The organism is Kitasatospora cinereorecta (genome assembly GCF_024172095.1).
GTDB lineage: Bacteria > Actinomycetota > Actinomycetes > Streptomycetales > Streptomycetaceae > Kitasatospora > Kitasatospora cinereorecta.
In genome coordinates, this window is sequence record NZ_JAMZDX010000004.1 from 676137 (window position 1) to 730041 (window position 53905).

Sequence of the window (53905 nt, forward strand, 5' to 3'; positions counted from 1 at the left end):
AGCGCGACCGGCGCGAGGACCGCGACGGCGCCGCCGACCACGACGGTCTCGTCCGCGTACGGCAGCAGCCGCTCGTACCGGTCCGCCAGGACCTCCGGGACGGCGGCGGCGACGGCGAGTTCCACATCGAAGGCCACGCCCGGCAGGGCCTGCCACCGGTAGCCCGACAGGGCGTCGGCCGGGGGCAGGGCGCGCAGGACGGCGGCCGCGGCGGCCGGCTCGCCCGCCGCGAGGTGGGCGAAGCAGCGCGCGTGCGGCAGCAGTTCGGGCGGCAGGGCGGCGTCCCCGGACTCCTCCACCGCCCGCGCCACGCCCACGGGACCGTCCCGGGTCATCGCGGCGGCGATCCGTTGCGTCCCCGCCACGCCGGCACCGTCCGGCTCGCCGATCGCCGCGGCCAGCGCGGCGGCCTCCTGCGTGAGCCGTTCACCCTCCTCGAAGCGGCCCTGCAGCAGGGCCAGCGCCGCCTCCCGGGAGCGCACCAGATACCCGGCCCTGGGCAGCCTGGACCGCTCGGCCGCCTGCCCGGCCTCGTGCAGGGCGGTGACCGCCCGCGGATCGGCCAGCTCCACCAGGGCCACGAACCGGCACATCAGCGCCTCGAACTCCAGCTCCGCGTCACCGGCCGCGGCGGCCGCCCCGGCCATCGCGTCCGCGATCTCCAGGCGCCGCGCGGCCGTACCGGGCGCCCACTCGACGTCGTGGCGTGCGAACAGGGCGGTGGCGAGCGCCCGTTGGTCGCCCGCCTGCCGCGCGACCCGGGCCGCCTCGCACGCCCGGTCGCGGGCGGACGCCACGTCCTGGTCGGGACCGTCCGCCGACTCCCGGGCCCAGGCGGCGAGCACCCGGGCCCGCAACGCCTCGGCGCCCGGCTCCCCGCGCAGGGCGGACTCGGCGTGTTGCAGCAGGGTGATCAGCTCCCGCCGGGAGTCCCCGCTGCGGACCCCCGCGCGGTGCAGACCGAGCGCGGCGGCCGCAGCCGCAGCCGGGCCCGGGGAGGCCCGCGTCACGGCCCGGAAGCCGTCCACCGCCTCCTCCCGCATCCCGGCGCTCAGCTGTGCCTCGGCCAGGTCCAGCCGCAGCCCGACCGCCCGCGGATCGCCGTCCGGGCACAGCCGGACCGCCCGGCGCAGGTGCCCGACGGCGTCCTCGTACCCCAGCTCGGCCATCGCCGCCCGCCCCGCCCGCGCGGCGAAGTCCACCGCCGGCTCCACCGGGCCGACCGGGAGGGCCGCCGCGTAGTGGCGGGCCAGTTCGGCGACGTACCCGCTGCCCTCCAGCGCCCGGGCCACCGCCAGATGGGTCCGCGCGCGGGACCCGGCGGGGAGCTGTGCGAGCAGGTGCTCGCGGAACAGGTCATGGACGAACCGGTGCTCGCCGTCCTCCTCGGGCGTCACCACCCGGGCCGCGACGGCGGGCTCCAGCAGCTCGGACAGCCGCTCCTGCGGCCGGTGGTCCACCGCCGCCAGCCGACGCAGCGAGAACCGCCGGCCGAGCACCGCCGCGGTGGCGAGCAGCCGGGCGGTCGGGTCCGGCAGGCGGGCCAGGCGCCGCGCCACCAGCTGGCCGACCGCGACCGGCACGGCCCCGCGATCCCCGCCCGCCGCCCGGAGGCGGGCGACCTGCTGGACGAAGAACGGGTTCCCCCCGGTCCGCCGCCACACCGCGTCCGCCGGCTCCTCGCCGACCGGCCCGCCCAGCCGGTCGAGCAGCGCCCCCACACCGTCCGGCGTCAGGCCACCGAGCTGCACCACGTCGAGGCCGGACAGCGCGTGCAGCGGATGGTCCGCGGCGAGCTCGACATCCCGGTACGTCCCGACCAGCAGCAGCCGCTCCCGCCGCGCCCGGACGGCCAGGTGTCCCAGCAGCAGGACCGACGCCGGGTCGGCCCACTGCAGATCGTCCAGCACGACCAGGAGCGGGCCCAGGGCCAGCAGCGTCTCGGCGATCCGGTCGAACAGCGCGAGCCGGGCGCCCCGGGCGTCGTCCCCGACCGGCCCGTCCGGGCCCAGCACCGTCCCCGCCCGCTCCCCCAGCACCTGGCGCCACGGCCACAGACTCGGCGCGCCGCCGCCGTCCTCGCACGCGCCCCACATCGTCGCCGTCCCCCGGCCCGCCGCGTACCGCACGAGCTCGGCGGCCACCGCGGTCTTCCCGATCCCCGGCTCCCCCGCCAGCAGCACCGCCCCGCCCCACCCGTCCGCGGCGAGGTCCACGGCCCGGTCCAGCGAGTCCATCAGCGCCGAACGGCCCACCAGCGGCGCTTCCATCCGCACGGCCACAGCAGCATTCTCCGCCCGGCGCCACCCACCGACCACCGGCCCGCGCCCCTCACGCACTTCGCCACAGCGGCGGGTGAGGTAGGGCCGTCTCCGCCGCGTCGCCCGCCGCCAGCCGCCAGCCGATGGGGACGCTCGTACGCCGCCCACAACTCCGCGGCAGCCGCCCGCGCCCTCACCCGACATCGGCAAGCGACCCACCCCGAACGGTCGGTCCGCGCGGGTCGTCACGGCGGCGAGTGAGGTGCGCCATCTCCTCCGTATTCCCCGCCGCCAGGCGACGGTCCGCCCGTACGCGACCCACGACTCCGTGGCAGCCGTCCGCGCCCACACACAGCAGGCGAGCGACCCACCCCCAACGGTCGGACCGCGCGGCTCACGGAGCGGCGGGCAGCTCGTCACGGCGGCGGGTCAGGTACGCCATCTCCGCCATGGTGCCCACCGCCAGGCGAAGGTCCGCTCGTACACGGCCCAAGACTCCGTGGCAGCTGCCCGCGCCCACACACAGGCGACCCACCCCGAACGGTCGGTCCGCGCGGCTCACGGACCGGCAGGCAGGTCGTCGCGGCGGCGGGTCAGGTACGCCGTCTCCGCCGCGTTGCCGGCCAGGGCGATGGCGCGGTCGTACGCGGCCCGTGCCTCCCCGCTCCGGCCGAGGCGGCGCAGCAGGTCGGCGCGGGTGGCGTGGAAGGCGTGGTAGCCGTCCAGCGGCAGGCCGTCCACCTGGGCCAGGGCGACCTGCGGGCCGTCGAGTTCGGCGACCGCGATCGCCCGGTTGAGGCGCACGATCGGTGAGGGGTCGAGGCGGACCAGCTGGTCGTAGAGTTCGACGATCTGCGACCAGTCGGTGTGCCGGGCGTCGCGGGCGTCGGTGTGGACGGCGTTGACGGCGGCGAGGAGCTGGTAGCGCCCCGGCGGCAGGCCACTGGCCAGGCGGGCGCGGACCAGGGCGTGACCCTCGGCGATCAGGTCGCGGTCCCAGGCGCGGCGGTCCTGCCGGTCGAGGGGGACGAGTTCGCCGTCGGCCGAGACCCGGGCGGGGCGCCGGGCCTCCGTCAGCAGCATCAGCGCGAGGAGCCCGGCGACCTCGCCGTCCTCCGGGAGCAGGGCCCGGACCAGCCGGGTCAGCCGGATCGCCTCGGCGGTCAGGTCGCCGCGCACCGCCTCCTGACCGGGCTCCGAGGACAGGTACCCCTCGTTGAAGACCAGGTAGAGGACGGCGAGCACGCCGGAGAGCCGGGCCGGCAGGTCCTCCCGCGACGGCACGCGGTACGGGATACCGGCGACCTTGATCTTCTCCTTGGCGCGGGTGATCCGCCGGCTCATCGCCGTCTCCTGGACCAGGAACGCGCGGGCGATCTCCGCCACCGTGAGCCCGCCGACCATCCGCAGCGTCAGCGCGATCCGCGCCGCTACGGCGAGCGCGGGGTGGCAGCAGGTGAACAGCAGGCGCAGCCGGTCGTCGTCGAGGGCGCCGGTCGGCCGCGCGGTGCCGGTCGGCTCGGGGGTGTCAGACAGCATCAGCGCCTCCCGGTGCTTCTCCGCGCGCCGGGCCTCCCGCCGGATCCGGTCGATGGCCTTGCGCTGGGCGGTGGTGGTGAGCCAGGCGCCGGGACGCGGCGGGACGCCGTCGACGGGCCACCGCTCGACCGCGGTCGCGAACGCCTCGGCGGCCGCCTCCTCGGCCGTGTCGAGGTCGCCGAAGCGCCCGGTCAGCGTCGCGACCACCCGGGCCCACTCCTCGCGGTGGGCCCGGGTGATCGCCGCTGCGACCTCGCCTCCGGTCACAGGAACGGCCGGACCTCGACCTTGCGGTTGCAGGCCTTGGACCCGTCCGCCGCCAGCGCGAGCGCCACGTCGAGGTCGGGAGCCTCGATGATCCAGAAGCCGGCGAGGAACTCCTTCGACTCCACGAACGGCCCGTCGGTCACGATCGCCGCCCCACCGCGGTTGTCGATCACCGTCGCCGTCTCGGGCGTCCCGAGGCCGCCGGCGAACACCCACCGGCCCTCGGCCCGCAGCCGGTCGTTGAACACGTCGATCGCCACGTCCTCGTCCGGGGTGGCGAGGCCGGGCGCGTCGAAGATCACGGAAAGCAGGTACTGCATGGTGGATCGTCTCCTGTTGTCCTGTGGCCGCCCCCTCGGGCCGCCTCTCACCCCTTCTACGATCGCCGCCGCCCCGATCCGACACTCCGCGCCGGGATTTCTTCGAGGAATTCCGTACGCCGCTCCGCTCCCCCGCCCCCGTCGGCGCGCCTCCGGTAGCGTTCGCGAGATCACCACGACACCGCACCATCCGGACCGGGGGACCCAGTGACGGCAGCCGACAACCTCCACCACCAGCTGGCCGACGCCGAGTTGGCCGCCTTCGTCGAGGCGGTCCGCCGCGACCCCGGGCCTTCGGCCCGTGAGCTCGGCGCGGCCGGGCTGCGCCGGGCGCAGCGTTCGCGGGTCGCGGGGCAGGTCCGCGGGCCCGAGGTCGACACGGTGTCCGACCTGACCGTCGGCCCCGGCGACGTACCGGTCCGGCTGTACCGCCACCCGGGCGCGGACCGCGGGACCGTGGTGTTCCTGCACGGCGGCATGTGGGCGATCGGCGACCTGGACTCGCACGACCGCCTCTGCCGGCGGTTGGTCCACGGCGCCGGCGTGGCCGTGGTGGCCGTCGACTACCGGCGGGCGCCGGAACACGTGTGGCCCGCCGCGGTCGACGACGCCGTGGCGGTCCTGCGCTGGGCGCACACGGACGCCGGTGCGACCACCGGGACCGCCGGGCCGGTCGTGGCGATGGGCGACAGCGCGGGCGGCCACCTCGCCACCCTCGCCTGCCTGCGGCTGCGCGACGAGGACGGACCGCTGCCCGCCCTCCAGGTCCTGGCCTACCCCAACACCGACCTCACCCTGTCCCGGCCGAGCGTCCGGACCAAGGGCACCGGCTGGGCACTGGACGCGGACGCCGTCGCCTGGGGAGCCGAACTGTGGGTCCCCGACGCCTCGCGCCGCGCCGACCCGGCCGTCAGCCCGCTCTACGCCGAACTCGGCGGCCTGCCGCCCGCGGTCGTCGTCACCGCGGAGCACGACCCGCTGCGCGACGAGGGCGACGCCTACGCGACGCGTCTGGCAGCCGCGGGCGTACCGGTGCGGCACCGCTGCGAGAGCCGGCAGATCCACGGCTTCCTGACCCTCGACGCCCTCTCCCCTGCCGCCGCGGCAGCCGGCGGGCGGATCTTCGCGGACCTCGCCGACCTGCTGTGACCCGGGCCCGGCCCTGGTGCCGGCTCTCGTGTGCGGGCCCGTTCAGCCGTCGGACGGGAAGGCCGGGTCCACGGTGATCACGACGTTCGGCGCGTGGCGGCCGATGGTCTCCAGCAGCAGCTGAGTGTCGAGCTGCCAGAGGTGGACCGGTCGGCTGGCCGTGATCAGCTCCCACGGCCGGCCGGCGGCGCGCTCCGCCGCACGGATCGCGGCCGGGTTCTCCGTCCCGCTCGGCAGGGCGGGCGCGCCGGTGAGCCGGTGCACGCCGACGTACGGCATGCCGCCCGTCGCCTGGACCCACAGCTCCACGGCGGTGATCTCGTTCCACGGCACCCGGGCGCAGCCCTGCTCGTACCGCAACGGGTACCCGCCGAGCAGCACGCCCTCGGCATCGACCCGCAACGCCACCCGGCCGCCGCGCACCGACGCCGACGTCATCCCGACCGAGAGCCCGGCGGTCACCACGGCGAGCACCCCCAGCGCGACCACCACCCAGCCGAGCACGCCCCCGCTCACCGCGCCGACCACCAGCGCCGACACCCCGACCCCGACCCCCACGACGGCGGACCGCCGCTTGCGGATCGCTTTCGGGGTCCACCCGTAGCGACACTCGTACACGTCTTCGTGTGTGGTCACGGGAGGGAGTGTGTCAGCCGGACGGCCATGGCGGAAGATCTTCGGCCGGCGGCGTACCGGCCTGGTGTACGGGCCTGACGCCGGGACAGAATGAACTCATGCCCGAGGCACCCGAGTTCCTCTCCCGCGGACCGCAAGGATGGCCCGCATCCGAATCCCGGCGCTCCGCACTGGCCGCCGACCGGGTCAGGCTGTTCGCCGACTCCGTCTTCGGCATCGGCCTGGCAGTCGCCCTGGGCGTGGTGTACCTGGTCGGCGTCCTCTTCATCGACCTCGCCGCACGGCCGTTCACGGCGAACCCGAAGGACCCGGCCGCCGTCGCACAGCGCGCCGCCGGGGAACGGGCCGCCGACTCTCACTTCGTCGTCTGGACCGCGGCCTTCCTGCTCCTCACCCTGACCGTCGCCGTCCTGGCAGCCCGCCGGAAGTCCCCTTGGACGGCCGGCCCCCAGTTCGTCGTCGCCGCCCTCCTCACCCTCGCCCTCGTCGCCGTCCTGCGGGGCCCCACCGCCGACACCCCGGCCCGCCCCGACCCCGCCGCCCCGATCTGCCGATCCGGCTCCACCTGCCCTTAGCCGGGGTGTTCGGATCAGTCGCCGACGGTGAGCGTCGCATGTTTCTCGACGCCGAGACCGGCCAGTACGGCGCGGAGCCGGTCGAGCGCCGCGTCCGGGTCCATGCCCGGCGCGATCTCCAGGTCGAGATGGCACTGTCCCATCCCGCTCCCGGCACCCGTGATCTCGCCCTCGGACCCGAACGCGGCCTCCAACGCCTCCTCGACCTCATCCCGGTCGATCGGCAGGCCCACGAAGACGATCTCGACGAACACCGCACTCCTCAACTCAACGCTCAAAGGCCCAGGGCGTACGGAAGACCAAGGATCCAGGCGGCCCGGCCCGGGTCGCCCTCGGCGACGCGCTCCAACGTCTCGACGAACCACCGACGCTCGTCGGACTCCATCTCACCGAGCTCGTGGGCGACGCCCTCCAGTGTGCTCAGCGCGACCTGCGCGTCGTGTCCCACCGCGACGAGATCCTCCAGGGTCGCGACGGCGGTCAGCAGGGCCCTGACCACAGCGTCGCCCTGCACCACGGCGCTGCTCCCCTCGGGCTGACTGATCACGCGACGATGCTGCCACGCGCACCGCATCCGGGGGACATCGCCCCGCACCCGGAACCTTCGCGGTCAGCGGTACGGCTGGTGGTCCTCGCGGTGGGTGGTGGTGCCGCCGGCCAGGCGCCAGGAGCGGCTGCGGCGGGAGAGGATCCACGCTTCGGGGGCTCGGCGGGCTGCGGCGATCCAGGCGGCGAGCTCGGGGAGGGCGTGCGAGCGCAGGACGCTTCGCGCGTGGGCCCGTTCGGTGCCCGGAAGCGGCGAGATGCGGATCCGTGCGGTGGACCAGACGCTCGGGTGGAGGCCGACGCCGTAGTTGGAGCGGATCGGCGGGATCCACTCGGCGTGCAGCAGCGTCCCGTCGTCGCTCGGCCGGTCGACGAACCGCAGGTCCACCTCCTCAGCGCCGGGCACGGCACGCAGGTCGGTCGGGGTGAGCGGCCACGACAGGTCGCGGGGCAGGCGGCGGTTACGTGCGGACACCGCGCGAGGATGGCATACGGCCAGGTCAGGGCACAGGTGGGTTTCCGCTGATGCCCGGACACCCGCTCGCGGGCCGGGCGGACTCCACCCACAGCCGCTCCTCATCCGCGAGGGCGCACGGCCTCACCGCGACCACACCCGGCGGCGTACAGGGCGTGACGCGGGCACGGCGGAGCACGACCGCGGCGGACCTGCGCGGCGGCGGCCCTCCGTCGCGACAGAACGAGGTGTGGGCGACGAAGCGGCACGCAGGCCCTCGTCGAGGGTGCTGTGGGGCGCCGCCCACGAGGGGGATCAGAGCTTGTGCATGGGCCCGTACGGCGGGGTGACGCGCACCTGTCGCGATCCGAAGTCGACGAGGACAGCGGTGTCGCCGTCGCCTTCGACACCGATGACGCGGCCGAGGCCGTACGCGTCGTGGGTGACCCGGTCCCCGACTGCGAACCGCTTGGGCGGCGCCTCAGTCCGGGCCTTGAAGGGGCTGGTGGGCAGGGGGCGGCGAGCTGCATATTCGGTCATTCCTTCGAGTATGCACGCACGAGCGCGAGACGGCGACCTCTTCGGGAGAATTTCACGCTCGCGCGCCGGAATTTTGCGGCCGACCGGCGGCCTCGACGCGCCCTCGGGCGGGGCGTCGAGGCGAAACCAGAAGCGCCGCCCCCCTCGAAGGGCACCTCCGGCAAAAAAATCATCAGCGCGGGCGAGGCAGCCGTCGCGTCACCAACCGGCCTGCTCTCAGGGCGCGTTGGAGCCTCCAGTGGCCCGGGACCGGACGGTGCTGGGGAGGTCGCCACGAAACCGGGGGCGAAATATTCACCCGCTGCGGGCCTCGGCCTGCTAGAGTCGTTTTCAGTTGCAGTAGTGGTTCCCATGAACTTTGTGTGCGCCTGCTGATGTATCGCAGGCGCATTTTTGTTTCCCGGCTCGTCCCGGGTGGGTGCTCCGCGGCGACTCGAGGCCCGCGTTGTGCGGATCTCGAACAGCCCTTTTTAGGAGATTTTTTATGGCTAATGGCACTGTGAAGTGGTTCAACGCGGAGAAGGGCTTCGGCTTCATCGAGCAGGAGGGTGGCGGCCCGGACGTCTTCGCCCACTACTCGAACATCAACGCCAACGGCTTCCGCGAGCTGCTCGAGGGCCAGAAGGTCGAGTTCGACGTCACCCAGGGCCAGAAGGGCCCGCAGGCCGAGAACATTCGTCCGCTGTAGTTCTTCTGCACGGCACCTGCCCAGCAGCGAGGGGCCCGCACCGCGTTCACGCGCGGTGCGGGCCCCTCGGCATTGCGTGGCCAGGACGCATTCCTCACGAAGCCACGTGGCGCTCCAGTGCGGTAAGGAATGCGTCCTGGTTCTCGAGGTGGCAGGCGTGGTCGCCGGGAAGTTCGAGAACTCGGGTGTCGGGCAGCCGTTCGTCGAGGACGGCGACGACCCGCTTGAGCCAGTCGGCGGTCACGGTGCCGTGGACCAGGAGGACAGGGCACCGGATGCCGGCGAGTTCGGCGACCTCGCGGTCGGGCCGGTCGGCCTGCTCCGAGCTCCACGACAGGGCCGTCCGGTGCGGGACCCAGCTCTGCCAGGCGGGGTGGTTGCGCGCCTGGTCCTTCGACGGCACGAGTCCGGCGAGTTCGAGGAACTCGGCCAGGTCGTCCTCGCTCACGTCCTGTCCGGCCAGCGCATGCAGGAACCGGTTCAGTCGGACGACCTCGGGGGTGGACTCGCCGAGGCCGTCGAGAATCCAGTACGCCGCCGGCTCCACGAGGGTCAGCGTCCTCACCCGTCCCGGATGGGCCAGGGCGAACTCGAGGAGCGCTCGCCCGCCGGCGGACCACCCCGCGAAGTCGGCGGTCTCGACCCCGAGTGCGTCCAGGGTCATGAGCAGCGATTCACGTTCGACCGCCGCGGTGTACCCGGCGTCCCCGCGCTCGCCGGCCGAGCCGAGTTCGTTGTGGATCGGCTGCACCCTGACGGTCGTCCGGCTCGCCGACAGGGTCTCGGCGAGGGGCGTCCACGACACCCAGCCGGTGAGCCCGCCGGGCACCAGGACGATCGGCGGTCCGTCGCCCTTGACCTCGTTGACCAGGACCCTCGGTTTCATCGTCCACCTCTGACGGTCAACAGCAGATCTCCTCAACGTAGCCGCGACCCCGATGTCGCGCGATCACGTCCGCGTCGGCCGGGGGACGTGGCTCGCGTCGCCGCCGAGCGCGGCGTACAACTCGGTCCACCGTCGGTCGGTGTCGGTCGGCGGTTTGCCGTCGCAGAAGGCCTTCGTCCCGTTGGCGGTGTAGAAGCGCATCATCTCCAGCACGGCGCGCGGATCGGATTTCTCCCCGCCGGTGTACTTGATGCCCGGCGCCTGGCGCTGGTGCTGGAGGCAGGACGGGGACGGTGTGCCGGGCTGCGCGTCGAAGCTCCCCGACCCCGCGCCTCCGCACGCTGCCAGCAGCGGGGCGGCCACCAGGGCAAGGACGTACCGGACAGCGGATCGGCCTACGGGGCGTGCGGTCATGATGGACGGCCTCCGGTGGGAACGGTGGTTTTCACAGGGTCGCGGGCAGGCTGCGGAGGGCCAGGCCCGCTCCCACGGTCAGGATGAGCAGCGCGGTCAGCAGTGCGCTGTACGGGGCGATCCGGTGGAGTCGGCGGGCGATCGGTCCGTCCGTGGCATCGGCGAGCCGGTCCCCGAGACGGACCAGGAGCAGGCCGACCGCGGTCAGCGTGGCGGCCATGCCCAGGCCGTAGGCGACCACCAGGGCCGCACCGAAGAGGGTGCGGCCGAGGGCGACGGCTCCCAGCAGGACCACCAGTGCGGACGGGCTGGGGACCAGGCCTCCGGCGATACCGAGGCCGATCAGTCCGCGTCGGCCGGGTGCGTCCCGGTCGTGGTGGTGATGGTGGCCGCCTCCGAGCAGCCCGTGCCGGTGGCCGTGGCCGTGGGAGTGGCCGTGGGAGTGCCCGTGGTCCTGCTCGTGGTGGGCGGCCGGATGCGGATGCGGATGCAGGTGCGCGTGGGCATGTGCGTGGCCGGACGGTGCGGCCGAGGCGTGGGCGAGTTCTCTGGCCGGCTCGCTGTGCGGTTCGGCGTGGGAGATCGGACGACGGTCGGGGCGCCGGGTCTGAACAGCGCGCCGGATCGCGTCCCGGAGCAGTCCGGCGCCGACGAGCGCGACCAGGGTGCCGCTGAGCACGCCGAGCCAGCCGAGCAATACGTCGCCGGCCAGTGAGGAGAATGCCGTGAGGCACAGGCCGATGACGAGGACGCCGGCGGTGTGGGTGACGGTGACGGTGGCCCCGACGGTGACCGCGTCGCGGGTACGGCCGCGGCGGCCCGCGAGGTAGGCGGCCATCACCGTCTTGCCGTGACCGGGCAGTAGCGCGTGCCCGGCGCCCAGCACGATCGACAGCAGGACGGCGAGCAGGCCGAGCGGCACGGTCAGGCGCCGGGCGGCACCAAGTTCGGTCAGCCGGGTGTCGAGAGCGGCGAGCCAGGCCGTGGGCCCGGACCCGCCTGCCGTCACGGCCGCTCCCTGAACGGAGGCCGCACCGGCTCCGGGCCGTACGCGGAACTCGGCGTGGGTGACACCGCTGGGGCTGTCGAGCAGGTCGCGCGGGTAGGTCCGCAGCTCGTCGGAGACCGAGGTGGCCGGGACGTCGGACCGTTCGAGCGTGGCGCCGTCGCCGCGGGCGGTGATCTCGTTCCATCCGACCCGGCTCGGGTCGCTCCCGGTGGCGACGCGAATCGTGGTGCCGCCGGTCGGGAGGCGGAGCTCGGCGCGCAGTCGGCACTCCAGGCGGCTGGTGCGCAGTCCCGCCGCGCCGTCCGCGTAGGCGAACTGCGCCGCGTCGGTGCTCCAGGCCAGCGGTGCCGCGCTCTGGTCGGTGGTCGCGCGGAGTCGCTGCGCGACCTGCCCGCACTGCTCGGATGCCCAGGCGGCGCGCTCGGCGTCGTCGACCGTGCCGTCACCGTTGCGGTCGACCTCGGGCTGGTCCTGGAGCGTGGGGATCTCGGCGGCGTCGGTGACGGCGAGGACCGCGACATGGTCCGGGTGCACGGTGAAGCCGAGGTAGTGGTTGAGGGAGAAGTTCCCCAGGGGATGGGCCCCGGCGGCGGGTGCGGCGGCGCCGAGCAGGAGCAGGGCGCCTGCCACCGCTGTGCCCGTCCGGACGAGGAATCGCGGGACCGCCATGCTGGGCCTCCGAGAACGAGCCGGGTGCCGCGGCGGCGAAGCCCGGCCCGGCGGGAAGGGGAGCGCGGGCCGAACGGCCCGACGCACACCATCCGGGGCGGACCGTGCGGTGGGATCGGTACCACTCCGGACCGAGCGGCGGGATCACTCCTTAGGGCCATGCGGTTCGGAGGTGAGTTCGAGTAGATCGAAGATCCGATCGACAGCCGCCCGCGGGCCCTTCATCGGCACAACACCGGCTTTGACCAGGAGAACTGACGGAGCGGCGACTGCCTCGGCCGATCGGGCGGCCGAGTGCGGCCGGGCGAGTGAGATCGCTGGTCCACGAGGGTGAGTCGACCAGGCCGGGACCGCCCCGCTCCCGAAGCCCGGACGGGATCCGGTCCACAGTGCCGAGTGCGGCCACCGAGCCGGATCCTCGCTCCGCGGCTGCCTGCCCGGAGCGGACACCGCCCGTCAGGGAAGCGAGAACGCCACCCGCATGAACGTCACCCGCCCATCCGCCCGCAGAAGCGCCACCGCCCGCACCGCGGCGATCCTCACCACCATGAGCCTGGCCCTGGCCGGCACCGCGGTCCTCGGCGCAGGTGCCGGGGTCTCCACAGCCTCCAGCCACCGCGAGGCGCCGCTGGTCGCCGCCGACCCGCAGGTCGACAACACCGACGTGTACGCCTTCACCAGCCCGGACAACCCGGACACGGTCACCCTGGTCGCCAACTGGCTGCCGTTCCAGGAGCCCAACGGCGGACCGAACTTCTACCCGTGGGCCGACGGCGCCCACTACGACATCAACATCGACTCCCAGGGCACCGGCCGGCCCGACATCACCTACCGGTGGACCTTCCACACCGACGACCAGCGCGGCACCAACACCTTCCTGTACAACAACGGGCCGGTGAACAACCTCACCGACCCGACCCTGCTGTTCCACCAGTACTACACGCTGCAGGAACTGCGCGAGGGCTGCGACCCGGTCACCCTGGTCGAGCACGGCACCGCCGCGCCGTCCGACACCGGCCGGGCGTCGATGCCGAACTACGCACAGCTGCGCCAGCAGGCGACCGTGCAACTGCCCGGCGGCGGCCAGACGGTCGCGACCCAGGCCGCCGACCCGTTCTTCCTCGACCTGCGGGTCTTCGACCTGCTGTACGGCGCCAACCTGTCCGAGGTCGGGCAGAACACCCTCGCCGGCTACAACGTGAACAGCCTGTCCATCCAGGTGCCCAAGAGCAGCCTCGCGTTCAAGGGCGACCCGACCCGCAACCCGGTCATCGGCGTGTGGTCGAGCACCGAGAAGCAGACGCTGAAGCTGAGCCCCGGCAAGGCGGACCCGGTCGGCAAGTACGTGCAGGTGTCCCGCCTCGGCAACCCCCTCGTCAACGAGGTCGTCCTGCCCGCCGGTCTCAAGGACGCGTTCAACTCCCTGCCGCCGTCGGAGGACCACAACCAGCCCGCCGTCGTCGCCAAGGTCCTCGACCCCGAGGTGCCCAAGCTCGTCCAGGCGATCTACGGCCTGCCCGCCCCGGCCACCCCGCGCACCGACCTCCAGGAGATCTTCCTCACCGGCATCGCCAAGGCCGCAAACGGGCCCTTCGCCGTCGACCTCAACTCCCAGCTCATGAACCAGGACATCGACCCCAAGCGGTTCGTGCCCGCCGAGGAGCTGCGCCTGAACATGTCCACCCCGGTCACCGCCAAGCCCGACCGGCTCGGCATCCTCGCCGGCGACTTCCAGGGCTTCCCCAACGGCCGGCGCCTGACGGACGACGTCCTCGACATCGCCCTGCAGGTCATGGAGGGCGCCACCCCCGGCCACCTGATCCCGGCGCTCGCGGCCGGCGACAAGGTCGACACCGCCGACAAGCCGTTCGGCGCCGTCTTCCCCTACCTCGCGCTGCCGTACGACAAGGCCGTCAACCAGCCCGGCTGACGCACCCGTGCGGGTGGCCGCCGGCGGCGGCCGCCCGCACAGCTCCGGTCCGTCCCCACCGCCCGACCCGAGAGGCCCCCATGCGCCGCCTGGCACTCCTGATCACCACGGCCGCGCTGTGCGGCGGCCTGGCCGCGCTCGGCACCGTCGGCAGGGACGGGAGCGGCCACGGTTCCCCGACGGCCGATGCCGCACACCCGGCGTCCACCGCACCGGTCGGCGACAGTTCGCTGACCCGCGCGATCGCCGCCGACCAGCAGCGGCTGCGGCAGGTTCCCGGCGACGCGACCGGGTGGGCGCGGCTGGGCGCCGAGTACGTCGAGCAGGCCAGGCTCACCGCGGATCCCTCGTACTACCCGAAGGCCGACGAGGCGCTGCACCGCTCCCTCGCCCTGGCCCCCGAGGCGAACACGGACGCGCTGACGGGCCTCGGCGCCCTCGCCAACGCCCGCCACCTCTTCGACCAGGCCCGCGACTTCGCCGAACAGGCCGTCGCGGTGTCCCCCGCGCACTGGCCGGCCTACGCCGTGCTCGCCGACGCCCTGACCCAGCTCGGCGACGACAGCGGCGCGACCGAGGCCGTGCAACAGCTCCTCGACCGCCGGCCGGGCACGGCGTCCTTCACCCGCGCCGCCTACGACCTCGAACAGCACGGCCGCATCGACGACGCCCGCACCGCCCTCCAGCAGGCCCGCGACGGCGCCTACGACCCCGCCGACCGGGCCTTCTGCCAGTACCAACTGGCCGAGCTCGACCGCAACTACAACCGCACCCAGGAGGCTCTCAGCGGCTACGAGCAGGCCCTGCACACCGACCCCGACTACACCCCGGCACTCGCCGGCCGGGCCCGCGCCGAGGCCGCGCTGGGCCACAGCGAGGACGCCGTCCGCGACTACACCGCCGCCATCGCCAAAGTCCCGCTCCCCCAGTACCTGCTCGAACTCGGCGAACTCCACGACTCCCTCGGCCACGCCGAACAGGCCCGCGAGCAGTACCGGCTCCTCACCGCGGAGCAACAACTCGCCGCAGCCAACGGTGTCGTCGACGACCTCACCCTCGGCCAGTACCAGGCCGACCACGGCGACCCCGCCCAGGCCGAACAGCTGCTCCGCGCCGAGTGGAACCGCCGGCACAACCCCCTGGTCGCCGACGCCCTCGCCTGGGCCCTCCACCGCAACGGGCACGACACTGAAGCACTCGACTACGCCAACGAGGCCCTCGCACACGGCTGGAACAACGCCCTCTTCCGCTACCACCGCGGCGAGATCGAGCGCGCGCTCGGCCGGACCGACGAAGCGAGGAGGGACCTGAGCGCCGCCCTCGCCACCGATCCCGGATTCTCGCCCCTCCAGGCGCCACGCGCCCGCGAGGACCTCCGCGACCTGAGCTGACCTGACCTGACCTGAGCTGAGCGCTGCCGTCGTTGTTCAGCGGGGCCAGTCGGGGGCCGGGTCCTCGTCGAGGAGGGGTCTGATGGCGCCGAGCACCGCACCGATGCAGATGTCGCGCAGTTCGGTGCGGGTGCAGGTCTGCTCGGTCAACCAGTCGACACACAGCACCTGAACGAACACCAGCCAGCTCCTCAGCACGCCCGACACGGCCTGCCGGGCGCTGTCGTCGGCGTGCGGGAGCGCGCCGAGCAGCCGCTCGCGCAGGGCGTCGAGTTCGTCGGCGATGATCGTCTGGACCACGCGGTCCCCGGCCAGGACCCGGTTCGCCGCCAGCACGGTGTTGCGGTTCTCCGCGAAGTACTCGATGTGGGCGTCCAGGCCCTCGACGAGCTGTTCGACCAGCGTGTCGGCGGGGTCGAACCGGGTCTTGGCGAGCAGCTGCTCGGCGGCCTGCCGGTAGAGGGCGGCGAAGAGGTCGCGCTTGCTCGGGAAGTGCCGGTACAGCAGTGCCCGGGAGACCCCGGCCTGCTCGGCCACGTCCTCCATCAGGACGTCGTCGTACGGCTGCGCGGCGAACAGCTGCGCGGCGACGGCGAGGAGCTGGGCGCGGCGTTCGTCGGGGCTGAGCCGCTGTCGGGGGGACACGGCGACCATGCTACTTGACACACGTCTACTATCCGGCCGTAACCTGGTGGCGCACCTAGTTGACACACGTCTACTAAGAGGGGTGGCGGTCGCCATGACCAGGGCCAAGGCACTGCGGGGACTGGTCCTCGCCATGGGGTACACCAACGTGGCGATCGGACTCTTCCACGTCCTGCTCGGCAACGCCGCGACCCCGGGCGCCGGCTCGGCCGGCCCGACCGTCGACAGCCTCGGGCGGTTCCTCGGCGCGATCTTCGCCGGGTACGGCCTCGCCTGGATCTGGGCCGCCCGGCAGTCGCCGATCCCCGCCACAGCCGTGCGCTGGCTGGCCGGCGTGTTCCTGCTCGGCGCCCTGGGACGCCTGCTGTCACTCGCCGTCCACGGCTGGCCGCACTGGTTCCAGGTGGTCCTGACCGCCATCGAGCTGGCCCTGCCGCCCCTGTTCCTCTGGCTGGCCGACGCCGAGGAGCAGGCCCTCCGGCCGGTCGGCGCCCACGCCGGACCGTAGGCGGCCGGGACACCGATCCGCCCAGCTTCACAACGGACGGCACCTCGCGAGCGCCCGACCTGCCCGGCTCGCCGGGCTTCGAATTCATGTCTGACAAAACCGGCATTTTGGTTCATACTTGTCCTGTGGCGAACGAGCACGAGGCCCGCACGAGCTGGACGTTCCTCACCCAGCACGCCCGGGTGCTGCTGATGATCTCGCGCGACCCGCAGGTGCGCGTACGGGATCTCGCCGCCGCGTGCGAAATGACGGAGCGGGCCGTACAGGCGATCATTACCGACCTGGAGACCGCCGGTTACCTCACCCGCACCCGGCACGGTCGCCGCAACCACTACCGCATCACCCGCCACACGCACTTCCGCCATCCCGCCGAGGCCGATCACGAGATCGCCGGCTTCCTCGATCTGTTCGCCGACCTCTCACCGCCCGCCGGCGCCGAATCCGGCCGCGACACCCGTCCGGGCAACCGGCACGGGAACGACCACGGCGCCAGTTCCTGACCGGCCACTCGCCCGGATCCCCACACTCAACGGGGAGGGAAGCGATGACCGACATCGACACCATCACCAGCGACAGCGCATTGCCCGCGGAGGCGGCCGCCAAGCTCGCCGAGCTGAAGCGCCGGGCCTGCGCCGCGATGGACCACTGGAACAACGGCAACCGGAGGGGCGCGCTCGACGCCCTCACCGCCGCCATTCCGGCGGCCGCCGCAGCCGCAACCGCCGTGAACATCATGCTCGAGCTCGAACGCGCCGCAGCCCACGCCCGGGCCCAGGGGCACCGTCCCTACGACGACGTCACCGACCGGTCGGGATGAGAACCGCGGGGCAGCCCAGGCCATGGCCCGGGCAGGCCCGCACGTCATGCCAACTGCTCCATTCGGAAGGGAGCGCGACCCATGAGCACTCGGCACCTCCCGCCGCCCTCCCCCACCCACTACGACGCCCCACCCCCGCTGCTGATCACCGTCACGGATCTTCCCGGTACGGCACTGGTCCTCCACCTCGACGGGGAGATCGACCAGGACCAACGCGCCGCATTGGAGAACGCGCTCGAGGAAGCCGTCGAAGCCTGCCCCCCACGGTTGGTCGTCGACCTGTCCGGCCTCACCTTCTGCGACTCGACCGGCCTCAACGCCCTCCTCAGGACCCGGCTGGCCGCCCACGCCGCCGACATCGACCTCGTGATCGCCGCTCCGCCCGCACAGGTCCGACGGCTCCTGGACATCACCGGCGCCGGCCACGTCCTGACCACCTGTGCCAGCGTCCGAGCCGCCCTGCACGACCACGGGACGAACCGGCCGCTCCCCCGGGAAGGCATGCCGCCATGCCGAGCGGGCTGACGAGGAGCAGAAGGCGCATCGGCCGGCCGACGGTGTACGCGTTCACCGGAGACCTCCACCAGGGCGCCGCCGGCGAAGCGCAGCAGGTCCTCGTCGGTCTCCTCGTGCACCATCGGCTCCTGCTGGAACGCTGGGCGGTCGCCCACTGGGCAGGGGCGGTGCCCGTGGTTCAGCGTCCGGGCCGCTCTGCCGCTCGCGCCGAAAGGCGGTCCAGCTCCGCCGCATCGAGGCGCTCCGTGTCAGCGATCGCGCGCAGCGCCCGCCACAGTGCGGCCTTGCCTTCGACGGCCCGCAGACCGCAGAGGTGACACCGCGTCACCACTGCGGCAAGCGCTTGTGGGGAATGTCGTCCGCGGTCAATTCGCCGTTCCGTCTTTGCAGGTCGAGGCGCGGCTTCCGTCACCGTGGTCGCGGTGCACTCCCTGGCGCCGTACCGCTGATCCGCTGGGAATCGAATTGGCCTCGACTTGTTCGTACGCAGGGTGTGCGGCCTTCCCATCCGGGTAGGCGCGGCCACCGGACCAGGGAACCCGGGCTGTCGGAGGGCCGCCCGGCCGGCGGAACGGACACGGAGGACGCGATGCTTCTGACCACGTGCCGGAGGCGTACGGCGGTGCGGCGCTGGCGCGCAGGATCGCCCGCAAGCACCCGCCGGTGGGTCCCGACGCCCCCGATCCCGACCGGCCGGCGCAGCGAGGCCGCCCTCGTGTTCCGCAGCACCGCACGCCAGGACGAGCCCCTTTCGGCCCGCATGTCACGGCATCACTTAGGCACCGCCCCCCGTGCTGCCGGAGGGGCGGCTGACCGGCGCCGGTCCCCTTATCGCATCCTGCGGACGCGCTGACCGCCCGAACTCGAATGCCGCCGGTGGTGCGGCCGACGTCTGGAGGGTCCGCTCGCCGACGGGTGCGGAGCCCGACAGCGTGTCACGGTGTTCCGCATGGCTGAGGCAGCCCGGTTGGAACTCCGCAGCTGCGGCGCCGGGGAGACCGCCTCGCATCGCGCCCGCCCCTTGCGCGGTGCCCGTTCATCGAGAAGGGGCGCTTGTTGAAGGGATCACCTGATGAAGGACACCACCAAGGTCGCGCTGGCCGCCGCGGTGGCCGGCGGATACGTTCTCGGTCGCGCGAAGAAGGGGCGGCTGGCTTTCGCCGCCGCCACGTACATCGCCGGACGGCGGTTCGGCCTCGATCCGCGGCAGTTGGCCACCGAAGGGCTCCGCAAGCTGAGTGAGGTTCCGCAGGTCGCGGAGCTCAACGAGCAGGTCAAGGGTGAGCTCCTGGAGACGGGCAAGCGTGCTGTGGTCGCCGCCGCCAACCGACGCGTCGGCGAGCTCGCGGACACCTTGCGCGAGCGCACGCTCAATGTCGGCAAGCCGAAGCCGCAGGACGCGGACGAGGAGGAGTGGGAGGAGGACGAGGAGCCGGAGGAGGACCAAGAGGCCTACGACGAGGAGGAGCCGGAACCGGACGAGGAGGAAGAGGCCGAGTACGACGAGCCGGAGCCGGACGAGGAGGAGGAAGAGCCGGAGGAGGACGAGGAACCCGAGGAGAAGCCGCGCCAGGAGCGTTCCCCGCGGCGCCACGGCAGTGCGAGCGGCGAGCGCACCGGTCGGCGGTCTTCCGGGGCAACCCACGATGCCGACGCGAAGCCCTCGCCCGAGCGCAGGCCCGCGAAGAAGGCGGCAGCCAAGAAGGCTGCGCCGAAGAAGTCGGCACCGGCTGCCAAGAAGGCACCGGCGAAGAGCGCTCCGCCCGCCAAGCGCCCGGCGAGCCGGACCGGACCCGCCAAGGCCCCGGCCAAGAAGACCACGGGCCCGAAGGCCGCCGCCCCGGCGAAGAAGGCCCCGGCGAAGAAGGCTCCGGCGAAGAAGGCCGCGGCCAAGAAGACCGCGCCCGCCGCGTCCTCCACACGCTCCAGCCGCAGGAGGTAGGCCATGGCCACGACAGAACAAGAGGCCCCGGAAAAGTCGGGTTTCGACAAGCTGCGTGAGGAGGCCGTCCACTATCTCGGGGCCCAGGTGGAACATCTGGTCGAAAAGGCCGGCGACAAGGTCTCCGACCTCACAGGCCAGCTCGGCGAGGTCGCCGAGAACGGGGGCGTCCTGCCGAAAGTTGGCGCCCGGGTCCTGCAGGGCGAGTCTCCGGGCAAGGCCTTCCTCGGTGAGAAGGCGAAGGGCATCAAGGACAACGTCGTCGACAAGGTCAAGGGGATGTTCGGCGGCGGCAAGCCCGGGCGGAAGTCCGGCAAGAAGCCGATGAACATGATCGAGACCCTCGACGTCGGCGTTCCCGTGCGCACCGCGTACGACCACTGGACCAAGTACGAGGACTTCAGTGGTTTCGCCAAGGGCGTGCAGAGCGTCTCGCAGGGCGACGAGGTCACCACCGACTGGAAGGTCAAGGTCGGGCCGTCCAAGAGGAGTTTCAAGGCCACCGTCCAGGAGCAGGTGCCGGACGAACGCATCGTGTGGACATCCGAAGGCGCCAAGGGCAGCACCCGCGGCGCAGTGAGCTTCCACGAGATCACTCCCACGCTGACCCGCATCGTCCTCGTCGTCGAGTACTACCCCGCGGGGTTCTTCGAGAAGACCGGAAACATCTGGCGCGCCCAGGGCCGCCGACTGCGCCTGGACTTCAAGAACTTCCAGCGCTACGTCTCGCTCACCAACGACGAGGCCGAGGGCTGGCGCGGCGAGATCCGCGACGGCGAGGTCGTCAAGACCCATGACGAGGCCATGGACGAGGAGGAAGCAGCCCAGGAGCAGGAGGACCAGGAAGGCGAGAACGAGGAGTACGAGGACACCGAGGGCGAGGACGAGTACGACGACGCAGAACCCGCGGAGGGCGACACCGGGGACGACTACGACGACGAGGAGGAATACGAGGAGGACGTTCCCGAGGACGATGACGCCGAGGAGTACGAGGACGAGTACGACGACGAGGCCGAGGAGGACGAGCCGGAGACCGCTGACCGGGCCCGCCGCTGAACCGCGACGGCCCCGGCGCCGGTTCGGCGGACGCCCTTCCCCGCCGTGCGCACACTCCACCGATCGAGGAGAGGAAGCGAGGAACGACCATGTCCACTGACGCCATCGTGCTGCTGAAGGAGGACCACAAGGAGGTGCGTCGTCTCTTCCGGGAGTTCGAAGGCGCCGACCGACACGCGACCGAGGTCAGGGCCGACCTCGTGAGCAGGATCGTGGAAGCCCTGACGGTCCACACCTACATCGAGAACGAGGTCATGTATCCGGCGGTCCGCGAGCGCGTGCCGGCCCTGGAGCAGGACATCCTGGAGTCCTATGAGGAGCATCATGTCGCCGACCTCCTGTGTGCCGAGTTGGACGTGATGGCGCCCGACGACGAGCGGTTCGACGCGAAGACCACCGTGCTCATCGAGACGGTGGGGCACCACATGGAGGAGGAGAACGACTGGTTCCCCAAGGTACGCGACGCTTTGGGCCGCAAGGAGCTCCAGGAGATCGGGGCTCACATGCTGGAGGTCCGTGCCACGGCACCGCACCGGCCCGAGCACCCGAGCTCGCTCCGGAAGGCAGCCGACGCACTCCTGCGGTGACACGGGGTGGGCGTGGCCCTGGACCGACGCACTACTGATTCGCGCAGAGAAGGACGGAAAGACGCAGGAACCCGGGGGTGCAACCGACACGTCACCGACTCCGGAGCAGGCAAATGGCCGCAGGCACTGAGGACATCACCGAGGATCGCGAGCCTGACCATGAAGGCCGGCACGAGCCTCGAACAGCTCCGCGGCGCCGCGTTTCCAAGCGCGCGGTGTCCAAGCCCCATCGGCGGCTCCCGGCCGCCCGCGCCATGCGCTCCGCAGCCGAACAACTCGCCGAACTGCTCGGCCGGGCACCGGAGTCCGTATCGGCACTCAAGCCGACCGACGAGGGCTGGCAGGCCGACGTGGAGGTGGTGGAACTGGAACGGATCCCGGACACGACCAGCGTGATGGCCAGCTACCGCGTCACGCTCGACGAGGAGGGGGAACTGCTCTCCTACCAGCGGGTCCGCCGCTACAGCAGAGGGCAGATCGACCGGCCGAGGTGACACGCACACCCGACCGTGCCGGGGGCACACACCCGCCGGGCACACCGGCGGCAGGCGAGAGGAGGCACCCGTGACAGTGGTGCCGCAAGGCCAGGCCGGCGTTGCCCAGGGCGGGAGCACCGGCAGTCTCTACGACATTCTCGAGCTGATCCTGGACCGCGGGCTGGTGATCGACGTCTTCATCCGGGTCTCCCTGGTCGGCATCGAGATCCTGAAGATCGACATCCGGATCGTCGTCGCCAGCGTCGACACCTATCTTCGGTTCGCCGAGGCCTGCAACCGCCTCGATCTGGAAGCAGGGCGGAAGGCGCCGACCCAGCTCACCGACATCGTCGGTGAGGTCACCGAGGGCGGTGCGCACGGCAAGAGCAAGGGCGCGCTGTCCGGTGCCGTGGAAGCCGTGACCGACACCCTCCACCTCGGCCGCGACAGCGACGAGGACGAGGACGAGGAGCGGCCCGCGCCCAAGCGTGAGCGGCCAGCGCGCAGGCCGACCCGGCGCCGGGAGGAATGACGTGTCCGTGTACGTGTACTCCATCACCGCCGCCGACCATCCCCGAAGGCTGGACGGCCTCGTCGGGGTGGGCGAGCCGCCGTCCGTGCTTCGCAGCGTGTGCGCCGGGCCCCTCTGTGCGATCGTCAGCGACGCCCCGGACGGGCTGAGGCCCAAACGCCGTGACATCACCGCACACCAGAGCGTCCAGGAACGCCTGATGTCCGACGGCACCGTTCTGCCGCTCCGGTTCGGCCTCACCGCGCCCGACGACGAGGCGGTACAGGCAGCGCTCACCGAACGCCACGACGAGTACCTGAGCCGGCTCACCGCACTGGACGGCTGCGTCGAGTACCACCTGAAGGCGGCCATCGACGAGAACACCCTGCTGCGACAGATCCTGCTGGAGACGCCCGAGGCCCGGCGGCTCAACGACGAGATCATCGGCGGTGACACCGGCCCGGAACTGCCGCTGGCCCTCGGCAAACTGGTCGCCCAGGAGGTCCGGGCCCGTCACTACGCGCTGGCCACCGGCATCACGGAGGCCCTCCGGCCCCACACCCGCCAGGAGGTCAACACCGAGCCGACGGGAAAGGACTTCCTGAACGTCTCGTTCCTGGTGGACCGGGAGCACGAGCAGCTGTTCCTCACGGCGGAGAAGGGCCTCACCGCCGAACTCGGCGAGGACTTCGACTTCCGGCTGCACGGCCCGCTGCCCGCCTACAGCTTCGTCTGAGAGGGGTAGTCGCCATGGGCCTGCTCACCCAGATCCTCACCCTCCCGCTCGCACCGCTGCGCGGAACGGTGTGGGTACTGGAACGCGTGGTGGAGACCGCCGAGAACGAGTACTACGACCCCGAACCCGTACAGCGGGAGCTCGCCGCGTTGGAGAAAGCGCTCCTGGCCGGTGAGATCGACGACGAGACGTTCGACCGGCGTGAGGACGAGCTCCTCGACCGGCTGGACGAGATCAGAGCCCACCGACAGCAGACCGGCACCTGACCACACATCGCGCAGTCCCGGCCGGAGAAGGAGGCGAAGCGATCGTGACCGACCCTGTGGCCAACCGCCTTGGCTCCTTCCCCTCCAGGTCGGCGCCGCCCGGGGGGCAGTCCTCGGCGAGCCTCGCCGACATCCTGGAACGGGTGCTGGACAAGGGCATCGTCATCGCCGGGGACATCCAGATCAACCTCCTGGACATCGAGCTGCTCACCATCAAGCTGCGCTTGCTGATCGCCTCCGTCGACAAGGCCAAGGAGATGGGCATCGACTGGTGGGAGCACGACCCCTCGCTGTCCTCCGGGGCAGGCAGCCGGGAGCCGCTGGAGGAGGAAAACCGGCGCCTGCGCGCACAGCTCGAGGCCCTGCAGGCCGAGAGGGGCCTGCCACCCGCTGCGGGCACCGACGAGACCCCGGCCCGCCGGCCCGCACGCGCGAGGCGGAACCCACCCCGCACCCGCCCCGACGCAGGGGACGAGCCATGACCGGGCCGACCCTCGCCTACACCTACGCCGTCGCCCGGTGGGCCGACGGCCTCGATCAGGCGGTCGGAGCCGTCACCGGGGTCGCCGGCTGCCGGGTCCATCTGGTGCGGGCCACGCACGAGCGAAGCCTCGTGGCAGCCGTGAGCTCAGTACCCTCCGGCGACTTCGACGAGGCCTCGCTCCGGCGGCACCTGGAGGAGCTGCCGTGGCTCGAGGATGTCGCCAGGGCTCACCACGGCGTGATCGAGGCCATCGCCACCCACACCACCGTGCTGCCACTGCGTCTGGCCACGGTGCACCTCGACGACGGTCGGGTGCGTGCGGTGCTCGACACCCGGCAGGACGCCTTCCTCGACCGCCTCGCCGAACTGGCCGGCCTGCTGGAGTGGGGCGTCAAGCTGTACGTCGACGCCGCAGCCGCCCCTCCCCCGCCCTCCGTCGAGAACCTCAGCCCCGGCCGCGCCTACCTCCGCCACCGCCGGGCCGAACAGGACCTCAGACAGGACAGCTACCAGGCGGCCCGCACGGCGGCCGAACGCATCGACGCCACTGCCCGGCTGCACGCCGTGGACCGGGTCCGCCACCGCGTCCAACTGGGTGAACTGGCGCCGGGCCCCGGCACGAACGTCGTCAACGACGCCTACCTCGTCCCCGCGGAGCACGCCGCGGCCTTCCGCACCGACGCCCTGCGCGCGGCCGACGGCCTGCCAGGCGTCCGGATCGCCGTCACCGGCCCCTGGGCCCCGTACTCCTTCGCCACGCTTCCCCCGGAGGAGGAGGCCTCACCGTGAGAGCAGCCGACGGCCTCCCGGCCACCCCTGACGCCCCCGTGCCGCAGCGGCAGGTCGCCCTCATCGACCTGCTCGACCGTCTCCTCAGCAGCGGCGTCGTCCTCACCGGCGACATCGTCCTGTCCGTCGCGGACATCGACCTGGTGCGGATCTCCCTGCGCGCGCTCATCGTGGCCATCAGCGACCAGCATCCGGCGCCATGGGCCGCGGAAACCCCACAACGGCCCGGAAGACCATGACCGGCGACGCCACCGGCCGGAACCGATTCGACGAGGTCGCCGAAGCAGCCACGCGCGCCTTCCGCCTGCTGCCGGCCACCCCCGACGACTCCGCTCCCGCACAGCACCCGACTCCGGCACGTCAGCCGCGAAGGATCACCACGAGCCCGGACACCGTCGAACGCGACCTCATGAAGCTCGTCCTCACCATCGTCGAACTCCTGCGCCAGCTCATCGAACGCCAAGCACTCCACCGGGTGGAGTCCGGCGACCTCACCGACGAGCAGGAAGAAACCCTGGGCGCCACACTCATGGCCCTCCACGACCGCATGACAGAACTCTGCACCCGCTACGGCCTGACCCTCCAGGACCTCAACCTGGACCTCGGCCCGCTCGGCACCCTCCTCACGCCACCGGACTGACCGCGACCGCCCCCGGCACGACGGCGCCCGGCCGGCAGCAACCCCGCCCTGCGCCGCTCTTCTCCTCCCGCACTCACGTGGCCCCGAGCCGCAGTTGCCCGCCCACGCGTACGAGGACCTGAAGGCGGCCGGCGGCATGAGTTGAGACGCCATGCGCGACTCGGGCCGGGCGCCCGCGTCCCCTGCGCATCAGTGGGCACCACGTCCTCGGTGAGGGTCGGCGCCAGGACTGGGCCGATGGTGGCGGGGACGTGCTCGACCTCGGTTGGTGTTTTCGGTGAGTTCGGGGGTCTGGCTCAGGTTTTGTGATCGGTCACGCTGTGTGAGCGATCTTGGTGTTCTGTCGAGCTCGGAGATCGTCCGAAAGTCGTCGGCAGAGCGCGAGGTGAGGCCGACAGTCGGCGACTGTGACGCAATCCTGTTCCCTGCTTGGGGAGTTGTTGTTCCCGTCGCTTCCGATGGTGGAGGTGATTCGTGTCGAGACGAGCAATCCCGCGGTGCGGGTGGAGATACGGGCGATCGGGGCTGGCGCCTTCTGCGGCGGGTCGTACTCGCGCTGCGGGTGCGCCGGTTCACCTGCCCGGACGGACCGTGCCCCCGGCGCACGTTCGTCGAGCAGGTCCAAGGGCCACCGGGTCCTGGACCTGCTCCCGGAGCGCGACGCCGCCACCCTCATCCCCTGGCTCGCGGCCCACCCGCAGGTCGAGGTGATCTGCCGTGACCGCGCCAGCGCCTACGCGGAGGCCGCCGACACCGCGGCGCCCCAGGCCTTGCAGGTGGCTGACCGCTTCAACCTGTGGCAGAACCTCACCCGCGCCGTCGAACGCACCGTGATGGACCACCGCCCCTGCCTGAACAGCCTCCCCCTGGTCGAGCCGGAGCCGGAACCACAGTGGGAGACCCCGCTGCCCAGCGACAGCGAGACCGGCGCGGCCGACCAGGAGCCGGCCGACCCCACCGGGCGGATGGCCGACCGCCGCCGCGCCCACCACGCCCTGGTCCACCAACTGCTGGAGCACGGCATGAGTATGCGCGAGGTCGCCCGCCACCTGGGGTGGAGCCGCAATACGGTCCGCCGGTACGCGCACGCCAAGCACTGGCAGGACATGGTGAAGGGCCGGCGCCCCCGGGGCAGCAAGCTCGACCCCTTCAAGCCTTGCCTCGCCCAGCGTTGGGAGGAGACCGGCGGGAAGGTCACCGGGAAGGCCCTTCTTGCCGAGATCACCGAACACGGCTACCGGGGCGGCCACACACTCCTGCCTCAGTGGAAGGGCCAGACCCTCCTCGCCCCCGCCACCGCCGCCACCGTCCGTCCGGCAGGTCACCGGCCGGCTGACCCGCCACCCCGCAGGCCTCACCATGGACGAGGAAGTCCAGCGCAAGGCCGTCCTCGCGCACTGCCCCGAACTGGACACCGCCGCCGGCCTGGTCACCTCCTTCGCGGAGATGCTCACCCTCTTGGAGGGCGATCGCCTCACCGAGTGGATCACCGAGGCCATGACCTCGGGCCTGCGCGGGATCAGCACCTTCGCCGTCGGCCTGAACAGCGACTTCGCGGCCGTCCAGGCCGGACTGACCACCCACTGGAACTCCGGCCACGTGGAAGGAGCCGTCAACCGGATCAAGATGCTGAAACGACAAATGTTCGGACGTGCGGGCTTCCCGCTCCTGCGCAAGCGAGTCCTTCTCGCCTGATGCTCCGTCAGGCGAGTGCCAAAAGTGATCAGCCCGTGCGGTCCACCGGTGACAGCCGGGTCGCTCATGAGGTAGGAGTGATCCGGAACGTCTACGGACGGGTAAGGGGTGGGTTGATGGGAAGTGCTGGAGAGCGCCTGGGTGAGGGCGTCGATCTCGGCGACCCGTGGTCTGGGGTGGACGCGGCCCGGCTGGCTCATGCGGCGAAGGAGCAGGGCGAGCGCCCGGTGCCGGGCGTGCGGGACATGGCGTCGTACCTGGCGGCTCAGGTGTCCGATGTCTCGCACCGGGAGGTGGTGGGCCCCCTGCTCGACGGACAGGGGGCGAGCGGGGTCGTCGTGCGGCGAGGCGCGGTGCTCGCCTCCTGGGGAGACCCGGAACAGGAGGAGATGGCCTACAGCGCCACCAAGAGCGTCCTGTCGCTGGTGGCCGGCTTGGCCTTCGACGACGGGCTGCTCCGGCTGGACGAGCCGGTCTGCCAGTCGGTCGACCTGCCGCAGTTCGGCGACGCGCACGGACGGAAGATCACCTGGCGGCACCTCCTGGATCAGACCAGCCAGTGGGAAGGCGAGCTCTGGGGCAAGCCCACCTGGATCGATGCCCAGAGCACCCGTGAGGGGACGGAGTCGGCCGGAGGTTCGCCCGGAGCGGGCTGGGCCTACAACGATGTCCGGGTCAACCTGACCGCCCTCGCGCTCACCGTCCTGCTCCGCCGGCCCCTGCCCGAGGTGCTGCGCGAGCGGATCATGGAGCCGATCGGGGCCTCGTCCAGCTGGTCCTGGCATGGCTATGCGGACTCCGCAGTCGACCTCGACGGCCGGCGGGTCCCCGTGGTGTCCGGTGGCGCGCACTGGGGTGGCGGACTGTGGATCAGCGCCCTCGACCTGGCCCGGATCGGGCAGCTCTGCCTCCGGAGCGGGCAGTGGGGTGAGCGCCGGCTCTTCTCCGCCCGGTGGACCGAGGAGATGTGGCGGCCCTGCCCGGTCAAGCCCAACTACGGGCTGTCGTGGTGGCTGAACGACCATCTCACGGTCTGGCCCGAGGCTCCGTCCTCCGGACGTTGCGCCCGAGGAAACGGCGGCGGCCACCTGCTGTGGGTTGATCCCGCGCGGGACCTGGTGGTGAGTTCGCGCTGGGGAGCGGAGGTCGAGTCGCTCCTCGCGGAGGTGTCGCGCGCGGTCGAGCCGACGCCGGCGGCCTGAGGGCGCGCCCCGCGGTGCCCCCTCGTTGCCGAGCGCGGCCCGAGGTCGTCACCGCCACCTCCGCGTCGGGACCCACCTGGAAGTCGTTCTACAAGCCCGGCCGGGCATCAGGATCCGTCACGCACCGTCACCGATCACAGAACTTGAGCCAGACCCGAGTTCGGGAGCCACTGATCGGGTGACCGACCGGTAGGACCCGGTTCCGGGGCGGCGGTCATCGAGGCGAGGTAGCTTTGCAGGGCGGGCCTTTCGGTTGCCTCCCTGACAAGACCTCGCCGGGGCCGCACCTGTGTGCGGTGCCGGTGTGTCACGGCACCGCCTGGTGGGGCGTGTTGATGGGCTCGTTCGTCAGCGGATGTCGAGCAGGGCATGGGCGATGGCCGCCTGCTCCGGTTGGAGCGTGCTGGCGCCGTCCTCGATGTCCCACAGAGCGTTCTGCAGGACGCGCCCGAGCGTCCACGCGATGGCTTGCCTGCGGTCCAGCCCGATGACCTCGGCCATGAGATGGAGCCGGTAGTTGACGGCGCGGGGGACGTTGCCGGTGGCCACGACGTCGTCCCATCGGTTGCGCAGGGCGGGTAGCAGCTCGAAGCCGGGGTGTCCGGCGAGCGGCTTCGGGTCGATGGCAAGCCACCGCGTCCGTCCCGCGGGTTGGGAGGAGGGGTGCTGGGCGAGGACGTTGTCGTAGTGAAGGTCCCAGTGCATGAGCCGGTCGCCGGGTTCCGGGAGAACTTCCCGCGTCGCGGCCGCGCAGGAGACCAGGGGCCAGGAGCTCGCTGAGGATCTGCAGTGCGGCGGTGTCATCTGCCACGCCGGCGAGTGAGCGGCTTGCGTCCAGCCGTTCGAGGAGCATCGTCCCGGTGTCGGGGTCGCTGTCCAGGAGGCGGACCGCGTCGCGGCCGGACCACACGTGCAGGGCGAGCGGTTCGCCTCGGGTCTCCTCGTCCACTGGCTGCAGCTTGAGCACCGCGGCGGTGCCGTCCGCCCGGACGACCGGAAGGACCAGCGCGACGACCCCGTGGGCCGGCGGACCGTCCGGTCGCAGGTCCCCGCAGTCCAGGAAGCTCTCCGCCAGGGCGGGCAGGGCGGTGACCCATGCCCGCCCGAGGTCACCACGATGGGAGGCGGCCAACGCCTCGGGGACACGGATGCGATGGTGCGGTGAGCCGACGGTCATGGCGCTCCTGCTTCGACGCCTGGTGATGTCCCAGAATGCCTCAGGACGGCCGTCCGGGTGTGTGCGTGACCGAGACACGCTGTTGCGGTCCGTCATCCCGTGGGAGCCGTCGTGCCCGGAGCGGCCGACATGGGGTCGGCGATGCAACCATGGCCGGCGGCGGCTGGATTCCTGGCATGCCATCACACCTCGGTCCCGGCGCTTCGGGCGCCTTCCGACGCTTCGCCGGACGGCTCGCCCGTGGCTCACTGGGCCTCCCCGTGCCGGAAGGGATCGACTTCTGGGAAGAGCTCGGCGAGTCGCCTTCTCAGGCGGAGACCTGCTTCGCCATCTTCGCCAACGTTCTTGAACTGGACGAGCAGGGCGAGCCTGTCAACGAGAAGCACGCCGGGCGCAGGGCAGCGACGTGGCTCTACAAGTACTGCACCGGATCGCTGCCGCCGGGCGAGCCGGACCTCGAACCGTGGGAATGCGAACTTCATTGACCAGGACGAGCCTCAACCCACCCTGGACGCCATGAGGTTCGAGCAGCCGTCGCCGCGCGGCGCCCCGCGGCCACGCGGTCGCTGCCGCCGTCGTGCCCCGGCCTGTCGACCAACCCTGTCGAGGGCCCCGCGGAGCACGGACGGCCACGGGGGCCTCCGGGGTCAGGGGCGCCGGCGGGTTTCGACGCGGGCGGGGAGGGGCCAGCGGACGTCGTGGACCCAGCCGAGGAGCTCGGCGAGGCGGATGACGGCGGCCGTGGGGTCGATCTGGTGGCGGTCGACGCCGTGGCGGGCACAGGTCGGATCGGCGTGGTGCAGGTTGTGCCAGCTCTCGCCGAAGGAGAGCACGGCGAGCGGCCACAGGTTGGTCGCCCGGTCGTGACGGCGGGTCCGGAAGGGTCGCCGGCCGACCATGTGGCAAAGGGAGTTGACGCTCCATGTCACGTGCTGCAGCAGGGCGACGCGGACGAGTCCGGCCCACAGCAGTGCGGTCAGCGCGGCGTGCCAGGTGCCGCCGATCGCCCAGCCCGCACCGGCGGGGATGCCGAGGGACAGCAGGCACAGCCACGGGAAGGCCCGGGAGACCGCCCGCAGGTCCGGGTCGGCCAGCAGGTCGGGGGCGTAGCGGCTCGGCGGGGTGACATCGCGGCTGAAGAGCCAGCCGACATGGGCGTGCACCAGTCCGCGGAGCTCGCCGGCCACGGATGTGCCGAAGCGGTACGGGGAGTGCGGGTCGCCGGGCCGGTCGGTGAAGGCGTGGTGGCGCCGGTGGGTGGCGACCCAGCCGATCACATCCCCCTGGAAGCTCATCGACCCGGCGATCGCCATCGCGACCTTCATCGGGCGGGCGGCAGTGAAACTGCCGTGTGTGAGACCGCGGTGGAAGCCCACGGTCACGCCCAGACCCGTCACCGCGTACAGGGCGACGGCGAGAGCGATGTCGGCGGGACCGATCAGACTCCCCCACAGCAGCCATGCCGCGAGCGCCAGCGCAACGAAGGGAAACGCCACGACGACGGCTGTGAGCGCCGACCGCCACGCCGGAGCCCTCTCGTACGCGGCAGCACCGCCACGCGGGAAGGGCGAGACACCGTCGTAAGGGAGCGCGGCACGGCGCGCGAATCGGGCCCCGCGCTCGAGCGGTGGGTGTTCGGCGGCTTGCCCGGTCATTTCCGACTCCTTCGCCGTCGTGGTGGTGAGCGGCGCGGCCGGGGGCTGGGGCAGCACATCACGGACCCCAGGTACGTGTCCGTATCCGCGCAGTCCCGCGCGGGCGAATCGCGCAGAAGGAGCCGGACCCAGGAAGCGTCCGCTCCGGGGAAAAGGCTTGGGGCGGATGCGCCGTCCCCACCCGGGCGGGGTGGGAACGGCTCTGGTGCGACGCCGGCGAGGCGAGGACATGCATCCGTGCCTACCAGTAGTGGCGGCGGCCGGCGACCTCGTGGCCGACCGAGCCCATGATCAGCAGAGCGACGCCGATGAGGGCCAGGACGGCGCCGATGGTCCACAGGAAGGGAAGTCCGGCGACGAGTCCGATGAGGAGGAGGATGACTCCGAGGATGATCATTTTGTGCTCCGTGTTCTGCCCCCCGGTGTGATCCTCCGTCCTGACCTGCGACGGAGAATGTGCTGCGTCCCTTTTCCGGGTCCGGGCGGGAATCTTTTCCTTTCCTTTCGGTATACGGTCGACGCCGCCTACTCCCGCGTCTGATCCGAAGTGGCTGTTTCAATCTTCGGTCGACGCGCCGTTCGCCCCCGTGTCCGATGCGAGGGCCTAGGAACAGATCAGGACTGGTCGGGCTGCCGCAGCAGGTCTGCAGTCGGAGGGGTGTGTCAGAGTCTGCGCATGCTCGAGATCGTGGTGAAGACGGAGAAGTGGGAGCGGCACGTCCGTGTGTCCGCCGAGGAGCTGGCTGGGTTGGTCCGGCGAATCGGTGGTGACGGTGACCTGTTCCTGGTGGTCCAGCGGATACCCGACCTGCCTGACGTCTTCGCCCAGGTCTGGCACAAGGCCGGTGGTGACTACACGCTGGAGTACCGCGACGGTGCCGCTGACCGGCACTTCCAGGCGATGGCCGACGGGCCTGAGGTCGTGATTGCGGCGATGGCCGGCTGGGCCCGCCAGGAGCCCCGATGGGACGGTGGTCTGAATTGGTCGCTGCTGGACATGGGCCCCGCCCGGGAGGTGCCGCCGCTCGACCTCGACGAAGACGAGCGCGTGGAGTTGGAGAAGCGCGTCCGCGAGGTGCTGGTCGGCGGCTACGCCTCGCGCGCCGAACTGGCCGAACTGGCCGAGGAGTACCTTGTCACCAAGGACCGCCGGCCCGTCTCCCGCGAGCAGGCGGAGGTGCTGGCCGACCGGTTGTGGCTGGAGCGGGTCGCGGAGCAAGCCGCATGGCAGGGCGAGACCGACCCTGAGCGGCTCACCCGCGCGTTCACCGCCCTGCAGAAGGCTGGTATCACCGCCCGCGAGAACTTCACCTGTTGCCGTAGCTGCGGCCAGTCCGAGATCGGCGGCGAAGGCGGGCCCAACGCCCGTGGCTTCGTCTATTTCCACACCCAGTGCACGGACTCCGCCGCAGCCGGCCACGGACTGATGCTCCTCTACGGCGGCTTCGACGACTCGTCCGAGACCACTGCAGCCATCGGCCACGAGGTCGTGGCCGCCCTCGAAGCAGCCGGCCTCCGCACCGAGTGGGATCACGACCCCCACCGGGCCATCACCGTCACCGCCCTGGACTGGCGCCGCCGCCTGGTGGGCTAGGGACCAACGTCAAGGATCACTCCCCCATGAGGAGTGAGGCGAGGGTGACGGCCGCCTGATAGCACTCGGCCGTTTTCTCGTATCGCGTTGCGAGGCCAAGCCGCTGCTGGGGCCGCTACGCGGGAAGGCTTCAATCATTGCGCTGAGCACGCGGTGGTGGGCTGCCTGCCGCGCCGGGCCCTGAACCCTGGTGATCTCGGGTCACTCCGCTCACTCCGCGCGGTGGGGCCGGTGGGAGGCGACGCGCAAGGTGGCGCGAGCGGGGAGATGCTCCCATCCGGTGCTCTGGCGGGCGCGTTGCACAGTGCTTTCCAGGGCGTGGTGCACGTCGCGGGGGCGGGCGTCCGGATCGAGGGTGACGTCGAACGTGGCATGGGGCTGCCGGGCGTGACCGATCAGGCGGGTGCGAGCCTCGTTGACGCCGGGGAGCCGGGCGGTGTCTGCGGCCAGGGCGTCGCTGAGGGCGCCGTCGTAGAGTCCCACACCGTCCACGGGCGGGTTGCCGACCGGCAGGCGTCCGGGGTGCCGGTGGCGCAGCTGTGCCAGGAGCCACCACAGGGCGAGGGCGATGAGGATGGCAAGAGCGGCGATGACGGTCGGCCACCACCAGTCCTCGCCTGTCCAGCGGGTGCGGTCATGGGCCGGCAGAAGCGTGTCGTGCGGGCTGGTGAGGGGCCAGCCTGCGGGCGGTGCGAGGCCCCAGCGCCGGTAGAGGTCCAACCCGCCGGTCAGCACCAGCAGGCCGCCGCCCAGCAGGACCAGTCCGGCGATGGTCAGCAGGGTTCGGTTGAGGACGGAGTGAGAGTTCATCAGATCTGCTCCTGAGGCGGTCGGCCCTCGGTCGCCGTCGCAGCGGCGCGGTCATGGGCGCCGGCGGGCACGGACGGTGAGACGGGGGACCTGGGCGAGGCCGAGGGTGTCAAGCTGCGCTGTCAGTGCTTCGGTCACCTCTGTGCGCACGGTCTCCAGGTCGCGGAAGGTGATCTGCGCGCGGGCGTTGATCCGGCGCCGCCGCACCCTGATGTCGGCGTGGGAGACCCCCGGAACGCGCAGGGCGGTGTCGCGCAGCAGTCGTGCAGCGCCGTCGCGGTCGAGGACGGCCTGCGGTGTGTCCGCGTTGTCGGGGGCGGCCATGGGCAGGAGGTGCCAGCAGCCGGGAGTGAGCGCCAGGATGATCAGCCACAGGCCGAGGGCAGCGGCCACTGCCGCGCCGGTGATGACCCACGGGTCGTCGATCGGCCGGGTGGCGAGTTCGTCGGCGAGGGTTTTGCGCCAGGCGGCGGCGGTGTGGCCGGTGCGTACTCGGACCACGTCGAACAGCATGAACCCGCAGGCTGCCAGGATGACGAAGGCCAGGATCGCGGCGGGAACCCTTCGCTCGGACCACCAGCGTGACGCCGTACGGCCGGGCTCGGTGTGGGCCGCGGGTGTGCCGGCCGGGCTGCTTTCGGGCGGACCGCCCTGCGCGGTGGCGGATTCGGGGTCCGGGTCGGAGACGGCCGGGTTCTGATGTGTCATGCCGGCTCTCCCTGAGATCTGGGGCGGCGGGCGGGGCGGCTCCTCGCGGTGGTCCGCGGGGAGGGGCCTGCCGGGGCGTGCGCTGCTGGTCAATGGACGCGGCCGCCGCTGCCCTCGGGGCGCAGGTGGCGGATCGCGAGGGCGACCTCGGTGACCTCGAGTCCGGTCAGGTGGCCCACGCGTTGGGTCACCTGTCGTTGCAGTTCGCGGGCGGCTGCGGCGAGGTCGATCGGGTAGGGCAGCTCGACGGCCAGCCGAATGCGGGCGGAGCCGCCGTGGACGTGCGCCGACGCGTCGGGAGTCGGCGGTGCGGGCCGCCTGGGGCGGTAGGGCTGTGCGAGGAGGGCCTCGCGGCCCGCCCGCGCGGCGATCCTGGCCACCACGCGGTCCGGGATGACGGTCGCGCCGCGCCGGCTCGGCTCGACGGGTTGCGGGGTCATCGGCGCCGGTCCTCGGATCGGGGTCGGCGCCAGTCCCTGAGGTCCTCGCCCTCCGCGAGGAGTCCGATGACGAGTCCGACCACGCCGAGGACGAGGACCAGGAGGAAGGCCCAGAAGCCACCGAAGTATCCGGCGAATCCCAGTGCCATTCCCGCGAGCAGACCGAGTGCGGCTGTGCTCATCTCACATGCTCCTTGTTCGGGTCGCCTGGGTCGCCGGAATCACCCGGCTGGATCCGGAAAGCGACGGCGAGGGCTGGGCGGCTGCCGGTCAGCTGACGCGGCTCTCGGTGTCGTCCTCCTCGTCGGGGAGGTGGACGTCGTCGACGGCGATGTTCACCTCTACGACCTCCAGGCCGGTCATGCGTTCCACGGCCGAGATGACGCTGACACGCACGTCGCCCGCCAGGTCGGTGATGGGGACGCCGTACTCGACGACGACCACGAGGTCGACGGCGGCCTGGCGCTCTCCCACCTCGACCTTCACTCCGCCCCTGACGCTGGCCCGTCCTCCGCCCGGGACGCGTTCACGTACCGCGCCCAGGGTGCGGGACATCCCGGCTCCCAGGGCGTGGATACCGGGAACGTCCCGAGCGGCGGTTCCCGCGATCTTCTCCACGACGCCGTCCGCGATGGTCGTCCTCCCCCGATCCTCGGGCGCCCTGTCCGCGCCGCGTCCTTGCAGGCCTTCGTCTGCCGGGCGCCCGTCGTCCTGTGGGTAGCTGCTGGACGTGTCCGTCATGGCAGGCCTCCTTGACCTCGCCCGGTGGGGACCCGGCCGGGCCCGCCGAATGGTTGGACGCTGCCCGCACGAAATGCTCACGCGGTTGGCATGACTGTTCGCGCGCAGGACAGACGGAGGGATGAGGGGGCCCGGCAACCGGACGGCAAGATGAGCACGGCAGAAGCCCACACCACCGAGAGCGTCCGCGAGCGACCCCCTCGGCCCCACCCCCGCCGCGAGCGGACTATCGCGTCCGCGCCTCGGCACTTCCCGTACCCACCCGCTGCGGGCCGCCCGGACCGCACCGGCCCGCTCAGCGACCGGCTCCTCGCGGTCCGGGCGGCGGAAGGCGATGAGGATGCGTTCGCCGTCCTGGTGGGACGCCACAGCACTGCGCTCCTCGTGGTCGCCCGGCACCTGACCGGCAATCGGCAGGACGCCGAGGACATTGTCCAGGAGTCCCTGCTGAGTGCGTGGCGGCGACTGCCGGACTTCCGGGGGGACGCCACATTCGGGACCTGGCTCTACCGCATCGTCATCAACCGCTGCCTCAGCTTCCTGCGCAGCCGCCCCGTGCCCCCCGTCCCCCTCGACCTTCGGCCCGAACCCGCGGCCTCCCCGGCGCGCGGAGCGCCGGAGCGGGCCGCCGAGGTCCACGCCGCAGCATGTGCTCTCGCTCGCGCACTGGGCGGCATCAGGCCGGACCAGCGCTCCTGCTGGATCATGCGCGAGCTGCACGGCATGCACTACGGCGAGATCGCACGAACGCTCGGTGTCAGCGAACAGACGGTGCGCGGCAGGCTGTTCCGCGCACGCCGGTCCCTGGCGGAGGCGATGGATCCATGGCGCTGAACCATCGGCCGTCCCGCGCCGGCGCCCGGCGGGAGTGTCTCGCTCACGCTGGACCACGCTGGGCATGGTCGACGAGACCCGCTCCGGGGATGTCCACGTTTCTGCCCGTGGTTTCCGCGTGCGCGGGCGAGGGGCCGACCGGGACGGCCGGGCCGGCCGCACGCGGCGGCGAGCCACGCCACTGGCACGGACATGCAGGTGTGCACCCGAACTGTCGCAGAGCGGTGCTCTGCGACAGGGCTCCCGCTCGGTCGGCGGGTGTCAGTCGGGCCAGATTCCGGTGAGGCGGCGGGTCCCGGCCGCGCCGCCGCGGTCGATCGCGGCTTTGACCAGGGCGAAGACCGCTCCTTGCAGGGCAGCGGCCAGGAGTACCTCTCTCCAGGTACGGTCCCGGTCCGTGACTCGGGGCGCGTCGTCCTCGTGGCCGAGGAGCGCCCACAGGCGCCTGAAGACGGCGCCAGCGACGAGGCCGCCCAGGGCCCCGAACAGCAGACCCAACGGCTTGTAGAGGATCTTGACCATCGCGCTCTCCTCGCTGGACGTGGCACTTCACGGCAGGGCGGTCGTTGTGCGTCTGCCCGTACCGGGCACAGCCAATCCGCCGAACGGACCCGCCCCGAGGGACACGGCGAAGTCCGCCGACGAAGAGAGACGAAGAGTCTCGCGAGCGGTACGCGGAACGGCGGAACGGAAGCACCGACACCCCAGGACGTCCGGGCCGAATCCGAGGACGGGGACGACGAGGGGGCACCGCCGGCCGACGGCACTCGGGCCGCCGACGCGGAGCGGCCTGCCCGGTGCGGCGAGAGGTCGAGGGGCTGTGCCGGGTGTGGTCGGCCGCTCGGCGTACAGACGCAGAGCGGGCCGCCCCACACCGTGGCGCATGCTCCGAACGAGGGGACGTGGTCATGACGCGAAGTCGCCTGGAGTCCCGGCTCCGGCATCCGCGGCACGAGCGCCGCGGGGAGGCCCGGCTGCCCGCGGTCGCGGCCACGCTGACGGCGATCCTGCTCTACGTGGCGCTACCCGAACAGCTCCTGATCGCGCCGCGATACCTGCTTCCGGCACTCGAGGTGCTGCTGCTCGTCCCGCTGATCGCCGTCAACCCCCGGCGACTGACCCGCCAGACCCGTCTGTCCCGCGCCGGTTCGCTCACCCTCGTGGCACTGATCGGAGCCGGCAACCTCACCGCACTCGGCATGCTCATCCACCAACTCGTCTCGTCCCAGGTCAAGGACGGCAGCCAACTGCTGGTCGCGGCCCTGCAGGTCTGGCTCACCGACATCATCGTCTTCGGGCTGGCCTTCTGGGAACTCGACCGCGGCGGCCCCGTCACCCGAACCCAGGCACCACGCGCCGAGCTCCCGCTCGCGGACTTCCGCTTCTCCCAGGACGAGAACGACGACGCCGTCCAGGAGGTCTCCGACGGCGCGAGCGGATCGGCGGACTGGGTGCCCACCCTGCCCGACTACCTCTACGTCTCGGTCACCAACTCGACCGCGTTCAGCCCGACCGACACCATGCCGCTCTCCACGCGCGCCAAACTGCTCATGAGCATCGAGAGCATCGCCGCCCTGCTGACCTCACTGCTGGTCATCGCCCGCGCGGTCGGCGTCCTGCGCTGAACCCGCTCCCGGTCAGTACTCGGCGCGCTCGGGATGGGTGAGGTTGGCGCCGGTTGCGGGGTCGAAGACGTGGATGCGGGAGGTGTCGATCCACAGGTCCATCGGGCTGCCTTCGGCCGCGCGGGTGGCGGGGTCGAGGCGCGCGACGATCCGGTGGCCCCGCATGCCGGTGTCGGCGAGCCCGGAGTCGGCGGCGAGTTCGGCGAGTTCGGTGATGCCTGCGGGGCCGCCCTCCTGCGTGAAGTGGACGTAGACGTCGGACCCGACCGATTCCCGGACGTCGACGGTGGCGGTGCAGGCCTGGCCGGTGCGCCGCTCGCCGACGAGGGCGGCGTCCTCGAAGTCCTCGGGCCGGATGCCGACGATGAGCTCCCGGGGGGCGTCCTGCCGCTCCAGCAGTCGGCGCAGGCGGTCGTCGACGGCGAGATCGCCGAGCGAGGTGCGCAGGGCGTTCTGTTCGAGGGTGGCGCCGAGGAAGTTCATCCCCGGCGATCCGATGAATCCGGCGACGAAGAGGTTGACGGGGGCGTCGTAGAGGTGCTGGGGCGTGCCGACCTGCTGGACGAGCCCGCCGCGCATGACCACGACCCGGTCGCCGAGGGTCATCGCCTCGACCTGGTCGTGGGTCACGTAGACCGTGGTGGTGCCGAGCCGGCGCTGCAGGGCTGCGATCTGGGTGCGCATCTGGACGCGGAGTTTCGCGTCGAGGTTGGAGAGCGGCTCGTCCATGAGGAAGGCCTTGGGATCGCGCACGATGGCCCGACCCATCGCGACGCGCTGGCGCTGGCCACCGGAGAGGTTGGCGGGCTTGCGGTCGAGGTGCTGGGTGAGGTCGAGGATGCGAGCGGCCTCCTCCACCTTGGTCCTGATGACGGCCTTGTCGACCTTCGCCAGCCGCAGTGCGAAGCCCATGTTGTCGCGGACGTTCATGTGCGGGTAGAGCGCGTAGCTCTGGAAGACCATGGCGATGTCGCGGTCTTTGGGCGCCCGGTCGTTGACCACCCGGCCGTCGATCCTCAGGGTCCCCTCCGTGATGTCCTCCAGTCCCGCGATCATGTTGAGGGTGGTGGACTTGCCGCAGCCGGAGGGGCCGACCAGGATGACGAACTCCCCGTCGGCGATGGTGAGGTTGAAGTCTCTGACGGCGAGTGCGCCGTCCGGGTAGCGCTTGGTGATGCCGTCGAGGACGATCTCGGCCACGGTCTGCCTTCCTGTCCCGCCCGGCGGGCGGGCCTATCCCTTGACTGCGCCGGCGGTGAGTCCGGCGACGATGCGGCGCTGGAACAGCAGCACGAAGATCACGATCGGCACGGTGATCACCACGGCGGCCGCGGCGATCGATCCGGTGGGCTGCTGGAACTGCGAACTGCCGGTGAAGAACGCGATGGCGGCGGGCACGGTGCGGGCCGCGGTGGTGGAGGTGAGCGAGATCGCGAAGAGGAAGTCGTTCCAGCAGAAGATGAAGACGAGGATCGCGGTGGTGACGACGCCGGGCGCGGCGAGGGGCGCGATGACCAGGCGGAAGGCCTGTGCCGGTGTGGCGCCGTCCATCTTGGCGGCCTTCTCCAGGTCCCAGGGGATCTCGCGGAAGAACGCGGACAGGGTGTAGATCGCCAGCGGCAGCGAGAAGGTCATGTAGGGGATGATCAGCCCGGCCCAGGTGTCGAAGATGCCGAGGACCCGCTCGATGTTGAACAGCGGGGAGACCAGCGAGATGGGTGGGAACATCGCGATCAGCAAGGACATGCCGATCAGGACCCGCTTGCCGGGGAAGCGCAGTCGCGCCACCGCGTAGGCGGCCATGGTGCCGAGGACGACGGCGATCGTGGTGGCGATCACGGCGATGCCGATCGAGTTGACCAGGGCGCGGGTGAACTCCGACGTCTGGAAGATGCCGCGGTAGTTGGCCCACGTCCACTCGCGCGGGATGAAGTTGCCGTCGGTGAGGGTGCTCGGGTCCTTGAACGACAGGGCCGCGATCCAGCAGACGGGGATCAGCGCGTAGAGGATCACGAGGAGGTTGACGACTCCCCAACCGGTGAGGGTCCTGCCGCGGTGGGACATCATCGCCGCTCCGGTTCGCCGCCCGGCGCCGCGGCGCCGAAGATCTTGATGAAGAGGAAGGCGATGGCCGCCACGCACAGGAAGATCAGCACCGAGATCGCCGACCCGATGCCGAGGTTGAGGGCGGTGAAGAGGTTGTCGTAGCCGAGGATGGAGACCGAACCGGTGTCGTTGGAGCCACCCGTCAGGACGTAGATGTTGTCGAAGATCCGGAACGCGTCCAGGGTGCGGAACAGCAGCGCGACCAGGATGGCGGGCTTCATCAGCGGCAGGATGACCAGCCACAGCCGCTGCCAGAAGGTCGCCCCGTCGACCATCGCTGCCCGCACCGTTTCGCCGGGGACGAGGGCGAGTCCGGCGAGGAGCAGCAGCGCCATGAACGGGGTGGTCTTCCACACCTCGGCGAGGATGATCAGGCCGATGGCCTGCCACTGGTCGGTCAGCGGTGCGCTCCCGGCCGGCAGCAGTGCGGCCAGGTAGCCGGTGCCGGGTGTCCAGGCGTACTGCCACGAGTACGCGGCGACGACGGTGACGATGCCGTACGGGATCAGCACGGCGGTGCGGACGGTGCCCCGCCCGAAGATCGCCCGGTGCATGACGAGGGCGAGGGCCATGCCCAGCACGAGTTCGACGGCGACCGAAACGACCGTGATGAGGACCGTCACCCACAGGGCCTGCCACCAGAACGGTGACGTCAGCACGGCCCCGTAGTTGCCGAACCCGACCCAGTGCGCCTGGTCGGGGAAGCGCAGGTCGTAGCGCTGGAGCGAGAGGTAGATCGCGTAGGCGATCGGGTAGGCGGTGACCGCGACCATCACGACCACCGCGGGCGCGCAGAGCAGCAGGCCGAGCCGCCGCTCCTGGCGGGCGCCCTCGGAGAGTTCGCCGCGTCTGCCCGGCGCGGACGGAGCGGCGGCCTCGGTCTCGGCGGCGGGCGGACTCACGGGATCAACCCCTTCGAACCGAGTGCGTCCTGGATCTGGCCGCGGAGGGTGGCGACGCTGCTCTCGGGCCGGATCGCGGCGGGCGGCGAGAGGGTGTGCGAGATGGCGATGGACACGTTCTGGTAGGCCGGCGTGCGGGGCCGCACACTCGCCGTGTCGAGCGCGGCCAGCACGTCGGCGGCGAACGGGTAACTGTTCGTCAGTTCGGCCGCCTGGTAGAGACTGCGCAGCGACGGCGGGAGCCCGCCCTTGAGCGCGTTGGTGAGCTGGTTGTCGCGATCGCGCAGGCAGAGGGTGGCCGCGAAGGCGAGATCGGGGTGCCGGCTGTAGGCCCCGACGGCGAGGTCGATACCGCCGATGGTCACCGTCGCCGGCCGGTCCGCGGTCACCCCGGGGTAGGGGGCCCACTTGAAGTGCTTGAACAGCTCCGGCTGGTTGGCCTTCATGGACGGGTAGACGAACGGGTAGTTCAGTTCGAACGCGGCGGTGCCGGACTCCATCGCGAGCCGGTTCTGGTCCTCCATCTGGTTGGACAGCGACGGATCAGCCGCCGCGGAGTGCGCGGTGTCCCGCATGATCCCCGCTGCGACGACGGCCGGCGGCCCGAGTGAGGGTGCCTGGGCGTCGGGCGTGAGGATCGCGCCGCCCGCGCTGGTCACCAGGGTGTTGAACCAGACCGTCAGCCCCTCGTACTGGGCTCCCTGGATCTCGACGTAGTGCGGCTTCCCGGCCTTCGCCAGCGCGTCGGCCTGCGCCAGCATCTCGGCCCAGCTCTTCGGCGGATTCTGCACCAGGTCGTCGCGGTACCAGAGCAGTTGGGTGTTCGAGTTGTAGGGGGCGCCGTAGAGTCTGTCCTTCCAGGTGGCGGTCTGCACCGCCGCATCGAGGGTGTCGGCGGTCGCCTGCTCCTTCATCGCCCCCGTCCACTCACGGATCCAGCCGGCCTCCGCGAACTCGGCCGGCCACGTCACGTCCAGGCCCATGATGTCCACCCCGGCGTCGTGCGCGGCCAAGCGGCGTACCAGTTGCTGCCGCTGCCCGTCGGCCGTGCGGGGCAGTTTGTTGTAGTGGATGACGTAGCGGCCGCCCGATGCCCGGCTGCAGGTGTCGGCGGCCTGCTGCAGCGCGCCGGAGTCGTCCGGGAAGTTGTACCAGTTGAGCGCGACGGCACCACCTCCGCTGCCGCTGCTCCCGCAGCCGGTGAGCGCGGAAAGAAACACCGGCAGCGCGGCGACGGCAGCGGGCCATCGGGTACGGAACGTCCGGCTGCTGAGCATCGCACTCCTGACCTCGGAGACGGTCTGCCGCGTCACGTTACAAAGGCTCGCCCCCCGCAGCGCCGGACACGCGGGGCGCCGGCCGGACATCCCTCGGATGGCGCAGCCTCGCTCCGGTGATCGCACGACCTGCGGGTGGCACGGACCGACGGACCCCGGACACCGGGTGGTGACGGCAGCCGGTGAGGCCAGCTCCTCGCCCGCCGCGACGCGGGCCCGGGTCCCGACATGCGGTCGCTCTGCGCGGTTGCACGGTCGCGAATTCGGGGCTGGCGAATCCGGAATGCGGGTTCATACTTGTGATGTGGCGGAGAACCTCAGGCCGCGTACGAGCTGGACGTTTTCCCCCCAGCACGCCCGGGTCCTGTTGACGATCTCGCGCGACACGAAGGTTCGCGTGCGGGATCCCGCCGCCGCGTGCGAACCGACCGAGCGGTCCGTGCAGGCGACCGCCACCGATCCGGAGGACACCTGCTTCCTGACTCACGCCCGCAGAGGGCGCCGCAACCACGACCTGGTGGCGCAGCACACGTTCATCCCGCGAATCCCACCCACCGGGTGCCCCGATCCCGCATGCGCCGGCAGTCGGCCGCGGCGCCGGAGCGGCGGTGGTCCCGATGGACGATGACGCTGTGGTGGACAGCGCGGCCGGGGTGCCCGCGGCGCGCTTCGCCGGACTCACCAACATCCCGCTCGAGCTCGGCCGCGCCACAGCCCGGGCCCAAGCCGGGCGCGACCGCCGGCCGACGGCGTCGCTGGTCGGCGAGCCCGAACCCGCGATACCGCCGGAACGAAACCACCGAGCCAAAGAGGTGCAGGCTCATGGGAACCCGACACCCCGTACCCACTCACAGCCGACACGGCAACGCACCCGCGCTCCGGGTCACCACCCCCGGCACCGACGGCGCGCTGATCGTCCGGCTCGCCGGCGAGATCGACGTCACCCAGTGCCGGACCTTGGAACTCCACCTCGTCAAGGCCTTCAGCAGCCGACCCGAGCAGCTGGTCGTAGACCTGTCCCACGTGACGTTCTGCGACACCGCCGGTCTGAACTCCCTGCTGAGAGTGCACCGGGCCGCCCGGGCCGCCGACAGCCGACTCGTTCTGGCCCGCCCGTCACAGCCCGTCAGATCCCTGCTCGAGATCACTGGCATGTGCCAGGTCTTCACCGTCAGCCCCGTCCTCCGCACAGCCGTCAGTACCGAGACCGCCGCGCCCGGCGAGCTGGGAGTGTCGCCATGAACAACCCCTGGCGGTATGCGATCACCCTGCCAGGCCCTCCCGGCGGGCACGCCCCGTCGCGGGTCGTGACCGTCGAGTTCACCGGCGAACACAGTGCGGACGGCAACCCTGTCTATGCGGATGTGCACACGGGTCTGCGGGTGGAGATCCACGACGGTGCGGCCAAGGTCCTCGGCCCCCTCTCGGGTGCGGGCCCACGGAGCTGCCTGCATGCCGTGCCCGTCTCCTGACGCCGCCCGGCAGGCCGGGTCATGCCGCCCGCAGGCTCGGCCGCGCGGTCGCGAAGGCGTCCTGGCGGACGTGCCCTCAGCCAGCAGCCTCGAGCGGTCAGCGCACGAATCCGGCAGGTGGTGGCCTCGACTGCGCCGACCGCGCGAAGAGCAGCACCATGCCCGACGACCCAACCGATTCGACTGCCGGAAGCGCCGGGGTGTGGAACGCGGCCGGTCGGTGAAGCGGGACGCTCCGAAGGTATGCCGCCGCGTGGCATGCTCGGTTACGTGAGCGACCGCGAGGAGCCAAGGGCGTCAGGGCCGGACGGGGACGGCTCCGACCCGGGGGCCGGCGACCCGTTGCTCTCCTCCAGTCGATACGTCCCCCGCCGCAAAGCGCCAGGCGGCGACGGACTGCCCGGTGCCACGCCGGTGCCGGCGGTCCAGGAGATGCTGGATGCCCTCCCGGGCTCGGTGATCTTTCTCCTGCCGGTGCGAGAGGCTTGGGGTGAGGTGGTGGACTTTCGGATCGCGGCCGCCTCCCCCGAGGCGGTTGACATCGGGGCGCGCCGGGGCAGAGACCTGGTCGGGCTGAGCGTGCTGGAGACGTATCCGACCGTGGCCGGCACCGGGCTGTGGAACGGATACCTGAAAGCGCTGGAGACCGGTTCCCGCTACGAGGGAGAGCCGTTCGAGTACGAGGAGGTCCTTGCCGGCATCCCCCGCCTGTCCCGGTTCGCCGTCCGCGCCGCGGTCTGCCGAGAGGGCCTGATCGTGTCCTGGACCCGGCTGGACAGTGGCGAACGCGAGCGCCGCAGGCTGACCGTGATGCAGCGCCTCGGGAACATGGGATGGGCGGACTGGGACCTGGTCCACGACGTGATCACCTGGTCGGACCAGGCGTACGCCGTCTTTGACCGGGAGCGCTCTCTGGGCCCGATGACATGGGAGGAACTGCCCACCCACGTCCTCGCGGAGGACCTGCCCGCGCTCGACGACACCGTGCGGCACCTCCTCGGGCAGGGCGGATCCATCGACCACACCTTCCGCATCACCACACCCCGCGGGCGAGTGCGGCACGTGCGGATCGTGGCGGAAGCCGAGAAGGACGCCCACGGCGACCCGGTCGAGGTCCACGGCTTCTTCCAGGACCTGACCGCCGCCAAGGAGGCCGAGGAGCAACTGCTCGAACAGGAGCGCACCGCCCTCGCCCAGCAGACCCTGCTCACGGCCGAACGCGGACTCGCCGCCCGTCTCCAGAACGCCCTCCTGCCGCAGGCCCAGCAGTCCCTGCGCCTGGCCGGTCTCACCGTGGACGTCGCCTACCGACCGCAGCAGGAGAGCCTCACCGTGGGCGGCGACTGGTACAGCGCCATCGAACTGCCCGACGGCGCCGCCCTGCTCGTCATCGGCGATGTCGCCGGACACGGTCTGGACGCGGTCGCCACCATGGCCCAACTCCGCTTCAGCGCCAAGGGCATGGCCATCACGGCCGGCATCCCGCCGGAGACGATCCTCACCCGGCTGAACACCCTGCTCCTGCACACCACGCAGCGGGACTTCACCACCGCCACCATGATCCTGGCCCGCTACGATCCCACGACATCACGCCTGACCTGGGCACGAGCCGGCCACCCCCCTCCCCTGCTCCTGCGCCGAGGACAGGCCCATTACCTGCCCCTTCCCCAAGGCATCCTGCTCGGCGCTACTCCCGCCCCCCGGTACGAGCCATCCACCCTCCACCTCCTGCCCGGCGACCACCTCCTGCTCTACACGGACGGCCTGATCGAAAAGCAGGACCAGTCCTTGGACGAGGGTTTCATCCGGCTGGCCTCCACCGTCGAAGCCTGCGCCGAAAGCCCCCGCCTGCTCGGCGGCATCCTCGATGCTCTTGCCACGACCCGACGCCGCGACGACATCTGCGTCCTCCACATCGCCCGCTGACCACTCACCGCCCGCGCCCCCACCCGGCCCGGCCCGGCATCGAACGGTTCGCCTCACAGCCGCCACGGCGCAGGCAGGAACGCGGCCCCTCGGGCAACGCAGCGCCCACCGCGGAGACGACCGGCCCCTGATGCTCGAGCACATAGTCGGGCAGGCGCTGCGCGAGCTGACGTCGTCGGGCGCGGTGTCGACCACGTAGCGGGCGGCGGCGACCAGCGCGGCCAGCGCGTAGGCGTGGAGGGTGGCGCGCAGGACGGCGGGCCGCACGCGCTCCAGCTCCCTCACGTCGGCCGTCACACCTGGCTCGACCCCGCACACCGGCCGCACGAGCCGCCAAAAGCCGAGCGGCTCCTCCACCCGCAGGCACCCTCACCGCGGGTGGCGGCGGCGCAGGGCCGCACTTCCCACGGAGCCGTCCCGGGCCGGGGTGTGAACCCACGACCGGGGCCAGATCCGGGTCGTGACGGCCCATGGCGTCGCAGTCCGGTCGGTCGTTCTGCGCTCAGAGCACCGCTGTGAGGCCGGTGGACAGCTCGGCCCAGACGGTCTTGCCACGGTAGTCAGGGTCGGGGACGGTTCCCCAGCGCCGGGTGACGCGCTCCACGATGAGTACGCCGAAGTGGCCGCCGGAGCCGTCGACACGGCCGGCGCTGAGCACGGGCAGGGCGCACGAGTGGTCACTGACCTCGATGCGCAGCAGGCCGGGTCGGTGTTCGATGAGCAGTTCGCGTGGGCCCTTCCCGTGTCGGCAGGCGTTGGTCACCAGTTCCAGGACGACGAGGAGGATGTCGTCGGCGAGGTGAGGCGGCCGGCCTGGGGCGGGGGTGAGCAGGTGCCATTCGGCGAGAGCCTGGCGGGTGAAGTCCACGGCCAGGGAGACGGGCCCGTCGGTGTGGGTGGTGAAAGGCAGCTGGCGCCGTTCTCCCCGGCCGGAGGCAGCTCGCATGATCGTCGCCCCCTCGGATCTGGTGGGTAACTCCTCGAATCGAGGCGGCTACCCGGTTCCCCCGCCTCTACTCCCTGCCCAGGCGCCGCCCCCTCCGGGAAGGTCTCGGCCATGCGGCCCTCCGCACCCGTGGCGGGCGCATGAGCCGCCCGGGAGTCCCGTGACGGGCGGCGAGTCCTCACCCTGCACAACTGCGCTGCGCTGCCTGGCCGTTTGCCTCACACCGCCGACGGTATACGTGCATCCACGAGGGGCGGTGAGCAGCCGTCGACGGGATCGGCACCGACCTTCTCCGCCGGCTCCGCCGTGCCCGTCTCGATCGCCGCACCACACCAGGGAGTACCAGTGATCATCCTCGGCGTCATCCTGCTCATCATCGGCTTCGTCACCGGGATCTCGATCCTGTGGACCATCGGCATCGTCCTGGCCGTCATCGGGCTCATCCTGTGGGTGGCCGGTCTCCTCGGCCACGCTGTCGGCGGCCGCCGCCACTACTACTGACAGGCGGTAGTGCCACCCCGTGTCGGCGCGCCGGGACTGAAGACGGCACGCTGACCCCGCCGTGTCCGCGGGAGCCGAGGACGCTCGTCGCCCCCACCGCACCCGAACGCGGAACATGGCCGGTACCACCCGGGCATTGCCGCCGGCGGCCCGGGCCGTGTGCCTCTGCAGCGGTCGGAGGTGTCCGTGGTCGCGGAGCCGGTACCCGGGGGACCGCACCCGCCCTGGAGGCCCTCAGGCAGGATCCGCGATCGACCGGAGGGCCTCCTCGGCGCTGCCGTGAACGGGGAACAGCGCTCCGGTCTCCGTCAGCTCCAGCACCCGCACCGTCTGGCGGGCGGGAGCGACCAGCACGAGAGGGACGCCCTCGGCCAGCGCGCGCCAGCGAGCGGCCAGCAGCACGTTGAGGCCGCTGGAGGTGAAGAATTCCACCCGGGCCAGGTCGACGGCGAGCAGCGCCGGCCGCTGGTCGAGGGCGGCGGTCAGTGCCTGGTCGGCGACGTCCTCGCTGTCCATGATCATTTCGCCGGTGAAAGAGCAGACGAGGGCGTCGCCGACCCGTACGGTTTCCGACTTCAGGCAGGCAGACACAACACTTCTCCTCAGTCCACGGGTACGGGCTGCGAAGGGCCCCTGACTCCGTCGGCCGCAGTGTCCGGCTCCGGACGCCGGGAGGCGATCCGCTCCAGGCCCAGCCACAGGTCCAGGGCCTGCTCGCGCAGCCCCGCGACGGTGCCGCTCCCCGCCTCCACCGCGCTGAGGTAGGCCTCGATACCGGCGACCGCGTGATGCACCTGCCGGCGCAGCGGCACCACCCGGCCGGCGTCCTCGCCGTGCTCACGGGGCGGGCCTATCCGCTCGGCCAGCACAGACCTGAGCCGGGCCAGCCCCTCCCTGCTCATCGGATCCACGGAACCATCTCCAGACGAACGGCCGCCGCACAGGACGGCGGCGGAGGCGGTTCCTCCACTGTTCGCCAGTTCGCCGGACATGTCAACCATTGCACGAATTCGCTGTCCGGTTTTGATTGCCGTGAAACGAAGGTCCTATCGTGGAGGCATGGAAAACGGTACGGCGACCGGGCGGCAGTGGACCTTCCTGACCAACCACGCCCGTGTCCTGGTTCAGATCGCCCGCGATCCCGGTATCCGGGTGCGCGACATTGCCGACCTGTGCCTGCTCACCGAGCGCGCCGTACAGCGCATCATCAGCGACCTCGAACAGGCCGGATACCTCAGCCACGAACGCCGCGGCCGCACCAACCACTACAGCGTCACAGCGACCAAGCAGCTGCGGCACCCGGCCGACGCCGGCCCGACCGTCGCCGAACTCCTCGCCACCCTCCTGCGCTGACCGCACCCGACGCGCGCCCGAACCTGCCGGACCCCGTACCGGCGGCCGCAGGCCGGCTGTCGGGCCCGGCGCCCTCGGGGGTGTGCCTACCGGTCGTCAGCGCTCTCCTGATTCATCTCCAGGACTGTGGGAAGACGAGAGGGCTGCAAGGGGTCGAAGAGCGGCCCACCGCAGGCAGGCTCCCCGGAAGGGGCGGGCAATCATGAACACGGGCCTGAGTATTGGCCGCCGTCCGGCGCCCCCGGGCGCACGTGTCCTCGCCCTGACCGGCCACGCCGACCTGGACACCGCACCCGCCCTGGCCCGTGCGCTGCGCCAGGCGCTGACCTCCTCCCCCGTACCCGAGACACTCGTGGTCGACTGCAGCCAGTTGAGCTTCTGCTCCTCCTCGGGCCTCAACGAGCTCCTGCGCGCCCGCCGTGCCGCCGCCGAGCGCGGCATCGCCTTCTGCCTCGGCGCCCCGAGTCGCCAGGTGTCCCGGCTGCTGGGAGCCACCGACACCGACACCGTCTTCGACATCACGACGAGTACGCCCCCCATCACCCCGAGCACGTGGCCCCACGAGCGGCGTGGTACGGACCCGCACGGCACCGGCTTCCGCACCCGGCCCGGCAGGGGTATGCGCGCCAAGGCCGCAGCCCTCGCCGCAGAGGCGGAACGCCAGATCCGGGAGGGGCAGTGGGAGGTGACTCCGGAGGACGCGGCACTGGCCGGCGAAACCGCCGACCGCCTCGCGCAGGCCGTCGGCCCGGCCGCCGCGCAGGCAGCGCTGCCGACCATCGAACGCCTGGAGCTCCTGCGCGAGACCCTCGCCCACCTCACCGCCGGCATCGCCCGCACCCATGGCCAACTGGCCTGGTTCCTCGCCCAGGGCACCGCCTCGCTCACCCCCGTCCTCCAGTGGCGGACCCTCCTCGCCGACCACCGCCAATCCTTCGGCACCCGCCTTCCCACGCCCGACGAACTCACCGACGCCGAGGACACCGTCCGCAGCCTGCGCACCGCGCTCACCGTCCTCGCCCTCCCCACCCCCGGATCGGACGAGCGCCGGAGACGGCAGCGCCGGGACGACGGGGACACCACTCACGACGTGACTGCCGACGCCGCCCACTCCGCCCCCGGCCAGAACGGCTCGCGGACCGACACGGCCGCACAGGAGACAGATCCGCGGCGGTGAACCCACCCTTCTGGCGGTGGAAGGCACCGGTCACGGCGCCGGTGCCCTCACCCAGGGCTATCCGCACGTCCCGCGATCGGGGCGGAGGCGGCTTCGAAGGAGGCGAAGCGATTCGGCGACGCACTGGTGCTGGATGGTGTGCCGGTCGCCGTCGAGGTGGCGGGAGATGACATGAGCGCCAGGGTGCTCCCCGCAGCGTGGAGAACCTCGTGGAGCTGCCGCACCATCCTGCTCTGAGCGGGATCTCCCGGCGGGGCGGCGGCGTTCACGGCCAGGTGCGGGAGGCGCCGTCTCCTCGGCGGGTTTCAGCGGGGTGCGCGAGGACCGCCTCGCTGACCTCTCGATGCCAGTGGTTCAGCGTCCGGGCCTGGTCGGCAGCCCGGGCCGACAACCGGTCCAGCTCCGCCGCGTCGAGACGCGGATCCGTATCGGCAATGGCCCGCAGCGCCCGCCACAAGGCGGCCTTGCCCTCGACGCCGGTACGCAGCATCTCCAGTTCGACCAGGTCGCTGAGCGGGGCACGGCGCAGGAGGGTTCCGTTGGGCTTGAGGCGGCCGAGGCGTTCGCCGGCGAGGCCGAGCCAGGTCCGGTAGTGCCGTACGGGCACGCCGAGGCGCTGCATGATCCGGACGAGGTCGTCGCGGTCCTGCTGGATGTCGCGGGCCAGCCGGTGCAGCTCGACCGCGCGGCGGCTCTCGGGGTGGGTGCGGGCCATGCGGTCGGCGAGCGCTGCGCCACCGAACGCTCCGGTGAGGTGGTCGTTCAGGTACACGTGCAGGGGCTCGGCCATCATGTGGGGAGACATCGAGGGCCTTTCCGGTCGATCGGTGGGGCCAGCCGGTCGTTGGATGCGCCGCCGGGGTGGTCGGCGCACCTGCCGGCGATGGAGCGGATGCGTCCTCGTTCTCATCCTGCCGTGAGCCGCGGTGGGGCGCTCGTCCGGTGGCACGGCCGATGCCCGGCCCCGGCTCGGCTGCTGGTTCGAGGTCACAGGAAGTTCGGCCAGCAGGTGGATGACGGCCCCAGCCCCGACCGGGCGGCTTGCAGCGTCTCCACCGATCGCGGGAGGGACCGCCGCATCCGTCCTGGTCGCAGGCCGGCCCCGGAACTCGTGGCGGCGACGACCAATCCGCCGGGCCGTCCGCTGCGAACATCGGGTGTGAACCAGTGCGACCAGTCCACCCGGCCGAGCCCCGCTCCCGCCGCGGCCGTGGGGAGGCCCCCGATGCCCGCCGTCCGCCCCCGGGGCGTGCCGTGCCCCGCCCGCGCCCGAGGAGGGGTCGGATGAGCACCGTCGCCCACCTGCCGGATCCCGGCCGCCGCCACCCGGACCTCGGCCGGCTGCTCGGCCGGGTCGCGCTCGGCGACCAGGACGCGTTCTCCCAGCTGTACGACGCGGTGGCGGGCCCCGTGCTGGGCCTGGTCCGGCGGGTGCTGCGGGATCCGGCGCAGTCGGAGGAGGTGGCGCAGGAGGTGCTGCTGGAGGTGTGGCGCACGGCGGCGCGGTACCGGCCCGAGCGCGGCGAGGCGATGCCGTGGGTGCTGACCATCGCGCACCGCCGGGCGGTGGACCGGGTCCGGTCCGCCCAGGCGGCCGCCGACCGGGACCGGCAGGTCGCCGCCGCCTCGCACGCCCCGGTCTTCGACGAGGTCGCCGAACAGGTCGAGGGCCGGCTGGAGCGCGAGCAGGTCCGCCGCTGCCTGAAGCGGCTGACCGAGCTGCAGCGCGAGTCGCTGACCCTGGCCTACTACCGCGGGTACAGCTATCCCGAGGTCGCCGAGCTGCTCGGCGCCCCGCTGGGCACCGTCAAGACCCGCATGCGCGACGGTCTGATCCGGCTGCGCGACTGCCTGGGGGTGGGGGCATGAGCGCCGCCGACCTGCACACGCTGACCGGTGCGTACGCCGCGCACGCGCTGGACCCGGCGGAGGCCGCCGAGTTCGAGCGCCATCTCGCCCGGTGCCCGGCCTGCGCCCAGGAGGTGGCGGAGTTCACCGCGACCCTGGCCCGGCTCGGGGCGGCCGAGGCCGTGGTGCCGCCGGCGGCGCTGAAGGACCGGGTGATGGCGGCCCTGCCCACGGTCCGCCAGGATCCGCCGCAGACCGGCGCCGGCCCGGCGGCGGGCCGCAGCCGCGGCCGGTGGCGGCGGCACGGGCCGACGCTCGCGCTCGCCGCCTGTCTGGCGGCCGCGGCCGGCTTCGGCGGACTCGCCGTCCAGCAGCACCGGCAGGCGGACGAGGCCCGCGCCCGGGCCGCCGCGCTGCAGCAGCGCCAGGACGCCTTCGCCGACCTGCTGACCGCGCCCGACGCCCGGAGTGCCGCCGCGGCGGCGGCCGGCGGCAGCGGCCTCGGCACCGTGGTCTGGTCCGAGAGCCGCGGCCGGGCCGGCTTCCTGGCCTCCGGCCTGCCGGCCCTGGCCGACGGGACGACGTACGAGCTGTGGTTCAACGACTCCGGCACCATGCGGCCCGCCGGGCTGCTTCCCCGCAGCGACGGCGCCCTGCTGCTCACCGGCCCGGTGGACGCCGCCAAGGGCGTCGGCGTCACGGTCGAGCCGGCCGCGGGCTCGCTGCACCCGAGCGGGGCACCGATCATGCTGATCCCGTTCGCCTGAGGCCGGCCGCGGATACGCCGGTGCCCGGCCCGATCGGTGATCGGGCCGGGCACCGGCGGTGCGTGCGGGCGGAGGCTCAGTCCTCGTCGCGGTGGCCGCGGCCGAGGCGGCGCAGGTCGAAGGACCAGATGCCGCGACCGTGGGTGGCGGCGTAGAGCTGCCCGTCGGGGCCGGTCCTGAGCTGCATCACCGTGGTGGTGGGCAGGTCGTCGCCGATGACCTGCCAGTTCCGTGCGCCGGGGGCGCGGTAGAACGCGGCGAGGTCGGTGCCGAGGGCGATGCCGCCGTTCGGCAGCAGGCGCAGCGAGTCCGCGGGTACGTCGGGCAGATCGGCGGACAGGTCGGTCCAGCTGGTGCCGCCGTCCCGGCTCTCGAAGACGTGGCCGACGCCCGCGCCGGGGCCCTCGGTCCAGGCCCGGGAGAAGCCGCTGAAGGCGACGTACACGTGCTGGGCATTGTTCGGGTCGACGGCGAGCGAGGAGACGTACCGGTTGGGCAGGACGCCGTCGACGGGCAGGTTCAGCTGGTGCCAGCCGGTGCCGTCGGCGTTGCCGGTGGCGATGCCGCGGGTGAAGCCCTGGTTGTTGCAGGGGCCGCACCAGCCGGCGTAGACGGTGCTGCCGGAGGAGGCTACGGCGGAGGCGACGTGACCGGCGCCGAGGTCGTAGGCGGCGCTCCACTCGTCGCCGCTGCGGATCGCGAAGCCCTTGTGCTGGACCCAGATGTGGCGTCCGCCGGCGACCCAGGTGTCGGCGTTCTTGTCGTCGGTGGTGATCGGCGCGATGAAGCGGGCGCCGGCGCCGCCGAGCGCGCTGTCGGCCGGGGCGACCGACCAGCTGGTGGCCTTGGTCGGGTCGGTGGTCCAGGAGCCGTCGTTGACGGCGCAGTTCTGGGTGACCGCGATGGACAGGTAGACGTACTCCTCGGCGATGTTGCAGCCGTTCTTCGGGTCGACGATGGTGTCGGACCCGTCACCGCCGAAGTCGGAGCCCATCACCTTGTCCCGGGCGCGCAGGACGGACTCGCCGTTGTCCTGGAGGCCGCCGCTGACCACGACACCGTGGCCGGCCGGGTCGGTGCCGACACCCACCGAGTAGTACTGGAGCGTGTCGATGGTGCCGTCGTTGAGGGACTTCCAGTCGTTGGCGTGGCCGCCGGCGTCGAGCGTGCCCTTCAGCGGACGGCTGTAGATGCCGCCGTCGTTGCCGACGTACACGCTGGTCTTCCCGTGGAGGCTGCCGACGGCGACCGCGTGCTGGTCGGAGTGGGTGGTCGGCGAGCAGTCGCCGGTCTGCTTGGCCGGGTCGATCGACCAGCAGGCGAAGCCGAAGTTCCAGTACGGGCCGGGGGTGGTCCAGTTGGTGCCGCCGTCGGTGGTCTCGAAGACCTCCTCCAGGCCCAGGTAGACGTGGTCGGCGTTGTTCGGGTCGACCTGGAGGAACTGGTTGTACCAGGACTGGATGCCGGGCTGGTAGCCGTCGTCCTGGAGCGCCGAGCCGGAGCCCTTGAGCTTGTCCTTGTCCGCGACGAGCGTCCACGGGCCGAACGGGGAACCGGACTTGGAGACGTACACGCCCTGCAGGCCGCTGTCGGGGTCGGTGGCGAGCTTGGTCGGCGACTGCTCGATCGCGTAGTAGCGGGAGCCGTCCTCGGACCGCGCGAAGGTGACGTTGCCGACGTCCCCGGCCCCGGTGGGCAGGTCGCCGAGCGCGGCCACCCGCTGCCAACTGCCGTCGGCCGCCTTGGCGTAGAAGCCGTTGTAGGTGTCGCCGCTGCGCCAGCCGATCGCCAGCAGGACCTTCGACGGGTCCTTGGGGTCGATCGCGATGTCGTTGGCGATGTTCTTGTACGGGGCGCCGGGGTTCTTGGCGTCGGCGCCGCCGGGCAGGTAGCTCGGGTTCG

At 72.0% G+C, this 53905-nt stretch carries 63 protein-coding genes and 2 pseudogenes (2 of these 65 only partly in view); 35 read left to right on the forward strand and 30 right to left on the reverse strand.

Annotated features, from left to right (window positions below; all coding sequences use genetic code 11):
* The 3 genes from FHR36_RS39475 to FHR36_RS23225 form a co-directional block, all read right to left on the reverse strand.
* Nucleotides 1-2282, reverse strand: the 5' portion of a protein-coding gene (locus FHR36_RS39475) for an ATP-binding protein (protein WP_308199624.1). The gene continues 784 nt to the left of window position 1, outside the view; the window shows 2282 of its 3066 coding nt (coding positions 1-2282); it begins with the start codon at nt 2280-2282; the stop codon falls past the left edge of the window.
* 537 nt (nt 2283-2819) lie between these two features.
* A complete protein-coding gene (locus FHR36_RS23220) occupies nt 2820-4067 on the reverse strand; it encodes an RNA polymerase sigma factor (protein ID WP_253800098.1) in 1248 nt (415 codons plus the stop codon).
* On the reverse strand, nt 4064-4387 hold the full coding sequence (locus tag FHR36_RS23225; RefSeq protein ID WP_253800099.1) for a YciI family protein: 324 nt from the start codon (nt 4385-4387) through the stop codon (nt 4064-4066). The genes FHR36_RS23220 and FHR36_RS23225 overlap by 4 nt, the downstream gene beginning before the upstream one ends.
* 207 nt (nt 4388-4594) lie before the next feature.
* Between FHR36_RS23225 and FHR36_RS23230 the strand changes: the two genes are divergently transcribed.
* Nucleotides 4595-5536 carry an alpha/beta hydrolase gene (locus tag FHR36_RS23230; protein ID WP_253800100.1) on the forward strand — a complete coding sequence of 314 codons (942 nt, stop codon included), beginning with the start codon at nt 4595-4597 and terminating at the stop codon, nt 5534-5536.
* A gap of 42 nt (nt 5537-5578) precedes the next feature.
* On the opposite strand, the gene FHR36_RS23235 is transcribed toward FHR36_RS23230, so the two are convergent.
* Nucleotides 5579-6172: a hypothetical protein gene (locus FHR36_RS23235; RefSeq protein ID WP_253800101.1), complete on the reverse strand. Its 594-nt coding sequence runs from the start codon at nt 6170-6172 to the stop codon at nt 5579-5581.
* A 98-nt stretch (nt 6173-6270) separates the two neighbouring features.
* Here FHR36_RS23235 and FHR36_RS23240 point away from each other — a divergent pair, with 98 nt between their 5' ends.
* Nucleotides 6271-6747, forward strand: coding sequence for a DUF6234 family protein (locus tag FHR36_RS23240; RefSeq protein ID WP_253800102.1), 477 nt, complete (start codon nt 6271-6273; stop codon nt 6745-6747).
* 14 nt (nt 6748-6761) lie between these two features.
* Here the strand turns inward: FHR36_RS23240 and FHR36_RS23245 are convergent, their stop codons facing one another.
* The 4 genes from FHR36_RS23245 to FHR36_RS23260 form a co-directional block, all read right to left on the reverse strand.
* Nucleotides 6762-7001 carry a hypothetical protein gene (locus tag FHR36_RS23245; RefSeq protein ID WP_253800103.1) on the reverse strand — a complete coding sequence of 80 codons (240 nt, stop codon included), beginning with the start codon at nt 6999-7001 and terminating at the stop codon, nt 6762-6764.
* Nucleotides 7002-7021: 20 nt separating this feature from the next.
* Nucleotides 7022-7294: a hypothetical protein gene (locus tag FHR36_RS23250; RefSeq protein ID WP_253800104.1), complete on the reverse strand. Its 273-nt coding sequence runs from the start codon at nt 7292-7294 to the stop codon at nt 7022-7024.
* Nucleotides 7295-7357: 63 nt separating this feature from the next.
* A complete protein-coding gene (locus tag FHR36_RS23255; protein WP_253800105.1) occupies nt 7358-7768 on the reverse strand; it encodes a hypothetical protein in 411 nt (136 codons plus the stop codon).
* A gap of 294 nt (nt 7769-8062) precedes the next feature.
* Nucleotides 8063-8287, reverse strand: a complete 225-nt coding sequence (locus FHR36_RS23260) for a CarD family transcriptional regulator (RefSeq protein ID WP_253800106.1) — start codon at nt 8285-8287, stop codon at nt 8063-8065.
* A gap of 484 nt (nt 8288-8771) precedes the next feature.
* On the opposite strand from FHR36_RS23260, the gene FHR36_RS23265 reads away from it, so the two are divergent.
* Entirely contained in the window at nt 8772-8975 is a 204-nt protein-coding gene (locus tag FHR36_RS23265) for a cold-shock protein (RefSeq protein ID WP_030918248.1), read from the forward strand.
* A 94-nt stretch (nt 8976-9069) separates the two neighbouring features.
* On the opposite strand, the gene FHR36_RS23270 is transcribed toward FHR36_RS23265, so the two are convergent.
* The 3 genes from FHR36_RS23270 to FHR36_RS23280 all read right to left on the reverse strand — a co-directional run bounded on the left by FHR36_RS23270 (nt 9070) and on the right by FHR36_RS23280 (nt 11953).
* On the reverse strand, nt 9070-9861 hold the full coding sequence (locus tag FHR36_RS23270) for an alpha/beta fold hydrolase (RefSeq protein WP_253800107.1): 792 nt from the start codon (nt 9859-9861) through the stop codon (nt 9070-9072).
* A gap of 63 nt (nt 9862-9924) precedes the next feature.
* Nucleotides 9925-10275 carry a hypothetical protein gene (locus FHR36_RS23275; protein WP_253800108.1) on the reverse strand — a complete coding sequence of 117 codons (351 nt, stop codon included), beginning with the start codon at nt 10273-10275 and terminating at the stop codon, nt 9925-9927.
* A 31-nt stretch (nt 10276-10306) separates the two neighbouring features.
* The gene (locus FHR36_RS23280) at nt 10307-11953 is read right to left on the reverse strand and encodes a sulfite exporter TauE/SafE family protein (protein ID WP_253800109.1); all 1647 of its coding nucleotides are present in this window, start codon (nt 11951-11953) and stop codon (nt 10307-10309) included.
* A gap of 481 nt (nt 11954-12434) precedes the next feature.
* Here FHR36_RS23280 and FHR36_RS23285 point away from each other — a divergent pair, with 481 nt between their 5' ends.
* The gene (locus tag FHR36_RS23285) at nt 12435-13883 is read left to right on the forward strand and encodes a DUF4331 domain-containing protein (RefSeq protein WP_253800110.1); all 1449 of its coding nucleotides are present in this window, start codon (nt 12435-12437) and stop codon (nt 13881-13883) included.
* An 80-nt stretch (nt 13884-13963) separates the two neighbouring features.
* Complete coding sequence (locus FHR36_RS23290; protein WP_253800111.1) at nt 13964-15274, forward strand: tetratricopeptide repeat protein; 1311 nt, start codon at nt 13964-13966, stop codon at nt 15272-15274.
* A 36-nt stretch (nt 15275-15310) separates the two neighbouring features.
* On the opposite strand, the gene FHR36_RS23295 is transcribed toward FHR36_RS23290, so the two are convergent.
* Entirely contained in the window at nt 15311-15919 is a 609-nt protein-coding gene (locus tag FHR36_RS23295) for a TetR/AcrR family transcriptional regulator (protein WP_253800112.1), read from the reverse strand.
* A gap of 94 nt (nt 15920-16013) precedes the next feature.
* On the opposite strand from FHR36_RS23295, the gene FHR36_RS23300 reads away from it, so the two are divergent.
* The 18 genes and pseudogenes from FHR36_RS23300 (at nt 16014) to FHR36_RS23380 (ending at nt 28144) form a co-directional block, all read left to right on the forward strand.
* A complete protein-coding gene (locus FHR36_RS23300) occupies nt 16014-16427 on the forward strand; it encodes a DUF4345 domain-containing protein (protein WP_253800113.1) in 414 nt (137 codons plus the stop codon).
* A 125-nt stretch (nt 16428-16552) separates the two neighbouring features.
* Nucleotides 16553-16927 (forward strand): helix-turn-helix transcriptional regulator, encoded by a 375-nt coding sequence (locus tag FHR36_RS23305; RefSeq protein ID WP_308199625.1) that lies wholly within the window; start codon nt 16553-16555, stop codon nt 16925-16927.
* A 44-nt stretch (nt 16928-16971) separates the two neighbouring features.
* On the forward strand, nt 16972-17244 hold the full coding sequence (locus FHR36_RS23310) for a hypothetical protein (RefSeq protein WP_253800114.1): 273 nt from the start codon (nt 16972-16974) through the stop codon (nt 17242-17244).
* Nucleotides 17245-17325: 81 nt separating this feature from the next.
* A complete protein-coding gene (locus tag FHR36_RS23315) occupies nt 17326-17769 on the forward strand; it encodes an STAS domain-containing protein (RefSeq protein WP_253800115.1) in 444 nt (147 codons plus the stop codon).
* 1063 nt (nt 17770-18832) lie between these two features.
* On the forward strand, nt 18833-19702 hold the full coding sequence (locus FHR36_RS23320) for a histone protein (RefSeq protein WP_253800116.1): 870 nt from the start codon (nt 18833-18835) through the stop codon (nt 19700-19702).
* Between the two features lie 3 nt (nt 19703-19705).
* The gene (locus FHR36_RS23325) at nt 19706-20758 is read left to right on the forward strand and encodes an SRPBCC family protein (protein WP_253800117.1); all 1053 of its coding nucleotides are present in this window, start codon (nt 19706-19708) and stop codon (nt 20756-20758) included.
* A gap of 89 nt (nt 20759-20847) precedes the next feature.
* The gene (locus FHR36_RS23330; RefSeq protein ID WP_253800118.1) at nt 20848-21345 is read left to right on the forward strand and encodes a hemerythrin domain-containing protein; all 498 of its coding nucleotides are present in this window, start codon (nt 20848-20850) and stop codon (nt 21343-21345) included.
* A gap of 113 nt (nt 21346-21458) precedes the next feature.
* Nucleotides 21459-21839, forward strand: coding sequence for a gas vesicle protein GvpO (locus FHR36_RS39480; protein WP_301330527.1), 381 nt, complete (start codon nt 21459-21461; stop codon nt 21837-21839).
* Nucleotides 21840-21909: 70 nt separating this feature from the next.
* Nucleotides 21910-22353, forward strand: a complete 444-nt coding sequence (locus tag FHR36_RS23340; protein WP_253800119.1) for a gas vesicle structural protein GvpA — start codon at nt 21910-21912, stop codon at nt 22351-22353.
* Between the two features lies 1 nt (nt 22354).
* On the forward strand, nt 22355-23068 hold the full coding sequence (locus FHR36_RS23345) for a GvpL/GvpF family gas vesicle protein (RefSeq protein ID WP_253800120.1): 714 nt from the start codon (nt 22355-22357) through the stop codon (nt 23066-23068).
* A 14-nt stretch (nt 23069-23082) separates the two neighbouring features.
* Nucleotides 23083-23334: a gas vesicle protein GvpG gene (locus tag FHR36_RS23350; protein ID WP_253800121.1), complete on the forward strand. Its 252-nt coding sequence runs from the start codon at nt 23083-23085 to the stop codon at nt 23332-23334.
* 44 nt (nt 23335-23378) lie between these two features.
* Nucleotides 23379-23816 carry a gas vesicle protein gene (locus FHR36_RS23355; RefSeq protein WP_253800122.1) on the forward strand — a complete coding sequence of 146 codons (438 nt, stop codon included), beginning with the start codon at nt 23379-23381 and terminating at the stop codon, nt 23814-23816.
* Nucleotides 23813-24607, forward strand: coding sequence for a GvpL/GvpF family gas vesicle protein (locus FHR36_RS23360; protein WP_253800123.1), 795 nt, complete (start codon nt 23813-23815; stop codon nt 24605-24607). Before FHR36_RS23355 ends, FHR36_RS23360 begins: the two co-directional genes overlap by 4 nt.
* A complete protein-coding gene (locus FHR36_RS23365) occupies nt 24604-24846 on the forward strand; it encodes a gas vesicle protein (RefSeq protein ID WP_253800124.1) in 243 nt (80 codons plus the stop codon). The genes FHR36_RS23360 and FHR36_RS23365 overlap by 4 nt, the downstream gene beginning before the upstream one ends.
* The gene (locus FHR36_RS23370) at nt 24843-25247 is read left to right on the forward strand and encodes a gas vesicle protein K (RefSeq protein ID WP_253800125.1); all 405 of its coding nucleotides are present in this window, start codon (nt 24843-24845) and stop codon (nt 25245-25247) included. The genes FHR36_RS23365 and FHR36_RS23370 overlap by 4 nt, the downstream gene beginning before the upstream one ends.
* A gap of 458 nt (nt 25248-25705) precedes the next feature.
* A pseudogene (locus FHR36_RS40355) lies at nt 25706-26323 on the forward strand (transposase); the annotation flags it as partial.
* A gap of 136 nt (nt 26324-26459) precedes the next feature.
* Nucleotides 26460-26942, forward strand: coding sequence for a transposase (locus FHR36_RS23375; protein WP_301330528.1), 483 nt, complete (start codon nt 26460-26462; stop codon nt 26940-26942).
* A gap of 116 nt (nt 26943-27058) precedes the next feature.
* Nucleotides 27059-28144, forward strand: coding sequence for a serine hydrolase domain-containing protein (locus tag FHR36_RS23380; RefSeq protein WP_253800127.1), 1086 nt, complete (start codon nt 27059-27061; stop codon nt 28142-28144).
* Between the two features lie 348 nt (nt 28145-28492).
* Here FHR36_RS23380 and FHR36_RS23385 read toward each other — a convergent pair.
* Nucleotides 28493-29321 (reverse strand): annotated as a pseudogene (locus FHR36_RS23385) (aminoglycoside phosphotransferase family protein).
* 176 nt (nt 29322-29497) lie between these two features.
* On the opposite strand from FHR36_RS23385, the gene FHR36_RS23390 reads away from it, so the two are divergent.
* Entirely contained in the window at nt 29498-29806 is a 309-nt protein-coding gene (locus FHR36_RS23390; RefSeq protein WP_253800128.1) for a DUF7677 family protein, read from the forward strand.
* Between the two features lie 162 nt (nt 29807-29968).
* Here FHR36_RS23390 and FHR36_RS23395 read toward each other — a convergent pair whose 3' ends face one another.
* Both FHR36_RS23395 and FHR36_RS23400 read right to left on the reverse strand, forming a co-directional pair.
* Complete coding sequence (locus FHR36_RS23395) at nt 29969-30976, reverse strand: acyl-CoA desaturase (protein ID WP_301330529.1); 1008 nt, start codon at nt 30974-30976, stop codon at nt 29969-29971.
* A gap of 241 nt (nt 30977-31217) precedes the next feature.
* Nucleotides 31218-31373 carry a hypothetical protein gene (locus FHR36_RS23400; protein WP_253800130.1) on the reverse strand — a complete coding sequence of 52 codons (156 nt, stop codon included), beginning with the start codon at nt 31371-31373 and terminating at the stop codon, nt 31218-31220.
* 279 nt (nt 31374-31652) lie between these two features.
* Between FHR36_RS23400 and FHR36_RS23405 the strand changes: the two genes are divergently transcribed.
* Nucleotides 31653-32570, forward strand: coding sequence for a DUF6891 domain-containing protein (locus FHR36_RS23405; protein WP_253800131.1), 918 nt, complete (start codon nt 31653-31655; stop codon nt 32568-32570).
* Between the two features lie 210 nt (nt 32571-32780).
* On the opposite strand, the gene FHR36_RS23410 is transcribed toward FHR36_RS23405, so the two are convergent.
* The 5 genes from FHR36_RS23410 to FHR36_RS23430 form a co-directional block, all read right to left on the reverse strand.
* Nucleotides 32781-33380 carry an alkaline shock response membrane anchor protein AmaP gene (locus tag FHR36_RS23410; protein ID WP_253800132.1) on the reverse strand — a complete coding sequence of 200 codons (600 nt, stop codon included), beginning with the start codon at nt 33378-33380 and terminating at the stop codon, nt 32781-32783.
* A 51-nt stretch (nt 33381-33431) separates the two neighbouring features.
* Nucleotides 33432-34088: a DUF6286 domain-containing protein gene (locus tag FHR36_RS23415; RefSeq protein ID WP_253800133.1), complete on the reverse strand. Its 657-nt coding sequence runs from the start codon at nt 34086-34088 to the stop codon at nt 33432-33434.
* A gap of 89 nt (nt 34089-34177) precedes the next feature.
* Complete coding sequence (locus tag FHR36_RS23420) at nt 34178-34528, reverse strand: Asp23/Gls24 family envelope stress response protein (RefSeq protein WP_253800134.1); 351 nt, start codon at nt 34526-34528, stop codon at nt 34178-34180.
* Nucleotides 34525-34710: a hypothetical protein gene (locus tag FHR36_RS23425; protein ID WP_253800135.1), complete on the reverse strand. Its 186-nt coding sequence runs from the start codon at nt 34708-34710 to the stop codon at nt 34525-34527. Before FHR36_RS23425 ends, FHR36_RS23420 begins: the two co-directional genes overlap by 4 nt.
* An 88-nt stretch (nt 34711-34798) precedes the next feature.
* Entirely contained in the window at nt 34799-35269 is a 471-nt protein-coding gene (locus FHR36_RS23430) for an Asp23/Gls24 family envelope stress response protein (RefSeq protein ID WP_253800136.1), read from the reverse strand.
* A 150-nt stretch (nt 35270-35419) separates the two neighbouring features.
* On the opposite strand from FHR36_RS23430, the gene FHR36_RS23435 reads away from it, so the two are divergent.
* Entirely contained in the window at nt 35420-36103 is a 684-nt protein-coding gene (locus FHR36_RS23435; RefSeq protein ID WP_301330530.1) for an RNA polymerase sigma factor, read from the forward strand.
* Nucleotides 36104-36364: 261 nt separating this feature from the next.
* On the opposite strand, the gene FHR36_RS23440 is transcribed toward FHR36_RS23435, so the two are convergent.
* Complete coding sequence (locus FHR36_RS23440) at nt 36365-36625, reverse strand: DUF4235 domain-containing protein (RefSeq protein ID WP_253800137.1); 261 nt, start codon at nt 36623-36625, stop codon at nt 36365-36367.
* Nucleotides 36626-37011: 386 nt separating this feature from the next.
* Here FHR36_RS23440 and FHR36_RS23445 point away from each other — a divergent pair, with 386 nt between their 5' ends.
* Nucleotides 37012-37728: a hypothetical protein gene (locus tag FHR36_RS23445; RefSeq protein ID WP_253800138.1), complete on the forward strand. Its 717-nt coding sequence runs from the start codon at nt 37012-37014 to the stop codon at nt 37726-37728.
* Between the two features lie 12 nt (nt 37729-37740).
* Here FHR36_RS23445 and FHR36_RS23450 read toward each other — a convergent pair whose 3' ends face one another.
* From FHR36_RS23450 to FHR36_RS23465, 4 genes are read right to left on the reverse strand one after another with little or no spacing between them, the layout of a single operon-like run.
* The gene (locus tag FHR36_RS23450; RefSeq protein WP_253800139.1) at nt 37741-38928 is read right to left on the reverse strand and encodes an ABC transporter ATP-binding protein; all 1188 of its coding nucleotides are present in this window, start codon (nt 38926-38928) and stop codon (nt 37741-37743) included.
* A 33-nt stretch (nt 38929-38961) separates the two neighbouring features.
* A complete protein-coding gene (locus tag FHR36_RS23455; protein WP_253800699.1) occupies nt 38962-39792 on the reverse strand; it encodes a carbohydrate ABC transporter permease in 831 nt (276 codons plus the stop codon).
* The gene (locus FHR36_RS23460; protein WP_407660853.1) at nt 39792-40736 is read right to left on the reverse strand and encodes a carbohydrate ABC transporter permease; all 945 of its coding nucleotides are present in this window, start codon (nt 40734-40736) and stop codon (nt 39792-39794) included. Before FHR36_RS23460 ends, FHR36_RS23455 begins: the two co-directional genes overlap by 1 nt.
* On the reverse strand, nt 40733-42049 hold the full coding sequence (locus FHR36_RS23465) for an ABC transporter substrate-binding protein (protein ID WP_253800140.1): 1317 nt from the start codon (nt 42047-42049) through the stop codon (nt 40733-40735). Before FHR36_RS23465 ends, FHR36_RS23460 begins: the two co-directional genes overlap by 4 nt.
* A 786-nt stretch (nt 42050-42835) precedes the next feature.
* Between FHR36_RS23465 and FHR36_RS23470 the strand changes: the two genes are divergently transcribed.
* The 3 genes from FHR36_RS23470 (at nt 42836) to FHR36_RS23480 (ending at nt 45411) form a co-directional block, all read left to right on the forward strand.
* Nucleotides 42836-43255 (forward strand): STAS domain-containing protein, encoded by a 420-nt coding sequence (locus tag FHR36_RS23470; RefSeq protein WP_253800141.1) that lies wholly within the window; start codon nt 42836-42838, stop codon nt 43253-43255.
* Nucleotides 43252-43485: a DUF6296 family protein gene (locus FHR36_RS23475; RefSeq protein WP_253800142.1), complete on the forward strand. Its 234-nt coding sequence runs from the start codon at nt 43252-43254 to the stop codon at nt 43483-43485. The genes FHR36_RS23470 and FHR36_RS23475 overlap by 4 nt, the downstream gene beginning before the upstream one ends.
* A 498-nt stretch (nt 43486-43983) precedes the next feature.
* Nucleotides 43984-45411 (forward strand): PP2C family protein-serine/threonine phosphatase, encoded by a 1428-nt coding sequence (locus FHR36_RS23480; RefSeq protein ID WP_253800143.1) that lies wholly within the window; start codon nt 43984-43986, stop codon nt 45409-45411.
* Nucleotides 45412-45913: 502 nt separating this feature from the next.
* Here the strand turns inward: FHR36_RS23480 and FHR36_RS23485 are convergent.
* Nucleotides 45914-46357 (reverse strand): ATP-binding protein, encoded by a 444-nt coding sequence (locus FHR36_RS23485; RefSeq protein ID WP_253800144.1) that lies wholly within the window; start codon nt 46355-46357, stop codon nt 45914-45916.
* A gap of 345 nt (nt 46358-46702) precedes the next feature.
* On the opposite strand from FHR36_RS23485, the gene FHR36_RS23490 reads away from it, so the two are divergent.
* Nucleotides 46703-46858, forward strand: a complete 156-nt coding sequence (locus FHR36_RS23490) for a DUF6131 family protein (protein ID WP_253800145.1) — start codon at nt 46703-46705, stop codon at nt 46856-46858.
* A 234-nt stretch (nt 46859-47092) separates the two neighbouring features.
* Here the strand turns inward: FHR36_RS23490 and FHR36_RS23495 are convergent, their stop codons facing one another.
* Together FHR36_RS23495 and FHR36_RS23500 are read right to left on the reverse strand one after the other, a co-directional pair.
* Nucleotides 47093-47449 (reverse strand): STAS domain-containing protein, encoded by a 357-nt coding sequence (locus tag FHR36_RS23495; RefSeq protein WP_253800146.1) that lies wholly within the window; start codon nt 47447-47449, stop codon nt 47093-47095.
* Nucleotides 47450-47460: 11 nt separating this feature from the next.
* Entirely contained in the window at nt 47461-47760 is a 300-nt protein-coding gene (locus FHR36_RS23500; protein WP_253800147.1) for a hypothetical protein, read from the reverse strand.
* Between the two features lie 157 nt (nt 47761-47917).
* Here FHR36_RS23500 and FHR36_RS23505 point away from each other — a divergent pair, with 157 nt between their 5' ends.
* Both FHR36_RS23505 and FHR36_RS23510 read left to right on the forward strand, forming a co-directional pair.
* Entirely contained in the window at nt 47918-48211 is a 294-nt protein-coding gene (locus FHR36_RS23505) for a helix-turn-helix transcriptional regulator (RefSeq protein ID WP_253800148.1), read from the forward strand.
* Nucleotides 48212-48413: 202 nt separating this feature from the next.
* Nucleotides 48414-49388: an STAS domain-containing protein gene (locus FHR36_RS23510; protein ID WP_253800149.1), complete on the forward strand. Its 975-nt coding sequence runs from the start codon at nt 48414-48416 to the stop codon at nt 49386-49388.
* 265 nt (nt 49389-49653) lie between these two features.
* Here FHR36_RS23510 and FHR36_RS23515 read toward each other — a convergent pair whose 3' ends face one another.
* Nucleotides 49654-50193, reverse strand: a complete 540-nt coding sequence (locus tag FHR36_RS23515; protein ID WP_253800150.1) for a hypothetical protein — start codon at nt 50191-50193, stop codon at nt 49654-49656.
* Nucleotides 50194-50672: 479 nt separating this feature from the next.
* Between FHR36_RS23515 and FHR36_RS23520 the strand changes: the two genes are divergently transcribed.
* Entirely contained in the window at nt 50673-51257 is a 585-nt protein-coding gene (locus tag FHR36_RS23520) for a sigma-70 family RNA polymerase sigma factor (RefSeq protein ID WP_253800151.1), read from the forward strand.
* Nucleotides 51254-52003 carry an anti-sigma factor gene (locus FHR36_RS23525; protein WP_253800152.1) on the forward strand — a complete coding sequence of 250 codons (750 nt, stop codon included), beginning with the start codon at nt 51254-51256 and terminating at the stop codon, nt 52001-52003. Before FHR36_RS23520 ends, FHR36_RS23525 begins: the two co-directional genes overlap by 4 nt.
* 76 nt (nt 52004-52079) lie before the next feature.
* On the opposite strand, the gene FHR36_RS23530 is transcribed toward FHR36_RS23525, so the two are convergent.
* Nucleotides 52080-53905, reverse strand: partial view of a beta propeller repeat protein gene (locus FHR36_RS23530; protein ID WP_253800703.1) — the 3' portion only. 829 nt of this gene lie beyond the right edge of the window; 1826 of the gene's 2655 nt are visible here — the last part of the coding sequence; its start codon lies beyond the right edge, outside the window; it ends in the stop codon at nt 52080-52082.

Excerpts from the sequence above, each read along its gene's own strand:
- FHR36_RS23420 (WP_253800134.1), bottom strand. The coding sequence starts at position 34,528 with ATGACCCCGCAACCCGTCGAGCCGAGCCGGCGCGGCGCGACCGTCATC.
- FHR36_RS23455 (WP_253800699.1), bottom strand. The coding sequence starts at position 39,792 with ATGTCCCACCGCGGCAGGACCCTCACCGGTTGGGGAGTCGTCAACCTC.
- FHR36_RS23510 (WP_253800149.1), top strand. The coding sequence starts at position 48,414 with ATGAACACGGGCCTGAGTATTGGCCGCCGTCCGGCGCCCCCGGGCGCA.
- FHR36_RS23425 (WP_253800135.1), bottom strand. The coding sequence starts at position 34,710 with ATGAGCACAGCCGCACTCGGTCTGCTCGCGGGAATGGCACTGGGATTC.
- FHR36_RS23240 (WP_253800102.1), top strand. The coding sequence starts at position 6,271 with ATGCCCGAGGCACCCGAGTTCCTCTCCCGCGGACCGCAAGGATGGCCC.
- FHR36_RS23485 (WP_253800144.1), bottom strand. The coding sequence starts at position 46,357 with ATGCGAGCTGCCTCCGGCCGGGGAGAACGGCGCCAGCTGCCTTTCACC.
- FHR36_RS23415 (WP_253800133.1), bottom strand. The coding sequence starts at position 34,088 with ATGACACATCAGAACCCGGCCGTCTCCGACCCGGACCCCGAATCCGCC.
- FHR36_RS39480 (WP_301330527.1), top strand. The coding sequence starts at position 21,459 with ATGGCCGCAGGCACTGAGGACATCACCGAGGATCGCGAGCCTGACCAT.
- FHR36_RS23300 (WP_253800113.1), top strand. The coding sequence starts at position 16,014 with ATGACCAGGGCCAAGGCACTGCGGGGACTGGTCCTCGCCATGGGGTAC.
- FHR36_RS23430 (WP_253800136.1), bottom strand. The coding sequence starts at position 35,269 with ATGACGGACACGTCCAGCAGCTACCCACAGGACGACGGGCGCCCGGCA.
- FHR36_RS23290 (WP_253800111.1), top strand. The coding sequence starts at position 13,964 with ATGCGCCGCCTGGCACTCCTGATCACCACGGCCGCGCTGTGCGGCGGC.
- FHR36_RS23320 (WP_253800116.1), top strand. The coding sequence starts at position 18,833 with ATGAAGGACACCACCAAGGTCGCGCTGGCCGCCGCGGTGGCCGGCGGA.
- FHR36_RS23350 (WP_253800121.1), top strand. The coding sequence starts at position 23,083 with ATGGGCCTGCTCACCCAGATCCTCACCCTCCCGCTCGCACCGCTGCGC.
- FHR36_RS23370 (WP_253800125.1), top strand. The coding sequence starts at position 24,843 with ATGACCGGCGACGCCACCGGCCGGAACCGATTCGACGAGGTCGCCGAA.
- FHR36_RS23405 (WP_253800131.1), top strand. The coding sequence starts at position 31,653 with ATGCTCGAGATCGTGGTGAAGACGGAGAAGTGGGAGCGGCACGTCCGT.
- FHR36_RS23380 (WP_253800127.1), top strand. The coding sequence starts at position 27,059 with ATGGGAAGTGCTGGAGAGCGCCTGGGTGAGGGCGTCGATCTCGGCGAC.
- FHR36_RS23515 (WP_253800150.1), bottom strand. The coding sequence starts at position 50,193 with ATGTCTCCCCACATGATGGCCGAGCCCCTGCACGTGTACCTGAACGAC.
- FHR36_RS23410 (WP_253800132.1), bottom strand. The coding sequence starts at position 33,380 with ATGAACTCTCACTCCGTCCTCAACCGAACCCTGCTGACCATCGCCGGA.
- FHR36_RS23325 (WP_253800117.1), top strand. The coding sequence starts at position 19,706 with ATGGCCACGACAGAACAAGAGGCCCCGGAAAAGTCGGGTTTCGACAAG.
- FHR36_RS23475 (WP_253800142.1), top strand. The coding sequence starts at position 43,252 with ATGAACAACCCCTGGCGGTATGCGATCACCCTGCCAGGCCCTCCCGGC.
- FHR36_RS23270 (WP_253800107.1), bottom strand. The coding sequence starts at position 9,861 with ATGAAACCGAGGGTCCTGGTCAACGAGGTCAAGGGCGACGGACCGCCG.
- FHR36_RS23225 (WP_253800099.1), bottom strand. The coding sequence starts at position 4,387 with ATGCAGTACCTGCTTTCCGTGATCTTCGACGCGCCCGGCCTCGCCACC.
- FHR36_RS23280 (WP_253800109.1), bottom strand. The coding sequence starts at position 11,953 with ATGGCGGTCCCGCGATTCCTCGTCCGGACGGGCACAGCGGTGGCAGGC.
- FHR36_RS23440 (WP_253800137.1), bottom strand. The coding sequence starts at position 36,625 with ATGGTCAAGATCCTCTACAAGCCGTTGGGTCTGCTGTTCGGGGCCCTG.
- FHR36_RS23330 (WP_253800118.1), top strand. The coding sequence starts at position 20,848 with ATGTCCACTGACGCCATCGTGCTGCTGAAGGAGGACCACAAGGAGGTG.
- FHR36_RS23395 (WP_301330529.1), bottom strand. The coding sequence starts at position 30,976 with ATGACCGGGCAAGCCGCCGAACACCCACCGCTCGAGCGCGGGGCCCGA.
- FHR36_RS23435 (WP_301330530.1), top strand. The coding sequence starts at position 35,420 with ATGAGCACGGCAGAAGCCCACACCACCGAGAGCGTCCGCGAGCGACCC.
- FHR36_RS23500 (WP_253800147.1), bottom strand. The coding sequence starts at position 47,760 with ATGAGCAGGGAGGGGCTGGCCCGGCTCAGGTCTGTGCTGGCCGAGCGG.
- FHR36_RS23310 (WP_253800114.1), top strand. The coding sequence starts at position 16,972 with ATGACCGACATCGACACCATCACCAGCGACAGCGCATTGCCCGCGGAG.
- FHR36_RS23525 (WP_253800152.1), top strand. The coding sequence starts at position 51,254 with ATGAGCGCCGCCGACCTGCACACGCTGACCGGTGCGTACGCCGCGCAC.
- FHR36_RS23520 (WP_253800151.1), top strand. The coding sequence starts at position 50,673 with ATGAGCACCGTCGCCCACCTGCCGGATCCCGGCCGCCGCCACCCGGAC.
- FHR36_RS23390 (WP_253800128.1), top strand. The coding sequence starts at position 29,498 with ATGCCATCACACCTCGGTCCCGGCGCTTCGGGCGCCTTCCGACGCTTC.
- FHR36_RS23285 (WP_253800110.1), top strand. The coding sequence starts at position 12,435 with ATGAACGTCACCCGCCCATCCGCCCGCAGAAGCGCCACCGCCCGCACC.
- FHR36_RS23470 (WP_253800141.1), top strand. The coding sequence starts at position 42,836 with ATGGGAACCCGACACCCCGTACCCACTCACAGCCGACACGGCAACGCA.
- FHR36_RS23260 (WP_253800106.1), bottom strand. The coding sequence starts at position 8,287 with ATGACCGAATATGCAGCTCGCCGCCCCCTGCCCACCAGCCCCTTCAAG.
- FHR36_RS23275 (WP_253800108.1), bottom strand. The coding sequence starts at position 10,275 with ATGACCGCACGCCCCGTAGGCCGATCCGCTGTCCGGTACGTCCTTGCC.
- FHR36_RS23505 (WP_253800148.1), top strand. The coding sequence starts at position 47,918 with ATGGAAAACGGTACGGCGACCGGGCGGCAGTGGACCTTCCTGACCAAC.
- FHR36_RS23400 (WP_253800130.1), bottom strand. The coding sequence starts at position 31,373 with ATGATCATCCTCGGAGTCATCCTCCTCCTCATCGGACTCGTCGCCGGA.
- FHR36_RS23360 (WP_253800123.1), top strand. The coding sequence starts at position 23,813 with ATGACCGGGCCGACCCTCGCCTACACCTACGCCGTCGCCCGGTGGGCC.
- FHR36_RS23315 (WP_253800115.1), top strand. The coding sequence starts at position 17,326 with ATGAGCACTCGGCACCTCCCGCCGCCCTCCCCCACCCACTACGACGCC.
- FHR36_RS23265 (WP_030918248.1), top strand. The coding sequence starts at position 8,772 with ATGGCTAATGGCACTGTGAAGTGGTTCAACGCGGAGAAGGGCTTCGGC.
- FHR36_RS23445 (WP_253800138.1), top strand. The coding sequence starts at position 37,012 with ATGACGCGAAGTCGCCTGGAGTCCCGGCTCCGGCATCCGCGGCACGAG.